Below are 43,238 nucleotides of genomic sequence, written 5' to 3' on the forward strand. Positions count from 1 at the left end.
CCACCGTCGCGTACGGCGCGCTGAGCCCCGCGGGAGCCCGCATCGTCCCGCCGCTCGCCGCCGCGATGTGCGTCTCGCGGATGGTCGTCGGCGTCCACTACCCGAGTGACGTGGCGGCCGGCGCGGCCCTCGGCGCCCTCACCGCGCGCGTGGGCTCCGCCTGGATGAACGGGGGCCGCAAGCATGGCTGACCGCACCGCCCTGCTCGAACGCCCCCACCCGCCCGGGCCGCCCGGCCCCGGCGCCCTCGCCCTGCCGCTCGGCCTCCTGAAGACCGCGCGCCCCCGCCAGTGGGTGAAGAACGTCCTGGTCGTCGCGGCCCCCGCCGCCGCGGGCGAGCTCTTCTCGCGCCACTCGCTGATCCAACTCGCCGTGGTGTTCGCACTGTTCACGGCCGCCGCGTCCGCCGTCTACCTCATCAACGACGCGCGCGACGCCGAGGCCGACCGCGCCCACCCCACCAAGTGCCGTCGGCCGGTGGCCGCCGGCCAGGTGCCGGTGGCGGTCGCCTACGTGGTCGGCGGGCTGCTCGCCGTGCTCGCGCCGCTGGCCGCCGCCGCGTTCTGCACGCCCCTGACGGCGGGGCTGCTGACCGCCTACGTAGTGATGCAACTGGCCTACTGCGTCAGCCTCAAGCACGTCCTCGTCGTCGACCTCGCCGTCGTCACCACGGGCTTCCTGATGCGGGCGATGATCGGGGGAGTGGCGCTCGGCATCCCGCTCTCGCGCTGGTTCCTGATCACCACGGGCTTCGGCGCGCTCTTCATGGTGTCCGCCAAGCGCTACTCCGAAGCCGTCCAGATGTCCGGGAAAGCGGGCGCCACGCGCGCGTTGCTCACCGAATACACCACCGGCTACCTCCGCTTCGTCTGGCAGCTGGCCGCCGGTGTCGCCGTACTCGCGTACTGCCTGTGGGCCATGGAGAGCGGCGGCACCGGCAACGGGCTGCTGCCCTGGCGGCAGCTGTCGATGGCCGCCTTCGTCCTCGCGGTCCTGCGGTACGCCGTCTTCGCTGACCGCGGCACGGCGGGCGAGCCCGAGGACGTCGTCCTGCGCGACCGGGCGCTCGCCGTCATCGGCCTGGTGTGGATCGCGATGTACGGCCTCGCGGTCGCCGACTGGTGAGCGCCTTCAGGCAGCGGCTGCGGGCCATGGGCCCCGAGCTGCTCGGCTTCGCCGCCGCCGGTATCTGTGCGTACGCCGTCGACCTCGGCCTCTTCATCTGGCTGCGCGGACCCGTCGGTCTCGACCCGCTGACCGCCAAGGCGCTCTCCTTCGTCGCCGGTTGCACGGTCGCGTACGCGGGCAACGCGCTCGGCACCTACCGGCGGCGAGAGGGAGCCGGAGTGGCGCGAGCCTCGCGCCTTCGCCAGTACGGGATCTTCTTCGCCGTCAACATCGCGGGCGCCCTGGTGCAGTTGCTCTGCATCGCGGTGTCCCACTACGGCCTCGGCCTCACCTCACAGCGCGCGGACACCATCTCCGGTGCGGGAGTCGGCATGGCGCTCGCCACTGTTCTGCGTTTCTGGGGTACCCGGACCTTGGTCTTCCGTACAGCGGGCAGGGAGGCATCATGGACTGGCTGAAAAAACTCCCGGGCATCGGGCCCCTGGTGGAGCGGCTGATGCGCACGCACGCGTGGAGCGCGTACGAGCGGCTCGACAGTGTGCACTGGACCCGCCTCGCCGCCGCGATGACGTTCATCAGCTTCCTGGCGCTCTTCCCGCTGATCACCGTCGCCGCCGCCGTCGCCGCCGCGACGCTCTCCAAGAGCCAGCAGGACAAGCTCGAGGACACCATCTCGAAGCAGGTCCCCGGGATCTCCGACCAGCTGAACCTGGACGCCCTGGTCGCCAACGCGGGCACCATCGGGCTCATCGCGGGCGTTCTGCTGCTCTTCACCGGCATCGGCTGGGTCGGCTCGATAAGGGAGTGCCTGCGGGTCGTCTGGGAGCTGGAGGACACCGACGAGAACCCCGTCATGCGCAAGATCAAGGACGCCGGGGTACTCGTCGGTCTCGGTGGCGCCGGCCTCGCGTCCGTCGTCGCGTCGACCCTCGCGTCGACCGCCGTCGGCTGGAGCGCCGACCTCCTGGGGGTCTCCAAGGATGGCTTGGGCGGGGTGGCGCTGCAGGCGATCGCGTTCGCCATCGCCGTACTCGCGGACTTCTTGCTGCTCCTCTACGTCTTGACGCTGCTGCCGGGCGTCCAGCCGCCGCGCCGCCACCTGATCACCGCCGGTCTGATCGGCGCGGCCGGGTTCGAACTGCTCAAGCTGCTGCTCGGCGGCTACATGAAGGGCGTCGCGTCCAAGAGCATGTACGGCGCCTTCGGAGTGCCCGTCGCGCTGCTCCTGTGGATCAACTTCACCGCGAAACTCCTGCTGTTCTGCGCCGCCTGGACGGCGACGCGGAAGCAGCAGGAGCAGGAGGAGCAGGAGGAGGAAGAGCCCGACGAGGTCAGCGGCGGCTCTTCCGGCGCACCAGGTCCGGCAGCGGCATCCGGCGGCTGATCACGAACCACCCGGCGGCGATGAGCGCCAGGACACCGCCCGCGACCGCGAGCGCGACGCCGACACCACCCGACTCCTTGCCGGAGGCGTGCGCCACGTTCTTGGCCGAGTCCGATCCGCTCTTGCCCGCACCGGGAGCGCCCTTGCCGCTGCCCGTACCGGCACCCTTCGGGGCGACCAGTTCGCCCACAGGATCGACCTTGCCCGAGGCCTTGAAGCCCCAGTCGAGGAGGCGTTCGGTCTCCTTGTAGACCGCGTGCTGCTCCCCGGAGTCGGGGTTCATGACGGTGACGAGCAGCACCTTGCCGTTGCGCTCGGCGACACCGGTGAAGGTGTTGCCCGCGTTCGTGGTGCTGCCGTTCTTGACGCCCGCGATGCCCTTGTAGGCATCGAGACCGACGTCTCCCGTAAGGAGTCGGTTGGTGTTCTGGATCTCGAAGGACTCGCGCTTCTTCTTGCCCTTGTCCTTGCCCTTCTTGACCTTCTTGGTCTCGCCGGGGAACTTGGCGGTGGCCGTCGAGCAGTACTCGCGGAAGTCCTTCTTCTGCAGCCCGGAGCGGGCGAAGAGCGTCAGGTCGTACGCGGAGGAGACCTGCCCCTTCTCGTCGTAGCCGTCCGGACTGATCACGTGCGTGTCCAGGGCCTGCAGTTCTTCGGCGTGCGACTGCATGTTCTTGACGGTCTCCGGGACACCGCCGTTCATCGCCGAAAGGACATGCACCGCGTCGTTGCCCGACCGCAGGAAGACGCCGAGCCACAGGTCGTGGACCGTGTACGTCTCGTTCTCCTTGACGCCGACCATGCTGCTGCCCGCGCCGATGCCCGCCAGGTCGGAGAGCTCGACCTTGTGCTTCTGCGTCTTGGGGAACTTCGGCAGGACCGTGTCCGCGAAGAGCATCTTCAGGGTGCTCGCCGGGGGCAGCCGCCAGTGCGAGTTGTGCGAGGCCAGCACCTCGCCCGTCTCGGCGTCGGAGACCATCCAGGAGCGCGCCGAGAGGTCCTTGGGGAGCACGGGCGCGCCCGCCTTCAGGCTCACCTGGGTGCCCGGCTCGCCGAGCTTCGCGCCACCGACGGTCGACATCTTCGCGGGTGGCTTGGGCTTGTTCTCGCCCCCCGGCTTACCGTCCGCCCATGCGGGGGCCGTGGTCGACATGGTCAGCAATGCGGCGGAAGTGACCAACAAGGCGGTCTTTTTTACGGCAGGCACGGACGAGAACGTACAGGGCGTCGCTGTGGAAGTCGCCGCCGAGGTCTGCTGTGTCCTGAGCGGCTCGGGCGGCTCGGGCTCCCCACCCCGGCGACGGTGCGGAACGGAGGCTCGCGATACTGAACGTATGAAGCTCAGCCGCCCGGTCTCCTGGTTCCTGCTCGCCTTCGGGGTGTGGAGCTGGTTCATCTGGATCACTTTCGTCAAGAACCTGTGGAAGGACGGCAGCGGGCTCGCCTTCGATGACGCAGGCGACCCGACCGCGTACTTCTGGGTTCACCTGACGCTCGCCGTAGTCTCCTTTGTCTTGGGGACGGTGGTAGGGACCATCGGGTTGCGCGGAGTGCGTGCTCTGCGCCGTACGTCATAGCTGGCTCATAGCCGACCGGTCACCGGTCACCGGTCACTTCGAGGGGCGCTCCGTGGTCATCCTGTTCGTGCTGGCCGGTCTCGCCGCGCTCGCGGCCCTCATCGGCATGCAGTGGTACGCGTGGCGGCGCCTGGTGCGGGACACCACGGCCCGGCCCGGGTTCGCCCGGCGTGCGGGCGCCGTGGTCTTCGTGGCGGGGCCGCTGATGATGTTCGCGGCGGTCACCAGCGAGCGGACCGGGGCGCCGTTCTGGCTCCAGCAGGTGCTGGCCTGGCCGGGGTTCATGTGGATGGCGCTGTCGATCTATCTCGTGCTCGCGCTTCTTGTGGGGGAGCTCGTACGGCCCTTCTTCTTGAGGCGCGGTTCGAAACCCGCCTCTACGGAGGGCGCCGGTTCGACGGAGGACCCCGCCCCCGCAGAAGTGCGGGCGGAACCAGCCGCTCCCGCCACCCCCTCGCGCCGCCTCTTCGTCTCCCGGATCGTCGGCGGGACCGCCGCGGCCGTCGCCGTCGGAACAGTCGCCCATGGAACGTACGGCGTCCTGCGCGGCCCCCAGGTGAAGCGCGTCACCGTGCCGCTTGCCAAGCTGCCGCGCGGGGCGCACGGGTTCCGGATCGCCGTGGTCAGCGACATCCACCTGGGGCCGATTCTCGGACGCGGCTTCACCCAGCGCGTGGTCGACACGATCAACGGCACGCAGCCCGACCTCATCGCGGTCGTCGGCGACCTGGTCGACGGCAGCGTCGAGGATCTCGGGCCCGCCGCCGCCCCGCTCGCACAGCTCCGGGCGCGGCACGGGACGTACTTCGTGACCGGCAACCACGAGTACTTCTCGGGAGCCGAGCAGTGGGTCGAGCACGTACGCGGACTCGGCCTGCGCCCCCTGGAGAACGCGCGCACCGAACTGCCCGGCTTCGACCTCGCGGGTGTGGACGACGTGGCGGGCGAGCGCGAGGGGCACGGGCCCGACTTCGCCAAGGCGCTGGGCGACAGGGACCGCTCGCGGGCCTCCGTGCTCCTGGCCCACCAGCCGGTCGTCATCCACGACGCCGTCAAGCACGGCGTCGATCTCCAGCTCTCCGGGCACACCCACGGCGGACAGCTGTGGCCGGGCAATTTCATCGCCGACCTGGCCAATCCGACGCTCGCGGGACTCGAGCGGTACGGCGACACGCAGCTGTACGTGACGCGTGGTGCCGGTGCGTGGGGGCCGCCGGTGCGGGTCGGGGCGCCGTCCGACATCACGGTCGTCGAACTGGCCTCCCGCCAGGCGTAATCGCGTGTTGGTTCGATGCGGTACGCGCAGCATGAAGTCTGTTCCCCCGCATCCGACTCTGGACGAACAGGCCTCTCCCGCCCGCCCGCCCGTTTACCCCGCATCCGACCCTGGACGATCAATCCCCCGCCCCCGCAGGCAAAGTAACCGTCACCGTAAGCCCCGCCCCCGGCGCCGTCTCCACCCCCACCTCGCCCCCGTGCGCCGCCACGACCCCCTGCACGATCGCCATCCCCAGCCCGCTGCCCGCGCCCCCACCCGCCCGGAAGAACCGGTCGAACACCCGCGCCGCGTCCTCCTCCGCGAGGCCGGGCCCCTGGTCGGCGACCCGTAGCCGCACCACCCCGTCCTGCCGCTCCACGCCCAGCGTGACCGGAGCGTCGGCGGGCGTGTGGACGCGTACGTTGCCCAGCAGATTGCCGAGCACCTGGCGCAGCCCCGACTCGTCCGCGCGGATCAGTACCGCCCCGTCGGCGCGGACCGTCAGCGGGCGCTCCGGCTCCTGCACCCGCAGGTCGTCGGCGGCGTCCCGTACCAGGCGGCTCAAGTCGACGTTCCTGAAGCGCAGTTCCGGCTGCTGGTCCAGGCGGGCCAGGGTGAGCAGCTCGTCGACGAGGCGCCCCATCCGGTCGGTCTCGGCGATGACGCGGCTCCACGCGCGCGTGCGCTCCGCCGGGTCACGGAGCATCCCCTTGTCGTACAGCTGGAGGTAGCCGCGGATCGCCGACAAGGGCGTACGCAGCTCGTGCGAGGCATCGGCGACAAAGCGGCGCAGCTGTGCCGAGCTGCGCTCGCGGGTCTCGAAGGCCGACTCGACCTGGTGGAGCATGGAGTTGAGGGCGAGGCGCAGCTGCTCGGTCTCCGTCGCCGGGGCACGGCTCGACGGCACGCGACGGGTCAGATCGCCCTCGGCGATGGCGGACGCGGTCTCGACCATGTCCTCAAGAGGGCGGAGCCGCTGGTGCGCGGAGATCATCGTCAGGACGGCGAGCAGCCCCAACAGGATCACTCCGAAGGCGGCGTCGAGCTTGAGCGCCTTCTTGATGCCCGATTCCACGTCCTGCGTGGCCGCGGCCATCAGGACCGTCGTGCCGTCGTCGAGTTCGGCGCCCACCATGCGGTGAGCGCCGTCGTCCAGGGTGACGTCCTGCGGCTCGGGCCTGCGGGCGGCCGCCTCGGGGTCGTCCACGGCGGCGGCGAGGGCACGCTGGCGCGGGGTCGGCGCGAGCGCGCCGATGGCGACGGGCTCGCCCTTCTTGTCCACCGCCACGAACACCGTGTCCCCGCGCGGGAGCGCGCTCGCGCGCTCCTTGCCGCCGGGCGAGAGCTTGTCGAGCGCGATGCCCAGTTCACTGAGCCTGTCGATGTCCTTCATGGTGAGCCCGGCGCTCAGCAGCGAGTCGCGCGACTGCGTCAGCTCGGAGTCCACGCTGTCGAGCAGGTAGTGGCGCATGCCCATGACGCTCACGCCGGTCGCCACGATGATGCCGAGGGCGAGCAGCGCCACGTTCACCCACGTGAGCTTGGCGCGCAGCGAGCTCATGCCGCGGTGCGCACGCCTCATGCGAGGCCGTATCCGACACCCCGCCGGGTCGTGATCACCGGCGGGCCAAGGGCGTCCAGTTTGCGCCGCAGATAGCTGATGTAGGTCTCCACGACGGTCGACTCGGACTGGTGCTCGTACTGCCACACATGGCGCAGGAGCTGCTCCTTGGGCACCACGCGGCCGCCGTTGCGGACCAGGAAGCGCAGCAGGGCGTACTCGGTGGGCGTGAGCTGCGCGGTGCGGCCCGCGCGGCGCACCACGTACGTCGTCTCGTCCAGCTCCAGGTCGCCGTAGCGCAGCGGCGGGCGCTGGGGCAGCACGTCGCCCGCCCTGGTGCGGCGCAGGACCGCGCCGATGCGGGCGACGACCTCGTCGATGTTGAACGGCTTGGTGATGTAGTCGTCGCCGAAGCCGAGCGCGCCCACGACCTCCGCGGGCGCGTCCCGCGCGGTCAGGAAGACCAGACCCATCTCGGGGCGGCGGGCGCGCAGTTCCCTGGCAAGGGCGCGGCCGTCGCCGTCCGGCAGCATCACGTCGAGGAGCGCCACGTCGGGCCGGGTGCGCCCGGCGAGCGCGAGGGCGTCGCGCACGGTGCCCGCCACCATCACGTCGAAGCGGTGGTAGCGCAGGGCGATGGCGAGCACGTCGGCGATGCTCGGCTCGTCCTCCACGACGAGCACGGTGGCCCCGGCGCCAGGTCCGGTCGGCACTCCGACATCTGTTCCCTGCTGGCCTTCGGCGTGGCTCATGCCCTCAGTATCGGCGCGGGCGTTGTACGAAGACCCGGTCCGTGCCTTGGAGTTACTTGAGAATCATGGCCGCGTCGCGCCGCCCGAGCGCGGTGCCGCCGATGCTGAGGCACCTGAAGGCACGGCCCGGGGGACCTGACGACGCGGAAGAGGAGTGGATCGTGACGGCATTGGCGCGGTGGTGCTATCGGCACCGTCTGGTGGTCCTTGTGCTGTGGGTGGGAGCCCTGTTCGGACTCGGGGCCGCGGGGACGTCGGCGGGCACCGACTACTCGAATGTGTTCTCCCTGCCCGACACGGACTCCAAGCGCGCGTACGACCTGATGACGAAGGCCTTCCCGGAGAGCGCCGGCGACACCGACACGGTCGTCTGGCGCGTCGACGAAGGAGCTTCGGCCCGTGACGAGGGCGTACGTTCCCGGATCGAGCCCGCGCTGAAGGAGATCGCCGGCATGAAGGGCGTCGGCGAGGTCCAGGGCCCGTACGCGTCCAAGCAGGCGGGCGCGGCCCAGATCAGCGGGAACGGACGCATCGCCTACGCCCAGGTGACCTTCGCCGAGGAGGCGAACTCGGTCCCCAAGGACCTCGTCCAGGACGTGGTGGACACGGCTCAGCGCGCCGAACGCTCCGGCCTGCAGGTCGAATTGGGCGGCCAGGCGATCACCCGCATCCAGGAGCCGCCCACCGGCGTCGCCGAAATGGTCGGCATCGCGGCCGCGGCCGTCGTGCTCTTCCTGGCCTTCGGTTCGCTCTTCGCGATGGTCCTGCCGATCGTCATCGCCGTCTTCGGAGTGGGCCTCGGGATGCTCTCGACGATGCTGCTCAGCCACGTCACGGACATCCCCGAAGTGGCCCCGCTGCTCGGCTCGCTGATCGGCCTCGGTGTCGGCATCGACTACGCGCTCTTCATCGTCACCCGGCACCGGCGCGGCATCCTGCGCGGCATGGAGCCCGAGGAGTCCGCGGTGCATGCCCTTAACACCTCGGGCCGCGCGGTGCTCTTCGCGGGCGGGACGGTGTGCATTGCGCTCGCCGGGATGCTGGTGATGAACATGCGCTTCCTGGACGGTGTGGTCATCGCGGCCTCCCTGACGGTGGTCCTGAGCGTCCTCGCGGCCGTCACCCTGCTGCCCTCGCTGCTCGGCCTTCTCGGCTCCCGGGTGCTCAGCCGCAGGCAGCGGCGCCGCCTCGCCGCCGAGGGACCGGAGCCTGCCGAGGCGAGCGGCCTTGCGGCGCGCTGGTCCTCGTACGTCCAAAAGCGCCCGCGCTCGATCGCGGCGCTCGCCTTCGTGGTGATGGCCTTCCTGGCCCTGCCGCTCCTGTCCCTGCGGCTCGGCGCGACCGACCAGGGCAACCACCAGGAGTCCACGACGACCCGGCAGGCGTACGACATGCTGGCCGATGGATTCGGTCCGGGATTCAACGGGCCCCTCCAAGTAGTGGCCGAGAAGGCGGACACCGGGGGCCTGGTGACGGCCATCCGCGAGACGGAGGGCGTCGCGAGGGTGGCGGCCGCACCGCCGGCGGACGGCATCTCGGTCATCAACGTGGTCCCGACGACATCCCCCCAGTCCGAGGAGACGGACCAACTCATCGACCGTCTACGGGGAGACGTGATTCCGGAGGCCGGAGTCGACGCCCACGTAGGCGGCGTCACCGCCGTCTTCAAGGACTTCGCCGCGGTGACGGGCGACCGGCTGCCCTACTTCGTAGGAGCGATCATCGGGCTCGGCTTCCTCTTGCTGCTGATCGCGTTCCGCTCGCTGGTGGTGCCGCTGATGGCGGCCCTGATGAACCTGATCGCGGCGGCGGCGTCCTTCGGCGTACTGGTGGCCGTCTTCCAGTGGGGCTGGGGCACGGAGATCCTCGGCGTCGGCAAGGAGGGCCCGATCACCGCCTTCCTGCCCGTCATCATGCTGTCGCTGCTCTTCGGGCTCTCGATGGACTACCAGGTGTTCCTGGTGAGCCGCATGCACGAGGAGTGGGTGCACACGAAGGACAACGCCCGCGCGGTGCGGGTGGGCCTCGCCGAGACGAGCAGGGTCATCAACTGCGCGGCCCTGATCATGATCTGCGTCTTCTCCGCGTTCGTCCTGAGCGGCGACATGGAGGGCGCGATGGCGGGCATCGGCCTTGCGGCCGCGGTCGCCCTGGACGCGTTCATCCTGCGCACGGCCCTGGTCCCGGCCGCCATGCATCTGCTCGGCCGCTCCAACTGGTGGCTGCCCGCAGGCCTGGAGAAGCGTCTTCCGCACCTGGCGGTGGAGCCGCGTGAGGCACCGGAGGAGACGGCACCTGTGCCCCACGCGCGCGTGAGGGAGCCCGATGGCGAAGGCGGCGCCTCCGTAGTGCACGGTTTCATCCGCACCGCGGAGGGCGAACCGGTGGAGGGCGCGGTCCTGACCCTCCTCTCCAAGGGGGGCCGCCAGCTGGACCGCGTCACCTCCCTGGCCGACGGTTCGTACATCGTCGCGGCCCCGTCGGCAGGCGCGTACCTGCTGGCGGTCACGGCCCCCGGCTACGCGGCCCGCGCGCGGCACATCGCGGTCGCGGGCGAACCGCTGGTGTACGACGTGGAGCTGGCGGTGGGCGAGATGGACGCGGTGAACTAGCCGGTGGACGCGGTGAACTAGCCGGTGGACCCGGGGCGGAGGGCCCGGACCCTCGGCAACCCCGTCACGGACATCACCAGCGAGTAGAGCGAGGTCGTCGCCGCGATGAAGAGCCGATTGTTCCTCGGCCCGCCGAAGGTGATGTTGGCGACGGCCTCGGGGACCGTGATCCGCCCGATGAGGGTGCCGTCGGGGTCGTAGCAGTGCACCCCGTCGTGGAGGGCGGCAGCCCACAGACGCCCTCCGTCGTCGAAGCGGATGTTGTCGAAGCCGGAGTCCTTCGCCTCGGCGAAGACGACCCCGTCCGACAGAGTGCCGTCGTCACGTACATCGAAGGCGCGGATCTGGGCGGCGCGGGAGTCGGACACGTACAACTGCCGCTCGTCGGGCGAGAAGACGAGCCCGTTCGGCCCGTCGAAGCCATCGGCCACGATCCGCACGTCACCGGTCACGGGATCGATCCGATAGACGTGGCAGCCACCGATCTCGGCAGCCGCGCGATGCCCTTCGTAGTCGCTGGTGATCCCGAAGTCGGGGTCGGAAAACCAAACCGACCCGTCGGAGCGGACCACGGCGTCGTTCGGGCTGTTGAACCGCTTGCCCTCGAAGCGGTCGGCGAGGACGGTGACGCGGCCGTCGTGCTCGGTGCGGGTGACGCGCCGGTTGCCCTGCTCGCAGCAGATCAACCGGCCCTCCCGGTCGAGGGTGTTGCCGTTGACGTACCCGGCGGGCGTACGGAAGACGCCGACGGTCCCGGTCGCCTCGTCCCAGCGCAGCAGCCGGTCGTTGGGTATGTCGCTCCAGACGAGCTGCCGCCAGGCGGGCAGATAGAGCGGCCCTTCGGCCCACCGGCAGTCGTCGTAGAGCACTTCCAGCTTGGCGTCCCCGTTGGCGCACCGTCCTGTGCGGAAGTGGTCGTCCAGAACCTCGTACGACGTAGGCACCTTCTGGGAAGACATGACGACCCCTGTCTGACGCGTGTGTGAATCACATTCGGTGACAGGAGAATATTGCAGTACGAGATATGGTGTACGTCAAGAATGGGTGAACGGAAGGCTGGGGCAACGACGATGGACGGCACCGACCGAGAGCTGCTTGCGCTGCTGCAAGAGGACGCCGCTCAGCCGTACGCGACCCTGGGCAAGGCGGTGGGCCTCTCGGCGGGCGCGGCGCATGAGCGGGTACGCAAACTGCGCGAGCGCGGGGTGATCCGCCGCACGACGGTCGACGTGGACCCGGCGGCCGTGGGCCAGGGCGTGCTGGCCTTCGTCATGGTCGACTCGACGGCATGGATGGGGGACCGGGCGGAGGACTTCGCCGCGGTCCCCGAGATCCAGGAGGCGCACGTCATCGCGGGCGCGGCGAGCGTCCTGGTCAAGGTCCGCACGTCCACGACGGAGCAACTGCAGGACGTGCTGCGGCGGTTGTACGCGATCGACGGGGTGAGCGGGACTCAGGCGACGGTGTCGCTGGAGACGTTCTTCGAGAGGCCGGTGTCGCCGGTGTCGCCGGGGGTGGCCTGAGGGCTGCCTGAGCTGCCGGTGCTCGCCCCGAAGCGGCGCACTCCCGGCACGACCGCCGTCCCCGCGCACGCGACTCCCACCACGGCCGCCGCGATCCACAGCGGGGTCGCCGTGCCCCACGCGTCCGCCGCGAGCGGCCCGAGAACGTACGCCAGGGGCATCGCGGCCAACGACAGCAGCCAGTCGTACGAGGTGACGCGGGCCAGCGCGCCGGGGGGTATCGCCGCCTGCACCGAGGTCTCCCAGATGGGGCTGAGGAAGCCGAGTCCCGCCTGCGCGATGCCGTACGCGGCGATCACGGCAGGCGTCGGAGCCTCGGCCGCGAGCAGGGCCAGGGGCAGGGCGTACGTCGCGAGGCCGAGGTTGGCCGCCAGGACCGGGCGCTTCGGTCTCGCGCGTCCGGCGAGCAGGGAGCCGCCCAGCAGGCCGAACGCGCCCGCCTGGAGGATCGCGATCCAGGTGCCTTCGCCGCCCAACTCCTCGACGGCGATGACGGGTCCGAGTGTCATGAGGACGGCGGCGGCGCCGTTCCAGGCGGAGTGCGCGATGAGGCTGGTCCAGTACCAGTCGCGGCTGCGCACCTCGTGCCAGCCCTCGACGAGATCCTTGCGCAGCGAACGGCGCGCGGTGGGCTCTTCGACGGTGCGGTGGATGCGGACGGCCGTGAGGAGACACGCGCTGACGGCGAAGGAAACGCCATCGAGGACGAAGGCCCAGCCGGGCCCCGCGGCCCAGATCAGCAGCCCCGCGAGCGCGGGGCCGCCGACACGGGAGCCGCTGCGGACCACGCCCAGAACGGCGTTGGCCGCGTGCCGGTCCTTCGCTGCGACCGTCCCTGTGATGAGCGGCGACAGGGTCGGCATGGCGAAGGCGGACGCGGCGCCGCCGACCGCTTCGGCGAGGGCGAGCTGCCACAACTCAGGAGCACCCCCGAGCAGTTGGACGCCGACGAACAGCTGGGTCACGCACCGCACCAGGTCGGCGGCGAGGGCCACGGTACGGGGGTTGAACCGGTCGCCCACGACCCCGCCGAGCGGCAGCAACAGCAGCCTCGCCCCCATCGCGCAGCCGAGTACGAGCGCGAGCGCGGAGGTGGAGCCGGTGGCGCGGAGTACGGCGAGGGCGAGGGCGGCGGGGATGACGGCGTCGCCGATGAGGGACAGGGAGCGGCCGAGGAAGAACAGCCGGAAGGAGCGGTTGCGCAGTAGAGGATGCGACGGCATGGAGGGGACTATATTTCGGCACCGAATTATTCGCCACCGAAATATCAGGAGCCGAACCACACCGACGTAGGCTGCTGTGCATGGCGAAGAGGCACGAGAACAAGGACGTGGGCGAGGCCTTGAGGGCGAAGGAAGGCGAGCCGTCGCGCGACTGGACCGACGATCACGTGGAGCGCTGGCTGCCGGTGCTCCCCGCCCTCGACCCGGACATCGAGGGCGCGGTCACGCGCATGAAGAAGCTCACCGTCCATCTGCGCCGGGTGCGCGAGCAGTCCCTGGTCGACTTCGACCTGGAACGCCCCGAGTTCGACACCCTTCACAAACTGGCGGGCCGCGGCGGCCGGGCAACCCCGTCGCAGCTGGCCGCCGACCTGGACCTGGCCCCCGCATCCGTGACCGGCCGCCTGGACGGCCTGGAACGGCGCGGCCTGATCCGCCGCACGCCGTCAAAGGCGGACCGTCGCCGGGTGGACGTGGAGCTGACGAAGTCGGGCCGGTCGATCTGGCTGGGCGCGATGGACGTACTGGGCCACGAGGAGTACCGCCTCCTCGGGGCGCTCCCCAAGGAGGAGCGGGCGCAGCTCTCGGACATGCTGCGCCGCATCATGGTGGTGGCGGAGGAGGGTGGCGGGGCGCGCTGGCAGTAACCCGCGCCCCGGGGGTACCTGTGCGCTAGCTCCGAGCCAGCTCGGGCCGCTTGCGGTAGTCGGTGAACCCCACGACGTTCCCCCACGGATCGGAGACCTCGACGGTCCACCCGGTGGCCACGGAGGAGGGCGGCGCGAGCGCCTTGACCCCGGCGGCCTCAAGGGCCCGCCCGGCAGCCCGAGCGTCCCCCACCTCGATCCACACCCGGGGCGTGGCCCACGCCGACGGCCGATGCTCGACGCCTTCCTCCACCCGCAACAGAATCCCGGGCGTCTCTTTCCCCACCTTCAGGATCGCGAGCCCGATCTCGTCGATCCGGTGCGTCACGGGGAACCCGGCACGCTCGTAGAAGCTGACGGCTTCTTCGAGGTTGCCGACGGGGAAGAGGACGTTGTCGAAGCCGAGCAGGTCGAAAGACCGCTCATGCGATTCATGCGACATGTCTGACATGTCGTCAGAATAGGATCATTGTCCGAGACCTGAACGGCGCCGCGCCGGGGGTGCGCACGGTCAACGCAGGGGCGAGCCGAACGACTCGAGGAAATCGACCAGGACACGCCCTGAGAACGGGTCGGTGGCCGGATCCTCCGGCGTGACGAGACTGACGGCGAAGTACTCGGCCAGCAGAAGTCCCGTGCCCTCGACGGCTGCCGCGGCCTCGGGATCCGTGCACTGGACTCCTGTCACCTGCCCGGCCCGCAGTGGCTGCGGATGGAGCCGGTAGAAGACCGAGAAGGGCCCTTCCCCCGCGTCGTCGAGTGCGTAGCCGTTCTCCTCCCAGAAATCCTCCATCTCCTGGCCTGCCGAGAAGGTGACGATGCCCGAGTAGTCATCGTCATCATCGTCATCCGGGAGCTTCCAGTCGGCCAAGGATTCCGCACCGGCCGGTTCTCCGTAGAGGAACAAGCCAGGCCATCGCTGTTGCTGCCGCATGACGAACTGCTTCACCGCCGCAGGGAACGCGGTATCTGCGATGAAGTCGCTTGAGTGCCCGGTGATTTCCATGGATTCCTTGCCTGTGCAGTTCGGTTTGGTCAGTTCAGGCTTTCCAGCCTGATGTAGGGCCGTGGTACCTGATCGCATCCCGGGGAATGGTGACATCGCTGTTGGAGAACCAGACGTGGCTCCGGCTGCCCGGGAGGCGGCCCGAGAACAGCTTCTTGTCGACCTCGAACTCGATCATGTGCGAGCTCTTCTCCCTGGTGAGACCAAGATAGGACTTGAACCCACCCGGTTTCTTGGCGACATCGGCCGGGCTCATGGGGGTCACATAGACCGCGGACGCGTTCTTGCCCTTCGAGCTCTTGGGCACCTTGAGGGTGATCCCGTCCTTGCTTCCGCCGCTCATGATCTTCTGGTAGCCGTTCTTGTCCGTGTAGTGCCGGATAACGGCCTTGCAGGACGGCGCGAGACCCAGCGGGTCAATCCAAGTGAGCGGATTGATCACGTAGTTGTGGTGATGCGGCGCCGGATCGAGACCGAGCGGGTCCGGGCTGTGATAGCGCGCGGTGCTGGGGTCGTAATAGCGATAGTGGTTGTAGTGGAGGCCGGTCTCGGCATCGTGATACTGCCCGGGGAAACGCAGTGGGCAGTCGACTTCCTCTGGCGCGTCCTGAAGGGGCAGGCCCCATAGGGAGGTGCGGAATCGCCAGGCCGTCCGCCCGGCCTCGTCGACGAGTTCGGTGGGGGTGCCGACGAGGTCGGTGACGATGGAGTAGAACTGCTCGTCGACCCAGTCCCGCTGGTCCAGTTGGTCCAGTTGGTCCTGCTCGTCCAACCGGTCCCTCAGGTCCGCTCCGCTCCGCTCGTCAGGAGAGTCTCCGGAGCGGTTCCTCTGTGTGATCGGACGATCGCCGCCCGGCTCCCAGTCCCAGGTGGTGATCCGATTCTCGTCACCCTTGCCGGGGATCGCGTGACTCTCTTCGGCCAGACGAGTGCCGTCCCAGACGAAGTCGGTGCGATCGATCACTGATTCGCCGCTCGCGGAGAGCAGCTCTTTCGCGATGCGCCTGCCGAGCGGGTCATAGCGGTAGCGCCAGCGCCGCCCGTCCGGGGTGGTGACCTCACGGAGGCGGTCCTCCGCGTCCCAGGCGAAGAGCCAGGTGCGGGCCCCACCGGAGAGGAGGGAGCGGGTATGGCGGACCACGCGGCCCTGCCCGTCGTGCTCATAGCGAGACCGGCCGGCTGTCTGCACCAGAGTGCCGGTGTACGTCATACGCCCCTGGACGCCGGCCTCGTGGCGGCCTGTTGACGCCGAGTGGATGAGGTTGCCCAGCTTGTCGTAGGAGTACGTCTCGCTTCGTTCCCCGGCCGCTACGGCGGTGACCCTTCCATTCACGTCGAGCTCGTAGGTGGAGGTTCCCGATGCGGCATCGGTGACGGACCGGATCAGCCCGTCGGCGCGGTAGGAGTAGCTGCGGTCGACGGTGGCGGTCTTCGCCCCCGGAGCGCGCACCGCCTGGGACGTCAGGCGGTGGCCTGCGCTCCACTCATGGACGAGCGAGGTGCCCGCCGGGAGTTCGCGGCGCGTCTCGTTCCCGGCCGGATCGTAGCCGAAGCGGACCGTGCGGCCGGAGCCGCGCAACTCGACCGCCTTGTGCTCGGAGTCGTACTGCCATTCGCTGAGGACGCCGCTGGGGGTACGCCGCCGCACGCGACGGCCCACGGTGTCGTAGTCATTGGTCAGTACACGGCCGTTGCAGCTCTCGGACAGCACTCGACCGTGTACGTCATACGTGAACGTGAGCTCGGCGTCCTGGTTGGCCGCCCGGACGATGGCTCCGCCCTGGTCGTACTCGAAGCGGGTGACGTTGTTGTCGGAGTCACGCTGCTCGATGACGCGGTCGAGGAGATCGCGGACGTAGCGGATGGTCTGCCCCGCACCGTTGGTGCGTTCTGTGATGTGGCCGACGGCGTCATGCCGGTAGGTCACCGTTCGGCCGTTGAAGTCGGTCTCCCGAGCGATATTGCCGACGGAGTCGTACTCGTACGTCCAGGTCTGTCCTTGGGCGTTCTTCACGATGACCGGCCGGAGCTCGGTGTCGTAGGTGAACTCGATCCGTGTGCCATCCGGAGCGGTCCGGGCGGCACTCCGGTCGAAGGGGGCTATGTCGAAGCGGGCGACGGCGCCCTTTGCGTCGGCATGCGCCAGAGTGTTGCCCTCGGCGTCGTACATCCACCTCTCGGAGGTGCCGTCGGGGAACTGGCGGTGAGCCGGAAGCCCTTCGACGGTCCAGGCGACCTTGGTGGTTGCCGCGTCCGGTTCGCGGACCCTGCTGACGCGTCCGAAGGCGTCGTGCTCGAACCGGGTGGTCGCGCCGAGAGGAGTGGTCACCGCCGTGGCAAGGCCGGCCCTGCAGCTCTCGACCCGGCTCTCATGGCCGAGTGGGTCGGTGACGGTCGCGACGGCACCCCGCGCGTCGTAGGTATACCTGGTGACGGCACCGGCAGGGTCGGTGGACGCGATGATGTTTTTGCGGCCGTCGTGCTCGTACTGCCAATGGGCGCCGTCTTGTTCCGTGGCCGCGGTCAGCGCTCCGGAGTCGTCGTACTCGTACTGGGCGCTGCTGCCGTCCGGATGGACGACGCGCTTGGTGTTGCCGCTTTCGTCATATGCGTACGTGGTGGTGCGGCCGAGAGGGTCCGTCAGGGATTCGAGATTGTCGTAGCGGTCCCAGGTGCGGGTAGTGGTGTGTCCCAGGGGATCGGTCTCGGCGACGAGCTGGAAGGCGTCGTTGAACTGGTAAGTCGTGGTGTGACCGAGAGAGTTGGTCGCCAGGGACCTATGGCCTTCGGTGTCGTATGTGTAGGAGTAGTCGAGGATGCCGTCGGTGCCGTTGGTGCGAACACAGCGGTCATCGATGTCGTACACATAGCGGTACCACGTGCCGTTGCGGTCCTCCCAGCCGGTGATCCGGCGCTTCTCGTCGTAGCTGAGTTTCAAGGGCAGGCCGGACGAGTTGTAGATCTCGGTCAGGTTGCCGAGGGGGTCGTAGCCGTAGCGCAGGAGGACGGGCTGTTCGGGGTCGTTGAGCAGGGTGAGGGCGGTGATCCGGCCGTGCTCCGAGGTCAGTCCGATGCGGTAACCGCCGGTGTGGACCACCTCTTGCGGCACCCCGTCCGCTCCGTACTCCAGGCGAATCGCGTTGCCGTTACGGTCCGTGATGGCTGCGAGGGGAAGTTCAGCGGCGGAGCGGCCAGGGAGGGGCCGGAACTCGAGGGTGAGGCCGGACTCGGGCTGTCGCACGGACATGGCGCCGCCCATGGCGCCATCCCACTCCAGTGGCCAGCGCGGCCCCTCGACAGGGTGGACGGGGTCGTTCGGGTTCGGTGCAGGGTAGTGGAGGACCATTCCGTCGGCCGACGTGAACCGAGCGCCGCCCTGGTCGAGGATGAGGCGCTGGTCGAGTGTCGAGGCCCAACCGGGCCCGAACCAGCGGCCGGACCGCAGGCCGGTGCGGTGGTGACGCTCCAGCTCCAGTGGGAGAACTCCGGGCAGGTCCACGTCGGTCTCGGACATGACCATGTCGCCGGTGGCCATGTCGATCGGGTCTCCGCAGGTGAAGAGCTTCTTCATCGGCCGGCCCATCGCGCGGGCGCCCTTGCCGAGTCCCTTGGCGCCGAGGGCCAGGCCCTTCATCCCGGCCTTGAGGCCCTTCATGCCCTTGGCGAGGCCGCGGAGGCTGGTGAGGCCCTTCATGCCGGGGATGCAGTCCAGGGCGGCGAAAGCGACGTCGAGCAGCCCTGCTTCCCCGTTCGCATACTTATGGAGGGTGTCGGCCAGGACGACCAGGGCGGCAATCAGCACGATGGCGCCGAGGATCGGCCCGCCGATGATCATCGCGATGACGCCCAGGACGGCGACGACGACCTTGCAGACGGCGACGATGGTGTCCCAGTTGTCGGTGACCCAGTCCCCGACCTCCTCCCACCACTTGCGGTTCTGAATACCCGCGTCGGAAGCGTCTTCCAGCTTCTTCTTCGCCGTCCCCGCCGCGTCCTCGCGCATCTTGCGCGCGTCCTCGGCCATCTTCTTCGCGGCGTCGAGGTTGCTCTTCGCGGCGGACACATCCGACTTCGCGGCGCTCTGGGCCTTCTCGGCGGAGTTGGCGTTGCGGGTGGCGGCCTTGACCTTGTCCGGATCCGGCTTGGGGACGTCTTTCCCGGAGTCCTTGTCGTCCTTGTACTTGTCGGCTTCCTTGCCCGCCTTGTCCATCCACGAGTCGGCCGACGTCAGCCGGGTCTGGGCGCTGCTCAAGTCCCCTTGCGCCTCACGGCCCTTGACCAGAGCCTTGTCCGCCAGGGCCTGGGCGCGCTCCAGCTCCGGCCAGTAGGTGGACAGCGCGTCGCCAGCCATCTCGTAGCTCTTCTTGAGCTTCTTCAGCTTGCCCGGCGCGTCCTCGAACTCCGCCGTGAAGGACTCCGCGGTCTTGCCCGCCCAGGTGAGGATCGCGTCCTCGCCCGCCATCCCCTTGATATCGCGGAGCACCTTCGAGACGTCGTCGGCGAAGTCGTGCAGGTTCTTCGCCAGGTTCCGGACCCGGTCCGGATCACCGGGCGTCGGGTCCTTGTCCAAGTCCAGGACATGCCAATCCGCTGGACGGTTGCCCCCCATGCCGCTTCCCCCGTCTTGCTCGTACCGTCGTCTATCGGTTGATGGACTGGATCTCTTGGACGTTGATGTCCTGAGTCCCGTCGAAGGTTCCATTCGGGAGGTCGCCGCCGGTGCCGCCGGAGCCTTCCCAGGTGATCTCCCAGGTGATGGACGCCTTCAGCTGGAACGGCTTGCCTCCGGTGGCTCGCAGGTACGCGATGCCGCACGGCGGGTCCTCCTTGGAGGAGCCCTTCGTGTACGGGGTGCCGATGCTGCCGTCGTCGTTGACCTTGCACTCGGCGGACGCGGGGAAGGTCTGCGCGTCCGGCGTGCCGGGCTCCAGGTGCAGGCTGACCGGCTTCGCCGTGGTCTCCGCCCACACTCCCGTACCGGGCAGCTCGGCGCGGACCTTGACGTCCTCGAAGGTGCCCTTGTCGAGCCAGACCCAGGTCGGCAGGTTCACCGTCGACTTGCCTTCCGGCTTCAGCTCGACCTTGGTGTCCGGGACCTTGACCTTGTCGTACGCGTACGAGGCGAGGACCTTGGGTGAGGGGGCGTTGGCGATCTTTGGAAGGGTCCCGGCATCCTGCCAGAAGAGGGTCTCCTGGCAGTTGTACGCCTCCGGATCGTCCTCCATGTCAGGGTTGACGACACCGCGCCAGAACTTGCCGTCCTTGCCGAGGTTGAAGTTCTTGTAGCTCTTGGTGCCGTCGCTCTGCGGCGTGCCCTTCTCGTAGTTGTCCACCATCAGCTGCTCGCCCCAGCTGAGCGTGGGTGTGACCGGGACCAAGTTCTCGTTGGGGTTCTTCTTGAGCCGCTCCGTCGCGGCCTTCACCTGCTCGGACGTCGCCACGGGTTCGTACCAGCAGGCAGGGGGCTTCCAGTTCGGGTCCACGGGGGCGAGGCCCTTGCCGGACTTGCCCGGCTTCCCGCCGGAGACCTGCTCGACCGTCACGCTCGTGGCAGTGGCCCCTGCGTTGAGTGAGTTGCCGGAGGCACCGCCGGACGGGCCGGGGGGCTGGTGGTCCTTGTCCTCACCGAAGGCGTGCGCCGCCGTCGGCCAGGCGCCGAGGGCCAGCACCAGCGTGGTGAGCACGGGGAGAGACTTCCCAATTGACTTCATCACTTGTCGCAACCCCCGCGCACCGTCTGGAGCGAAACGGTGCTCCAGACGCCCTCGGACGTCTTCTTCAGGGTGGTGCGGTACTGGAGGACGGGGTTCACATCGTCAGGGGTGCCCGTCTTCTCCTTGGTTTTGCGGTCCTCGGTATAGCCCTTGCTCTCGTCCACGCAGTAGAAGAGCACGCCACCACCGGTGTCGGAGATGCTCACCTGCGGATTGAAGACCCTGGCCTTGCCGATCAGGTTGTGGTTGTTGTCCACGTACCCCTTGATGTACGTCCTGGACGACGTCAACGCCTGCTGCGAGTTGTAGAAGCTCACGGCCTTGGACTGCGGGTCCGAGTCGATGATGGCCAAGTACTCCGCCTTCAGGCGCTCCTTGCCGTCATCCAGGATCGCCTGCTTCTTCGGATCACTGTTCTGCCAGCCGGCGAAGTCGGCCTTGAAAGAACCCGGCAGCTCCACCTCAGGACGCTTCGCACCGCCCGGCTTCGCCGAAGGGCTCGCGGAAGCCTTCGAACCGCCGCCCCCCGCCCCCTCGATCTTGTCCGAGGAGTCCTTGTCGCCGCCTCCCGATCCGCACGCGGTCAACAGCAGGGCCGCGGACGCGGTCAGCGCGGCCGTCATGAGACGGATGGAGCGGTTCACTCTGGACTCTCCCGTGGGGTGGAGTGGGTGGTGGGTGGTGGGTGGTGCGCGTACGTGTGGTGGGGGGTGGCACAAGCGAATACACGCTATCTGTGAGGCCGTTGAGTACGCACATGGGCCCCGCTCCTCGAAGGAGCGGGGCCCATGTCAACGTACGGACGAAGAAGAACTCAGAAGCGACGCGTGATCAGTGCCCGCTTCACTTCCTGGATCGCCTTCGTGACCTCGATGCCACGCGGGCACGCGTCCGTGCAGTTGAACGTCGTGCGGCAACGCCACACGCCGTCCTTGTCGTTCAGGATCTCCAGGCGCTGCTCGCCCGCCTCGTCACGCGAATCGAAGATGAAACGGTGCGCGTTGACGATCGCGGCCGGGCCGAAGTACTGGCCGTCGTTCCAGAAGACAGGGCACGAGGACGTGCAGGCCGCGCAGAGGATGCACTTCGTCGTGTCGTCGAACCGCTCGCGGTCCTCCGGCGACTGCAGGCGCTCGCGCGTCGGCTCGTTGCCGGTGGTGACCAGGAACGGCATGACGTCCCGGTACGCCTGGAAGAACGGGTCCATGTCGACGACCAGGTCCTTCAGGACCGTCAGACCCTTGATGGCCTCGACCGTGATCGGCTTGGACGGGTTGATGTCCTTGATCAGGGTCTTGCAGGCCAGCCGGTTGCGGCCGTTGATGCGCATGGCATCCGAGCCGCAGATGCCGTGGGCGCAGGAACGGCGGAACGTCAGCGTTCCGTCCATGTCCCACTTGATCTTGTGGAGGGCGTCGAGGACACGCTCCTTGGGGTCGATCTCCAGCTGGAAGTCTTCCCACGTCGCGTCCGCCGAGATCTCCGGGTTGAAGCGGCGGATGCGGAAGGTGACCGTGATGTACGGGGAGTCGGCGAAGCCGGCCTCGGGCTTGGCGTCTTCCTTGTCGAGGGTCGGGGTTGCCATCAGTACTTACGCTCCATCGGCTGGTAGCGGGTCTGCACGACCGGCTTGTAGTCGAGTCGGATCGACTCGGCGCCGTCGTCGCCTACCTCGCGGTACGCCATGGTGTGGCGCATGAAGTTGACGTCGTCGCGGTTCGGGAAGTCCTCGCGGTAGTGACCGCCGCGCGACTCCTTGCGGGCCAGGGCCGACTGCGCCATGACCTCGGCCAGGTCGAGCAGGTTGCCCAGCTCGACGGCCTCCAGGAGGTCGGTGTTGAAGCGCCTGCCCTTGTCCTGGATCGAGACGTTGAGGTAGCGCTCGCGGAGCTCCGCGATCTTCTCCACCGCCGTCTTGATCGTCTGCTCCGTGCGGAACACCATGACGTTGGCGTCCATGGTCTCCTGCAGCTCCTTGCGGAGCTCGGCGACCCGCTCGTTGCCCGTGGCGTCGCGCAGGCGCTCGACCTGGGCGGCGACCAGCTCCTCGGGGTTCTCCGGGAGCTCCACGAAGTCGTTCTTCGCCGAGTACTCCGCGGCGGCGATGCCCGCGCGCTTGCCGAAGACGTTGATGTCCAGGAGCGAGTTGGTGCCGAGGCGGTTGGCGCCGTGCACGGAGACGCAGGCGACCTCGCCCGCCGCGTACAGGCCCGGGACCACCGTGGTGTTGTCCGCGAGGACCTCACCCTGGACGTTCGTCGGGATGCCGCCCATGGCGTAGTGCGCGGTCGGCTGGATCGGGATCGGGTCCGTGTAGGGCTCGATGCCGAGGTAGGTGCGAGCGAACTCCGTGATGTCGGGCAGCTTGGCGTCCAGCTGCTCCGGCGGGAGGTGCGTCAGGTCCAGGTACACGTGGTCGCCCTCGGGACCGCAGCCGCGGCCCTCTCGGATCTCCGTGTAGATGGACCTCGAAACCACGTCGCGCGACGCGAGGTCCTTCATCACCGGCGCGTACTTCTCCATGAAGCGCTCGCCGTCCTTGTTACGGAGGATGCCGCCCTCACCACGGGCGCCTTCCGTCAGGAGGATGCCCATGCGCCAGATGCCGGTCGGGTGGAACTGGAAGAACTCCATGTCCTCCAGCGGCAGGCCGCGGCGGTAGCAGGCCGCCTGGCCGTCGCCCGTCAGCGTGTGCGCGTTCGACGTCACCTTGAAGAACTTGCCGGTGCCGCCCGACGCGTAGACCACGGCCTTCGCCTGGAAGATGTGGATCTCGCCGGTCGCCAGTTCGTAGGCGACGACGCCCGCGCTCTTCTTGACGCCGTCGACCTCCACGAGGAGCTGGTCGAGGACGTAGAACTCGTTGAAGAACTCCACGCCCTCCTTGATGCAGTTCTGGTACAGCGTCTGGAGGATCATGTGGCCGGTGCGGTCGCCCGAGTAGCAGGCACGGCGGACAGGAGCCTCGCCGTGGTTGCGGGAGTGACCGCCGAAACGGCGCTGGTCGATCTCACCCTTGGGAGTGCGGCCGAAGGGCAGGCCCATCTTCTCCAGGTCGAGGACCGCGTCGATGGCCTCCTTCGCCAGGATCTCGGCGGCGTCCTGGTCGACCAGGTAGTCGCCGCCCTTGATCGTGTCGAAGGTGTGCCACTCCCAGTTGTCCTCCTCCACGTTGGCGAGCGCGGCGGCCATGCCGCCCTGCGCCGCGCCCGTGTGGGAGCGGGTCGGGTAGAGCTTCGTCAGGACCGCGGTCCGGCTGCGCTTCGTCGCCTCGATGGCCGCGCGCATGCCCGCGCCGCCGGCGCCGACGATGACAGTGTCGTACTTGTGAATCTTCACTGGGTTCGCCTCGGCTTTAGCGGATGTTCGGGTCGAAGGTGAAGATCACCAGCGTGCCCAGAAGGATGGTGAACACCGTGGCGGTGTACAGCAGGCCCTTGAGCCACAGGCGCGTGTTGGCGCGCTCCGCGTAGTCGTTGATGACCGTGCGCAGGCCGTTGGCCCCGTGCAGCATCGCGAGCCACAGCATCAGCAGGTCCCAGACCTGCCAGAACGGCGAGGCCCAGCGACCGGCGACGAAAGCGAAGCCGATCTTGCTCACTCCGCCGTCGAGCACCAGCTGGATCAGCAGGTGGCCGAGGACCAGGACGACCAGGACGACGCCGGACAGGCGCATGAAGAGCCATGCGGCCATCTCGAAGTTGCCGCGGGTCGAGCGCGGGGTCTTGGAGGTGCGCTTGCGCGGCGCCTCGATGAGGGGGGCCGGGTTGTCGACGCCGTAGAGCGAGGCGCCTTCGACGGGGCCCACTCCGGACTTCTCGAGCGTGGTGTCGGACATCTGGCGTCAGCTCCCGAAGACTTCGCGGACGGCGTGGCCGAGGACCGGGTAGAGCGCCCCCACCATCAGGACGATCCAGATACCCATCACGGTCCAGAGCATCTGCTTCTGGAAGCGCGGGCCCTTCGACCAGAAGTCGACGGCGATGACACGCAGGCCGTTCAGCGCGTGGAAGAGGATGGCGGCGACCAGGCCGTACTCAAGGAGTGCGACGAGGGGCGTCTTGTAGGTGCTGACGACATCGTCGTACGCCTCCGGGGAGACGCGGACGAGAGCGGTGTCCAGCACATGCACGAACAGGAAGAAGAAGATGAGGACGCCGGTGACTCGGTGAGCCACCCAGGACCACATTCCTTCCCGGCCGCGGTACAGCGTTCCAGCCGGCACGGCAGAACCCTCCGGGAGCGGGGATTGGGGCCAGCCGGCTTGGGTGGTCGGACGGGCCCGGCCGGGTACGGTCCACCGGCCGCTCGTCATCGTATCGACGAGTTGTCGGTTCGCTCGCGCGGGGTAGCCAGGTGTGATCAAACAGGCAATCAAACAGGCACGTACGGGCTATTCAGGTCGTGAACGAGTCGGGTGAGTCGCCCGCGGGCGAGCTTCCTCATCTCCTCGGCCGCCAGGACCCGCTCTTCCTCCGGGTCGTTGGCGAGACGGGCGCGGATCCCGGCGAGCAGATGGTCAAGGGCCTGGCTCGGCGGGACGTCGTCCAGGCAGATCACGAAGACGTGACCGAAGCGGCTCTCGTACGCGGCGTGCGCGGCCCGCAGGGCGGTGTGGGCGGCGGTGTAGGTCCCCTGACGGGGGATGACCGGACGCAGAGGTTCGCAGGCCAGGGCCTCGGCGAGGTCCGCGAGCGGCAGGTCGTACGCCGCTTCGTCGGACGCGGCGAGCAGGGCGCCCAGGTCGGGGTACGGCCGGTGGGCGACAAGCCGATGGGCCCAGAGGTGGCTGCCGCAGCAGGTGAGGAAGGCGGCTTCGGCTGCGCCGGGCTCTGCGGTGTTCAGTTGCTCCGGGGTGTGGTTCGGCTCCGCCGGAGGGCTGGGTGAACTGTGCGGGGGCAGCGGGGGCTCCTGGGCAGGGGGCATCGATGAGGTACGGGTGGGGGATTTGTCGTAACGGTAGCGAGGCGTGGTGAGGACTGTCTGACGGATGCGTGAATTTCACCCGGATGGGAGAGTTTCGCTTCGCGTGGTGGACGATACGGCCGCGGGCCCCGCTTTACCGTGTGCGGATGACTGCCGCCCGTGCCGCCCGGTGGGGGGCTCTCTGTGCCGCCGCTTCGCGGCGGATCTTTCCCGCCCACCCGCCCGTTTGCCCCGCAGCGCATGGGCCGACGAAGGGCCGTGACCAGTGATCTCCCGCCCCATCGCCATCGCCGTCGGCGCAGTAGCCGCCGGAGCCGTTGCCCTCACCGTGGCCGTCTGGCCCGACGGCGGGGATGGCAGCGCGCCCGCGAATTCCCCCTCCGACAGCAAGTCCGCCGTCTCCCCGACCCCCTCGCCCACGAAGTCGTACCCCCTCTCCAAGGCCCCCTCCACCATCCCCGCCGTACGCGAGCACACCGCGGCACGCGGGCCGGGGTGGAAGCCGGCGGGCAGCGGGCGCGTGGTCATCGGTGACGACGACCTCGCGGACGAGGGCAAGCTGCTCGCCGGTGAGCTGAAGCTCAAGTACGCCGGTGACGCCGACCCCCGCAAGGGTGACGTGGAGCTCGCGCTCACCCCGGAGGAATCCAAGGCGTCCGGCACGTCCGACGGCAGGGACGAGTCGTACACCCTCTCCGTGAAGGGGCAGCGGGTGAAGATCACCGCCCCCGAGGAAGCGGGCGTCTTCTACGGGACCCGCACCCTGAAGCAGGAGGTGCGCGGCGACCGGACCGCGCCCGAAGGCGTCGTACGCGACCGCCCCGCCAAGCCCCAGCGCGGCTTCATGATCGACATCGCGCGCAAGCACTTCGACGCGGCGTGGATCGAGGACCGCATCCGGGAGCTCGGCGACCTCAAGTACAACCAGCTCGGCCTGCACTTCTCCGACGACCAGGCCTTCCGCATCGAGTCGAAGTCGCACCCCGAGATCGTCTCGCGCGACCACCTCAGCAAGGCGCAGGTCCGCCGCATCCTCAAGCTCGCGGCGAGCCGCCACATCACGGTCGTGCCCGAGATCGACTCACCGGGCCACCTCGGCGCGGTCATCGCCGCGCACCCCTCCCTCCAGCTCCGCGACACCCGTGGCGTCGCCGCGCGCGGCGCGGTCGACATCTCCAAGCCGCAGGCCGCGGAGATCGTCGACGATCTGCTCGAGGAGTACGCGGATCTCTTCCCGGGGCGCTACTGGCATCTCGGCGCCGACGAGTACCGCGCCCTCACGGTCGACGATCCCGAGGCCAGCTACCCGCAGCTGGCCGCCGCCGCCCGCGAGAAGTACGGGTCCGACGCCCGCGTCCAGGACCTCGCGACCGGCTGGCTCAACGACCGGGCCGAGACCATGCGCCCCTACGAGCGCGGGCTCAGGGCCTGGAACGACGGGTTCTTCCGCGGCGGGGTCGAGAAGGCCGACGACGATATCGATGTCGCGTACTGGACGGGCAAGGAGATCGGGGCGAGGGAGCCGGTCGAGTATCTGAAGGAGGGCCGGAAGGTCATCAATTACAACGACGAGTACCTCTACTACGTCCTCGGCCAGCCCAACACCTTCCGCTATCCGACCGGGCAGCGGATCTACGAGCAGTGGACCCCGCTTGTGATCCGCGGGACGAAGCCGGTGAGCGCGGAGTACGACGACCAGATCCTCGGCGGCTCCTTCGCGGTCTGGTGCGACCTGGCCGACTCGCAGACGCAGGAGCAGGTGGCGCAGGGGATCCGGATGCCGCTGCGGGCGACGGTCCAGAAGCTGTGGGACGCGCGCGAACCGAGCCTGCCCTGGGGAGAATTCGTGAAGCTGGCCGACCAGGTGGGATAGGTTCCGGAGGCCGCCGGCGCCCTGGGGAGGGACGCGGGCGGCCTCTGTTGTGTCGTGGATGAACCCGTGGGGGGTCGCTCAGCCATGCTGTGCACGGAATGTCAGTTCAATTCGGCGACGACGTCGGACGGTCTCTGTGACATGTGCGTCACTGCGGCCGCGTACGCGCAGTCGGCGCCTCGTCCCGGGTACGTGTCCGACGGACGCCCCGCCCATCTCCGCTCGCCGGTCGGACTCGCGTGGGCGACCGTCGCGTTGCTGGGCGTCGTGATCGCCGCCGACCTGTACTCGCTGTGGGCGGGCACGGTCGTCCAGGACGTGATGGACGACCTGCTCAGCTCCCGCTACACCGTGGGTTACGGATCGGATCTGGTGCGGGAGGCCGAGCGGGCCGACACGCTGTACGCCGTCTCCGGCTGGCTGCAGACCGCCGCGCTCGTGGCCACCTGTGTCGTCTTCCTCTGCTGGTTCCATCGAGTCCGCGTGAACGCCGAGGTGTTCGAGCCGCACATCCACAGCAAGACGCGCGGCTGGACGGTGGGCAGCTGGTTCGTGCCGGTGGTGAACCTGTGGTTCCCGCGGCGGATCGCGCTGGACATCTGGGACGCGAGCGGCGAACGCTCGGTGGCCCTGGACCGGACGATGACCCTGGGCGACTCCGCGGCCCGCGCCACGCACCCGCTGATCAACGGCTGGTGGACGCTGTGGGTGGCGAGCCTCGTCGTCGGGCGGTGGGCGACGACGGCGTACTGGGGCGCGGAGGAGGCCGGCGAGGTCGACGCGGCGGTCTCCAGGCTGATGCTCGCGGACGTCCTGGACATCGCGGCCGCGGTGATGGCGATCTTGTTCGTACGCCGTCTGACGCGGATGCAGGACGCGAAGGCGAGGTCGGGCCCGCTGCCGAGTGGGCACGTCTCTGTTTGAGAGGTCCGCTCTGTTTGAGAGGTCCCCGAGATCCGTTTTCGGCTTTTTGGTGGCGAACTTGCTTACGTCTGTGGTGTATTCGGCCAAAGCCGATCGCAGCCGTCGAGCGCAGTTGAGCAGAGTCGAGTACACGGGGGGACGCGGGCATGGGCTACTGGGGTTACTACGTCGTGGGCAGGAGCGAGCAGCCACTCGTGGAGCTGTCGGCGGTCGAGGGAGTGCGGGACGAGCTCAGTCTCCTCGTGCAGCGGGACGACGGATGGCAGGTGTGGGAAGTGCCGGGCGGCGACGGCACGCGCGACGTCGGCAACATGAACACCCTGGCCCTGGAGACGGGTTCGCCCGCGCTCTTCGGCTACGTCATGGACAGCGACTGCGTGGTCGTCGAGGCGGCGGCCCCGGAGAGCGGCGTGTGGACGACATGTCTGGCCCGCGAGGCGATGGCCGGCTACCTCGGCGACGACGGCCTGAGCCTGGACGACTACTTCCTGGAGCCGCGCGACGCGGCGGACCGGGCGGTGACATGGGCGGCGGAGTCGGGCAGGACGGTGACGGCTGCGCCGCTCCTCGATGTGCTGAACGCCGCCGCCGAGCCGTCGGCGGAGGAGCTCTTCTTCCGCTTCCTCGACAGGCTCGGCGTGGTGCCGCAGTGACGTTCCCGGGGGCTCGCACGCAGTAGGTGACGTGCATTGTCCGCAACGGGAGGCGTACGACATGGGCGGCCCGAGTCTGGTCGAGCTGATTGCCGAGGCCGACGAGAGGGGTCTGGCGGCGAGCGGGCTCGCCTGCCTCGACCGGTGTGTTCCGCTTCTCGGCGGCGGCGACGAGGTGCTTCGCCCGCTGTGGGGGAGTCTCGCGGAGGGCGGGGCCTGGGACGTGGCGCTCGCCGATGTGCGGGTGAAGCTGGGTGGTTCGGACGTCCTGGAGGACTCCTCCGCGGACGAGGCCATCACCCTCGTGTACCGCATGCTCGGCGCCGTGCCCTCCACTCGTTCCGCCGCCGAGCTGCGGGAGTGGGCCGACGCCTGCTCCGTCGCCGCGCTGCAGATCCACCGGCTGCTCGACACCGCGCCGGACGGAGGCGCCAGGCCCTCGTCCCTGAGCGCGCGGCGCGAGGGGCGTACGGAAGGGATGTCGCCGCTGGTCGCCGCCGAGTTGCGGCGACAGGTGCGGATCCTGGAGCTGCTCGCCAATCAGGGCGCGGGCGCCGGGGCGCTGCGGCAGGCGTTGGAAGTGTCCATCGAGGGGCGGCGGGTCCTGCGGGCCGTGGTCTCGCGGCGGGAGCGCGGCAGCAGGGTGTAGCGGCTTCCCGAGAACGCATTGCGGGAAAGTCCCGAAAGTCCCCAAAGCCCCGCGGAAATCGGCGTTTCCGCGGGACTTTCCAGGCGATCTCCTACTTCACCCCGAACACCGCCGCCAGTGGCTGCTTCTTCTTGAAGACCGTGGACGGTGCCGTGACGTGCTCGCCGCCGATGTACAGCCGGTCTCCGGCGAAGAGCATGCGGCGCTCCGTCGTGAACCTCGCCTCCATCTCGTACGTCGAGGACGGGTTCTGCTGGAGCTTCGTCTTCTTGTACGTCTTCGGGTCCAGCGCCCAGACGGCGCCGCCCGCCTCGTCGACCACGTCGGCCTCCTGGTACGCGATGACCTTGCCGTCGTCCGCGACGCCGATCGGGGTCAGCGGTCCGCCGTCGGACCCCTCGGACCTGCCGGATTCCTTGCCGGTCCTCAGATCGAGGGCGACCAGGTCGTTCTCGGCCCCGGACGACGGGCTGCCGGGTTCCGAAGTGCCCAGGAAGAGCGTGTCCTTGGTGACGGCGACCTGCTGGCAGCCGGCCACCTCGGTGGCGGGGCAGTCGAGCTTGTACTTCCCGTACTTGCCGCCCACCGTGCTGATCGTGCTCAGGAGCTTGCCCCGCGCCGCGCTGTCGTCGACCGTCAGGAACTCCGACGCCCCGGAGGAACCCTTCTTGGAGTCACCGCCGTCCGCCGCCACGACCAGCGGGTCGGTCGAGACGACGTGGGCGTACTCGGTGCCCGCCGGGAGCTTGTACGCCGACTTCACCGCCCGCGTGGCGGGGTCGATCGTCTGGAGCGTCAGCTGAGGCGTTTCGGCCTCGCCGCAGTCGCGGAGCGCGATCAGCTTGTCGTCGCTGCCCGCGTAGCCCTCGACCGGGCACGTGTCGTCCGATGGCTTCCACAGGGGCTCGCCGCTCACCTTCCAGCCCGCGTCGGCGCTGGTGCCCGCGGCGGCGACCGTGCCGCCGCCGATGGTCACCTCGTCGAACATCTGCGGGGAGCCGTACTCGTCGACGGCCTGCTTCTGCCAGAGCAGCTTGCCCTTGTTCAGGTCGACGAGGCCGACCTCCGTACAGACGGAGGGGTCCTTCGCTGCGTCCTGGAAGAGGACGGCCACGAGGCCCTCCTTCGTGGGCTCCGGTGACGACCAGCAGATCTCACCGGAGAGCGGTATCTGCCACTCGGCCTTTCCGCCGTCGAGGTCGAGGGGATACCCCGCTATCTTTTTCAGGTCGGCCTTCACGAAGTTCTTGTCGGTCGTCCACATTCCCATGGCGCCCGACATCTCGCTGACCTTCGCCATCGGCACCTGGCCGAGCAACTTCGCCTCCGCGGCGGCGGATTCGGACCCGCCGTCGCCGCTCCCGCCACCGCCCGAACCGTCGTCGTCGCTCTCGCCGCAGCCGCTGAGCAGGAGCGCGGCCGCGATTAACGAGCCGAGGGCTGCCGCTTTGCGTGACATGTGGATCTCCTTGTGCGCGTGCGCTTGGGTAAATCTTCCGGTTGGTGATCCTTCCTTTTGGGTAAGGGAATTACAACTCGGAATTCCTTATCTCTGCTTCAGTTGGAATGTTCTCGGGATCAGGAATGCGAAATGCGCGGGCCGTTTCGGTGCAACGGCCCGCGCATTTCAGTGGTCAGGGAAGAGCTACGGCGTCAGCAACTGCCCCAGGTGGGCCGCCGCCGGAGTGCCAAGCTGTGTGCGGCCGTAGTAGACCCCGCTCGACGTCGAGACGCCGGACGCCCCGCTGTCCAGCTGGAGGATCGTGCCGTTGCCCTCGTCCTCGCCGTCCACGCCGATCGCCAGATCCGCGCGGCCGTAGCCCGACAGGTCCGTGAGCACGACCGATGAGCCCAGGCGGTCGGCCGACTCCGTGGAGCCCGTGATGCCTTCCGTGTCCTGGCTGAACGCCTGCGCGCCCGTGCCCGTCAGGCCTGACGACGTGCCCTTCAGGAGGAGCGACGTGCCCGCGTCCGTCTTCGCCGAACCGGCGCGCGTGATGTCCTCGTTCGGCGCGCCCGTCAGGACGTCCGCGTAACCGTCCAGGTTGAAGTCGCCCGCCGAGACCGACCAGCCCATCGCGTCGCCCGACTCGGCGGCGCCCGGGACTCCTGACGTGTCCTGGTGGATCGTCTTCATGCCTGTGGTCGTGAAGCCCGTCGACGTGCCCGGGACCACCGTCACCTGGCCGCCCGCGAACGCGCCCGACTCCGCCGTGTACGGCTGGCCGACGACCAGGTCGTCGTAGCCGTTGCCGTTCACATCGCCCACGGCGAGCGAGCGGCCGCCCTTGACCGTCAGCGAACCGACCCTGCTCAGGCCCGACCTCGTGCCCTTGAACCACTGCACGCGGCCGATCCCGGACTGGTCGCGGTAGTTCAGCGCCACGTCCGCGTAGCCGTCACGGTTGAAGTCGCCGGACACGGCATCCGCGTACGAGATGGCCGTGTCGCCCGACGTCAGGGTGCCGCCCACCTCGTTGCCCGCCTTGAAGCGTGCCGCCCAGGTGCCGCCGGTGCCGGTGGACGCCGAGAAGACGTCCGCCTTGCCGTCCGCGTTGAAGTCGCCGACCGCCACCGCGGAGCCGAACTTGGCGCCCGGGTAGTGGAAGTCGTCCGCAAGCTGCATGTCCGTGCCGGTGGTGAAGTCCGGGCCGTAGAGCATGGTGACCGCGCCACGGTCCTTGTTCGTGGCGTCGTCCTCGCCGGGGGCGCCGATCGCCAGGTCCGCGTACCCGTCGCCGTTGATGTCGCCCCAGGCCGTGGCCGCCGCCCAGTTGTCGCCCGCCTCGGAGGCGCCGGGGACGCCGGGGCTCGACTGGGTGAGGGTCTTCTTGGCGCCGGCCACCGGGCCGTCGAGGCCGCCGGGGACGATCGTCAGTGTGCCCACGCCGCCCGATGCCTTGGGCGTGCCCGCCACCAGGTCCGTGATGCCGTCACGGTCGAAGTCCGCTGTGGGGATGGCCGAGTTGCGGGCCGGGCTTGCCGCGTAGCGGCGTATCTCGCCGAGCTTGGAGTAGAGATTCTTGCCGGGGCAGGCCGTCGCGAAGCCGTCCCGGTGGCCCGAGATGGTGTTGAGCGACGGTGTGTCGCCCTTCTTCCACACGCCTGTGTCGTCGGCCGCCGTCAGCGTGACCTTGCCCAGCGGGTCACCGCCGTACTGACCGAGCTTCCACGCCGCGACGCGGGAGACCGACTCCAGGGCGGCGCGGGTCGGCTTGCCCGCCTTCTTGTACGTCTCGCCGGATGCCGGGGACTCGTTGCCCTCGAAGTCGCCGAGGACCGCGATGCCCGCGGACTCGCCGTTGAAGCCGTACGTGTGCGCCCCGCGCACCGGCAGATCGGTGCCGCCGCCGCGGCCCTCGAAGACCTGGCCGCACTTGTCCACGAGGAAGTTGTAGCCGAGGTCGTTCCAGCCCTCGGTCTCCACGTGGTACGTCATGATGCCGCGGACCAGGGCCGGCGACTGGGCGCAGCTGTAGTCGTTCGTGCCGACCGTGTGGTGGACGAAGACCGCCTTGACCTTGTCCACGTACTCCGGCGGATCCTCGACCTGGGACTCGTCCGCGCCCCACGCAGCCCTGCTGATCATGGGCGGCTTGGTGACGGTGGACGGCGGAGCCGGCGGAACCGTGGGCTCCGGGTCGGGCGACGGCGAGCCCGTGGGGGCGGGGGACGTGGGGTCAGGGGACGTGGGCGGTTCGGTGCCGGGGTCCGAGGCGGTGGGCTCCGGCGACGTGGGGGTCTCCGAAGGAGCCTCCGTCGGCACGGGCGTCTCGTCGGCCGCGAACGCGACCGGCGCCATCGCCGAACCGTCGAGCGCCGGGTTGGCCGCCTCCTTGGACGTCACACCCGGGTCCACGAGGTTGACCTCAAGCCCCGTGGGCAGCGCGGCACTTGAGGTGCCGTCGGCCGCGACCACGCGAACCTCCACGCCGTCCGACGGGCCGACCCACAGCGGCTCGGAGGCGGCACGCATGCCCGCCTCGGCCTTCTCGGGCAGGTGCAGCTCCAGGTCCAGGTCCTGCCAGCCGGTCCACTTGTCGCTCTCGATGGAGCGCGTGCGGACCTGGGCCTTGCCCTCGAGTTCCTTCGTCACGCCGGTCCACGAGACACCGAGCAGCGAGAACTGCTTCGTCGACGTGCGCGGCAGCTCCCGCTGCTTGGCGCCGTCGGCCTTGAGCGCGATGTCGTGCACGCTCACCGGGCGCTTGCCGCGTGAGACATCGCCCGACCGATCCCCGGTCGAGGGATCCGCCATCGCGTACGTGACTGCCCCCGCGCCCCCCAGCACGACGGCCCCGATCGTCAGCCACGCCCTGCGCTTGAGACTCAGCGGTCTGTACGCGTGCGTGGTTCGCGCTGTATCGCGCGGTTTGCGCGGGCTCAAATGCCCCACCCCTTAGCGGAATTGCCGGTTGACCAAAACGAGTGCTTACGACCGCCCCAAGGGTCAAACGGTTGTACGAGGGTGGGCGAAATGTGACGTGACGTATCCCGCACTTCTGAGGTGTGACATGTGGGCGGAGCGGTGCGCTGGGTCACCTGACAGCTGTGAATGGGGAGTGAAAGAAAAGTGCGGGTGGGGAGCGTGGTTTCTGTGGTGGGGAAGAGACGCCGGTGGGTGCGGGGAGTCGCCTGCTGTCTCGTGATGGGGGCGCTCGCGTCCTGCGGTGGTGGCGAGGGGAAGGTGTACGAGGGGCTGGTCGAGCGGACGCCGTCGGAGCCGCCGAAGCCTGCCGACGAGGTGCGGGGCGAGCGGCTCTCCGGGGAGGCCATGGAGTTGCTCAGGGACGCCGACACCTTGCGCATCAGCGCCGAGATCACCGGCCCCGGCAAGCATCAGAAGATCTCCGTGCACATGGACCGCCACAACCGATGCACTGGGACGTTCGACGACGGGCCCACCAAGAGCGGCGACATCGTCATGATCAGCGCCAAAGAGGCCTACTTCCGGTTCTCGGGCGAGGCGCTCGACGCGATCCGAGCCGCCGGTGAGGCGAGCGGCCGCCCGGAGGCCGCGGCCAAGGCCAGGGAGCGGACTGCGCTCGCGCGCGGCAAGTACATGAGGATCCCGACGGAGCGCAGGGCGCCGGGCGGGGCCTCGCCGGCGCAGATGTGCGACCTGGGCACGGCGCTCGGCGACCTTGACGGCGGCTCGCTCACCGATCTGAGCGGGACGCGGGCGCTGCCGGAGAGGCAGTGGCACGGGCGGCGGGTGACGCCGCTCGAAGCGAAGGACGGCGGCAACGACATGACCGTCTACCTGGCGACGGGCGACAAGCCGTACCTCGTCGGCATGACACAGACCAAGGACGGCGTGCGCATGGAGATGGAGATGTCCGACTACGACAAGCCGGTCGTCGCGCGGGCCCCCGACCCGTCCCTGGTCCTCGACCTCACGGACATCGGCCTCGGCGGTGGCGGCGACTCGCTCTTCGCCGTCTGAACCGCCCGGACCTGTGACATTTCTGTGGGCCCTGGCGCAGCTCACCGTGGGGGCACGGACACGGTGAGCAGTGTCGCGGCGGTACGGATGGGAAAGCGTGGGCCGAGCAGGGGAACCCCGTCGCGCACGGGCGCGGGACGAGGAGCTGGGCGCCGCGGTCGCGCGGGCACAGGAAGGCGACGAGGCGGCTTTCGCGGTCGCCTACCGCCTGGTGCAGCCGGGGCTCCTCGGCTATCTGCGGGGCCTGGTCGGCCGCGAGGGCGAGACCGCGGAGGACGTGGCGGCCGAGGCCTGGCTCGAGATAGCCAGGGACCTCGGGCGGTTCCGCGGCGACGGCGCGGGCTTCCGCGGCTGGACGGCGACCATCGCGCGCCACCGGGCCCTCGACCATCTGCGGCGCCAGAAGGTCAGGCCGCGCCCGTCCGCCCTCGAACAGGACATGCTCGAGCTCCCCGGGCCCCACAGCACGTCGGAGCAGGCGCTCGAGTCGATCTCCACGGAGCAGGCACTCGCGCTGATCGCCGGGCTGCCGCGGGACCAGGCGGAGGCGGTGCTGCTGCGGGTCGTCGTCGGCCTGGACGCCACGGCGGCGGCGCGGGTGCTCGACAAACGCCCCGGGGCGGTGCGGACCGCTTCGTATCGTGGTCTCAAACGCCTCGCGGAGCGGTTGGGGAAACCGGGATGACAGGGGCAGGGGAGCCGAGGACGGGCTCCGGCGAGCCGCTCGCCGCGCTTCTCGCCACGGTCCTGGCGGAGGCGATGCGGGACGAGCGGGTTGACGCGGAGGGGCAGCGCAGGGCGATCGCCGCGTTCCGCTCGGCGCGACGGGCCAGGCTTTCCTCCCAGCCCACCCGCCCCCATGACGACTGGCGCTGACCCCTGGCCGGGGGGCTTGAGCGGGGTTCCGCCTGCACGTGCGTGGGGGCTTGGCGCGCAGTTCCCCGCGCCCCTTACGGGGCTGCCTCGCCGTCTTCGGGTGCACGTGCGTGGGGGTTGCTCGCGCAGTTCCCCGCGCCCCTGACGACTTTCCGCCGTGTCTCGGCCGCATGTGCGTGGGGGCTTGGCGCGCAGTTCCTCGCGCCCCCTACGGGGGCGCCCCGTCAGGGGCGCGGGGAACTGCGCGGCCAGCCACCGACGACCCGCAGAAGAAAGGGGGAGGCGCAAGGCCAAGGGGTAAAGGCCCACGCCTCGGTGGGGGCGGAGCCGCGGGGGGAAAAGCCCGTCAGGCCCCGCCAAGGTGAGCGGCCGGGGTCGCCACCCCCCACAGGAGAGACCCCGGCCGTCACGCGGACGGACCGCACGCGGCCCGTACTCCCTTCAGCGCCGTGCGTGCGTTTTCTGTCACACCGCGTTCTGTCACGCGCTAGTTGCACGTTGTACCAAACATGGACGTGAGCCCACTTCAGCCCGTAGCGTGCTGCTTCGCGCCAGGCTGCGGGGGCAGGACCGCAACCGGTGTAGGCGCATAGGGAGAAGTTGTGCTGGGGGACGACGCGGAACTGACCGCCGCGGTGCTTGCGGCGCAGGACGGGGACGAGACCGCGTTCCGGACTGTGTACCGCGCTGTGCACCCGCGGCTGCTCGGCTACGTACGGACGCTGGTCGGAGACCCGGACGCGGAGGATGTCGCGTCCGAGGCCTGGCTGCAGATAGCCCGTGACCTCGACCGGTTCGCCGGTGACGCGGACCGGTTCCGCGGCTGGGCCGCGCGCATAGCGCGCAACCGCGCGCTCGACCACATACGCATGCGCGGGCGCCGCCCCGCGATAGGCGGCGACGAGACCGAGCTCACCGGAAAGCCGGGCGAGGCGGACACCGCGGACGAGGCGATGGAGTCCCTGGCCACCGGCGACGCCCTCGCCCTGATAGCCCAGCTCCCGCAGGACCAGGCGGAAGCCGTCGTGCTCCGGGTGGTCGTCGGCCTCGACGCCAAGAGCGCGGCCCAGACCCTCGGCAAGCGCCCCGGCGCGGTACGCACCGCCGCGCACCGCGGCCTGAAGCGGCTCGCGGAACTGCTCGGCGCGGACGGCCCGCCGAACGAGGGCGCGCTGGACGCCGTACCGCCCCAGAGGGAACCACATGGGCGTGCGGTGACATCTGCCGGTGTGACGCATTCGCGTTCGCGGGCGCAGAAGGACATGTGATGGCCGACGATGATTACAGGTGGCTGGACCGCGAAGCGGCGGAGCGATTGCTGAGCGGTGCCTCCATCGACGGCACTGACGGCCCTGACGGCACTGACGGCACCGGCACCGAGGGCCTCGACGGCACCGACCATCACGCGCGGGAGCAGGCCGCACGACTGGCCAAGGCCTTGGCCGCGCTGGCGGCGGACGACCGCGCCGGATCCGTCGTACCCGCCGACATTTCCTCCGAACTCCCTGGTGAGGCCGCCGCCCTCGCGGCGTTCCGGGAGGCCCGTGGCCCCAAGGCAGGGGCAGCTTCTACGCGCGTTGGAGCGGGCAGAACCGTACGTATCGGGCGCTCCGTCGAGCCTTCGCGACCCGCACGCTGGGCCCGCCCCCTGCGCTACGGACTCGCCGCCGTACTCGCCGGCTGCATGGTCGGCGGAGTCGCCGTCGCGGCCGGCACGGGCGTGCTGCCCTCGCCGTTCGGTGACCGGGACAAGCCGGGCCCCGCGGCATCCGCGTCGTCCGTCGCCTCTCCCGAGCCGCTCGCTTCCCCGTCCGGCGGTGCGAGCAGCGCCCCGGACGTGGAGCCCGACGACGTGACCACCACCCCGGACGAACCCTCGCGCGAGCCCGGCACCAGCGCGCCGCCGCAGGACGTCGAGGACTCCGAGGGCGCGTCCAAGGGCAGCGCGGGCGCCACGCAGCCCGGCTCCGGTGATCCGCAGCGCGAGGACGAGGCCAAGTGGTACCGCAAGGTGGTCTCCGCCTGCCGCGACTACCGCAGCGGAGAACTCCAGGGCGACAAGAGGCGCCGCCTGGAAGAGGCCGCCAAGGGACCCCGGCGGGTGACCGAGTTCTGCGGTCGCGTCCTGGACGGATCGGGCGGCGACCGCGAGCACAACGGCGGTGGCGGCGACGGCGGCAGCGGCGGCGGCAGTGACGGCAGTGACGATGACGGCAACAACGGCGACGACGGCAAGGGCGACGGATCGTCCGGCGGCGGCAACGACCACTGGGGCAACGGCGGCAGCAGCCCCGTCCCGCCGGTCGTGACCCCTTCGGTGTCGCAGCCGGCGCCCACCGCGCCCACCGCGACCGCCTCGTACAGCGCGCAGCCCGTGCTGCCCGGCGACGAGTCCTAGCCGGGCCCGGGCTCCTGACCTGCTGGAACGCGCCGCTCGCCGCGGGTGTGACGTTTTTTGGAGCAGTGACGCAGTAAGAAGTGAGCCGACTGGTCATCGGCCCGCGCACGAGCCGGGGGTTCCCCCCGTACCTTTGGCTCAGTGCCACCAGCGTGGGCGGGAGACGTTCCCCCGATCCCGCCCACGCTGATTAATCTCTCCCCGCCTTGGCGGATCACTTGTAGACGACGACCTTGTCGCCGTTCCTGACCTGCGCGAACAGGCTCGCGAGCTTCTTCTCGTCCCGGACGTTCACGCAGCCGTGCGAAGCGCCGTTGTAGCCGGTCGCCGCGAAGTCCGATGAGTAGTGCACGGCCTGGCCGCCGCTGAAGAACATCGCGTACGGCATGGCGGTGTCGTACAGCGTCGAGACGTGGTGCCTGGACTTCCAGTACACGGTGAACGCGCCGTCACGGGTGGGTGTGTACTGCGAGCCGAAGCGCACGTCCATCGTCGAGACCGTCTTGCCGTCGATCATCCAGGTCAGCGTGCGGCTCTCCTTGCTGATGCACAGGACACGGCCGGTCAGGCAGCGCTTGTCGGGCTTCGACGCCGGGATGCCGCCCCCGGAGTAGAGCTCGTACTTCGTGGGCTTGCGCGTCATGCCGACCAGCTTCTGCCAGGTGACGGTGTCCGTCGTGCCCGTCCGGGGCAGCCCGCGCTTGCCCTGGAATCCCTTGACCGCGGTGGTCGTGGACGAGCCGTACGCGCCCGAGGGGTTGTCGAAGAACCAGGCGATCTGCCGGAGCCTGGCCTGCAGCTCCCGCACTTGGTCGCCGCGCTGCCCCGGGGCGAGCAGGGTCTTCGGGGGCGGCTCCGGGGCCGCCGTCCGCTCCGGCGTCCCGGACGGCGCGTCCGGGCCGTCCGGCTTCGGCTTCGTCTCCGGGCTCGTCTCCGGCTTCGTCTTCGTGGGAGAGATCTTGACCGGCTGTGCCTTCCCGTCCGAGTCGACGGCCTGCGCCTTGCACCCGCCGACCAGAGCGACCGCGACCACGGCCCCCACGGCTATCGCACCCTTGCCCACAACGACCCCCGCCATCGCTCTACCGCTCGACAGACTCGCTGAGAGTGTTCCCCGCGAGTGACCACCCCTGAACGTTGCCGCATGCTGGAGGCGGACCGCTATACCGGAGAAGTAACGGAGAAGGATCTCTGGCAGGGATCTCTGGCAGGAGGCACAGAGCGATGGCGCGTGAGTCGGAGTCAGGACTGCCCGTCGAACCCGTGTACGGCCCTGAGGCCCTCGAAGGGTGGGATCCGGCGACGAAGCTGGGCGCCCCCGGCGCGTACCCCTACACACGCGGTGTCTACCCCTCGATGTACACCGGCCGCCCCTGGACGATGCGCCAGTACGCGGGCTTCGGCACGGCCGTCGAGTCCAACGCCCGCTACAAGCAGCTGATCGCGAACGGCACGGCGGGCCTGTCGGTCGCCTTCGACCTGCCCACCCAGATGGGCCACGACTCGGACGCCCCGATCGCCTCCGGTGAGGTGGGCAAGGTGGGTGTCGCGATCGACTCGATCGACGACATGCGGATCCTGTTCGGCGGCATCCCGCTGGACAAGGTGTCGACGTCGATGACGATCAACGCTCCCGCCGCCCTGCTGCTCCTGATGTACCAACTGGTCGGCGAGGAGCAGGGCGTCGACGCCGGCGAGCTGACGGGCACGATCCAGAACGACGTCCTGAAGGAGTACATCGCGCGCGGGACGTACATCTTCCCGCCCAAGCCGTCACTGCGCCTGATCGCGGACATCTTCAAGTACTGCCGGGCCGAGATCCCCAAGTGGAACACCATCTCCATCTCCGGCTATCACATGGCCGAGGCGGGCGCGACGCCCGCGCAGGAGATCGCCTTCACCCTCGCCGACGGCATCGAGTACGTCCGCACGGCGGTCGCGGCGGGCATGGACGTGGACGATTTCGCGCCCCGCCTGTCCTTCTTCTTCGTGGCGCGTACGACGTTCCTGGAGGAGGTCGCCAAGTTCCGTGCCGCGCGCCGCATTTGGGCCCGCGTGATGCGGGACGAGTTCGGCGCGAAGAACCCCAAGTCCCTGATGCTGCGTTTCCACACCCAGACGGCCGGGGTCCAGCTCACCGCCCAGCAGCCCGAGGTGAACCTGGTCCGGGTCGCGGTCCAGGGCCTGGGCGCGGTGCTGGGCGGCACGCAGTCGCTGCACACGAACTCCTTCGACGAGGCGATCGCGCTGCCGACCGACAAGAGCGCGCGCCTGGCGCTGCGCACGCAGCAGGTCCTGGCGTACGAGACGGACGTGACGGCCACGGTCGACCCGTTCGCCGGGTCGTACGTCGTCGAGAAGATGACGGACGACATCGAGGCCGCGACCCTCGAACTCATAGAGCGCGTCGAGGACATGGGCGGCGCGGTGGCCGCCATCGAGAACGGCTTCCAGAAGAACGAGATCGAGCGCAGCGCCTACCGCATCGCCCAGGAGACCGACTCCGGTGAGCGCGTCGTGGTCGGCGTCAACCGCTTCCAGCTGGACGAGGAGGAGCCCTACGAACCCCTCCGCGTCGACCCCGCCATCGAGGCCCAGCAGGCGGCCCGCCTCACAAAGCTGCGGGCGGAACGGGACCGGGCCGCCGTGGAAGCGGCGCTCGCCTCGCTCCAGGAGGCCGCGAAGGGAGAGGCCAACGTCCTCTACCCGATGAAGGACGCGCTGCGGGCGCGGGCGACGGTGGGCGAGGTGTGCGACGCGCTGCGGGAGGTGTGGGGGGCATACGTGCCGACGGACGCGTTCTGACGACGGCGCGTCCTGACGCCACGACGGTCCGGTGTCCGCTTGGCGGACGCCGCATCCCGTATGTCGTACGCGCGTGCGACACTCCGCCCCATGCTGGGTGTCACCGATCTTCCGACCTATCTCGCGGGCCTCGCCCTGATCATTCTGCTGCCGGGGCCGAACTCGCTGTACGTGCTCTCCGTGGCCGCGCGCCGCGGCGTACACACCGGCTATACGGCCGCGGCCGGTGTCTGGTGCGGTGACGCCGTCCTGATGACGTTGTCGGCCGCCGGTGTCGCCTCGCTCCTTCAGGCCAATGCCCTGCTCTTCGGGATCGTGAAGTACGCCGGTGCCGGATATCTGACCTGGCTCGCGGTGGGGATGCTGCGGGCGGCCTGGGGGTTGTGGCAGGCGCGGCGGCAGCCGGTGGCCGAGGGCGACACGCAGGCGCAGGAAGGCGCCGGGGAGCGGCCGTTCCGCAGGGCCCTGGTGATCAGCCTGCTCAATCCGAAGGCGATTCTCTTCTTCATCGCCTTCTTCGTGCAGTTCGTCGATCCCGGGTACGCCTACCCCGCGCTCTCCTTCCTCGTGCTCGGCGTCCTCGCCCAGCTGGCGAGCGTCCTCTATCTCACCGCCCTGATATTCAGCGGCACCAAGCTGTCGGCCGCCTTCCGCCGCCGCAAGCGGCTCTCGGCGGGAGCCACTTCGGCGGCGGGCGCGCTGTTCCTCGGGTTCGCGGCGAAGCTGTCGCTCGCCAGTGGGTGAGTGCTGAGTGCTGAGTGCCGAGCACTGAGGCGGATGCCCGGGCTCAGTGGTGCCAGGCCTCGCCGCCCACGTTGTGGATCATGCGCTGGAGGACCTTGAGGGTGCGGATGTACTCCTCCTCCGGGATGCCCGCATGGATCTGCGAGCGGACCTTCTCCTGGCGCGTGGCGGTGTTGTCCCGGAGGGTGCGGCCCTCGTCCGTGATGCGGATGCGGCCGTCGGGGTCCTCGGTCAGGAGGCCGCGGTCGCGCAGGGCGTCGATGTCGTGGTGCAGCTTGCCGTCGCCCACGTCGAGGTAGCCGCGCAGGATCCCCAACACGTCCGCACGCTCGCGGCCGTCAGTGGTGCGCACCTGGTTCAGGATCCACCACTGGGGCTGGGTGAGTCCGGCCTCGGCCAGCATGGTGCGGATGTGGTGGACGACGGCGTCGCCCGCGGCTGATGCCCAGTATCCGATGGGCTGGTTGATGAGGTCTTCGTCGCTGTGGGAGTACGTGAAAGTGTCCATGCCCAGAAGGTAGAACCTCAAGTTTAGTTGAGGTCAACTCCCTTTGTGGATCAGCCTGAAGTAGTCCGTCAGGCCGTTCGCGTCCTCGCCCGCCCAGCCGACGTATCCGTCGGGGCGCACCAGGAAGAGACCGTTGCCGTAGGGCGCGTAATCGCCGACGCGGTGTACGTGCACCAACTCCTCGTCCAGTGCGGGGAGTTCGGCGTCTGTGCCGACCGCGAGCAGCGTGAAGTGCGGCCCCCTGAACGCGTCGAACAGCCTTCCCGTGCCACACGGCCCGTCCGGTGCGCGGTCGCCCGCCCGCAGCGCCTCGTCCGCCAGGCCCGTGCGCGTCTCCACCGACAGGGAGCTGTCCCGGTAGCCGAGGCCCAGCTGACGGGTGGCCGCCCCGCGCCGCTCCTCGCCCCGGTGGATGCGGGTGGAAAGGCCCAGCATCCGCGCGGCGTTGGGCAGGCGCTCGGCCTCGTAGGTGTCGAGCAGGGCGGCAGGCGCGCCGCCCCGCAGGACCGCGCCGAGCTTCCAGCCCAGGTTGTACGCGTCCTGCACGCTGGTGTTCAGGCCCTGGCCGCCCGCCGGTGAGTGAACATGCGCCGCGTCACCGGCCAGGAACACGCGGCCCTCGCGGAACCGGTCCGCGAGCGCCGCGCGCGGCCGGAAGTCGGAGGCCCAGCGCACCTCGGTCACCTCGTCGGCGGTGAGGTGCGTGCGGGCGGCGACGACCTTGCGTACGCCTTCGAGCGAGGTGTCGGGGTCGGTGCCGTCCGTGAACTGGGCCGTCAGCTGGAAGTCCGGCGTGCCCGACAGCGGGCAGATCGCCAGGAACCCTCCGCCGTCGGCGGCGGGCGGGAACATGTGCCAGTTGTCGCGGTCCAGGGCGGGGATGCGGACATCGGCGACCAGGACCGGATGCGGGTCGACGGTCTCGCCCGTCATGCCGATGCCGAGCGCCGCACGCACGGTCGAGCGACCGCCGTCGGCCGCCACGGCGTAGGCCGCGCGGACCGTCCGGCCGTCCGCGAGCCGGGCGGTGACGCCCTCCTCGTCCTGCGCG

The 43,238-nt window shown here is 69.6% G+C and carries 40 protein-coding genes; 20 read left to right on the top strand and 20 right to left on the bottom strand.

Going from position 1 to position 43,238, the window contains the following annotated elements:
* The 4 genes from ABD378_RS04075 to ABD378_RS04090 form a co-directional block, all read left to right on the top strand.
* Positions 1-191: phosphatase PAP2 family protein (locus ABD378_RS04075; protein ID WP_344518957.1), on the top strand; the 191-nt coding region annotated here is incomplete at its 5' end.
* Positions 184-1,125 carry a decaprenyl-phosphate phosphoribosyltransferase gene (locus tag ABD378_RS04080; protein ID WP_344518958.1) on the top strand — a complete coding sequence of 314 codons (942 nt, stop codon included), beginning with the start codon at positions 184-186 and terminating at the stop codon, positions 1,123-1,125. The genes ABD378_RS04075 and ABD378_RS04080, both read left to right, overlap by 8 nt.
* Positions 1,126-1,151: 26 nt before the next feature.
* Positions 1,152-1,586, top strand: a complete 435-nt coding sequence (locus ABD378_RS04085) for a GtrA family protein (RefSeq protein WP_344519005.1) — start codon at positions 1,152-1,154, stop codon at positions 1,584-1,586.
* Positions 1,574-2,512 (top strand): YihY/virulence factor BrkB family protein, encoded by a 939-nt coding sequence (locus ABD378_RS04090; protein WP_344518959.1) that lies wholly within the window; start codon positions 1,574-1,576, stop codon positions 2,510-2,512. Before ABD378_RS04085 ends, ABD378_RS04090 begins: the two co-directional genes overlap by 13 nt.
* Here ABD378_RS04090 and ABD378_RS04095 read toward each other — a convergent pair.
* Positions 2,460-3,719 carry a D-alanyl-D-alanine carboxypeptidase family protein gene (locus ABD378_RS04095; RefSeq protein ID WP_344518960.1) on the bottom strand — a complete coding sequence of 420 codons (1,260 nt, stop codon included), beginning with the start codon at positions 3,717-3,719 and terminating at the stop codon, positions 2,460-2,462. The two genes, ABD378_RS04090 and ABD378_RS04095, sit on opposite strands and share 53 nt — an antisense overlap.
* Positions 3,720-3,846: 127 nt before the next feature.
* Between ABD378_RS04095 and ABD378_RS04100 the strand changes: the two genes are divergently transcribed.
* Together ABD378_RS04100 and ABD378_RS04105 are read left to right on the top strand one after the other, a co-directional pair.
* Entirely contained in the window at positions 3,847-4,089 is a 243-nt protein-coding gene (locus ABD378_RS04100; protein WP_344518962.1) for an SCO4848 family membrane protein, read from the top strand.
* Positions 4,090-4,141: 52 nt separating this feature from the next.
* Entirely contained in the window at positions 4,142-5,365 is a 1,224-nt protein-coding gene (locus ABD378_RS04105) for a metallophosphoesterase (protein ID WP_344518963.1), read from the top strand.
* 118 nt (positions 5,366-5,483) lie between these two features.
* Here ABD378_RS04105 and ABD378_RS04110 read toward each other — a convergent pair whose 3' ends face one another.
* Together ABD378_RS04110 and ABD378_RS04115 are read right to left on the bottom strand one after the other, a co-directional pair.
* Positions 5,484-6,929 (bottom strand): sensor histidine kinase, encoded by a 1,446-nt coding sequence (locus tag ABD378_RS04110; protein WP_344518964.1) that lies wholly within the window; start codon positions 6,927-6,929, stop codon positions 5,484-5,486.
* Complete coding sequence (locus tag ABD378_RS04115; protein ID WP_344519006.1) at positions 6,926-7,591, bottom strand: response regulator transcription factor; 666 nt, start codon at positions 7,589-7,591, stop codon at positions 6,926-6,928. Before ABD378_RS04115 ends, ABD378_RS04110 begins: the two co-directional genes overlap by 4 nt.
* A gap of 239 nt (positions 7,592-7,830) precedes the next feature.
* Here ABD378_RS04115 and ABD378_RS04120 point away from each other — a divergent pair, with 239 nt between their 5' ends.
* Entirely contained in the window at positions 7,831-10,272 is a 2,442-nt protein-coding gene (locus tag ABD378_RS04120; protein WP_344519007.1) for an MMPL family transporter, read from the top strand.
* Between the two features lie 17 nt (positions 10,273-10,289).
* Here ABD378_RS04120 and ABD378_RS04125 read toward each other — a convergent pair whose 3' ends face one another.
* On the bottom strand, positions 10,290-11,231 hold the full coding sequence (locus ABD378_RS04125) for an SMP-30/gluconolactonase/LRE family protein (protein WP_344518965.1): 942 nt from the start codon (positions 11,229-11,231) through the stop codon (positions 10,290-10,292).
* A 111-nt stretch (positions 11,232-11,342) separates the two neighbouring features.
* Here ABD378_RS04125 and ABD378_RS04130 point away from each other — a divergent pair, with 111 nt between their 5' ends.
* A complete protein-coding gene (locus ABD378_RS04130; protein WP_344519008.1) occupies positions 11,343-11,795 on the top strand; it encodes an Lrp/AsnC family transcriptional regulator in 453 nt (150 codons plus the stop codon).
* Here ABD378_RS04130 and ABD378_RS04135 read toward each other — a convergent pair.
* Positions 11,726-13,018, bottom strand: coding sequence for an MFS transporter (locus ABD378_RS04135; RefSeq protein ID WP_344518966.1), 1,293 nt, complete (start codon positions 13,016-13,018; stop codon positions 11,726-11,728). The genes ABD378_RS04130 and ABD378_RS04135 overlap by 70 nt on opposite strands.
* An 80-nt stretch (positions 13,019-13,098) precedes the next feature.
* Between ABD378_RS04135 and ABD378_RS04140 the strand changes: the two genes are divergently transcribed.
* Positions 13,099-13,665, top strand: a complete 567-nt coding sequence (locus ABD378_RS04140; RefSeq protein WP_344518967.1) for a MarR family winged helix-turn-helix transcriptional regulator — start codon at positions 13,099-13,101, stop codon at positions 13,663-13,665.
* Positions 13,666-13,690: 25 nt separating this feature from the next.
* Here the strand turns inward: ABD378_RS04140 and ABD378_RS04145 are convergent, their stop codons facing one another.
* From ABD378_RS04145 to ABD378_RS04190, 10 genes are all read right to left on the bottom strand, one after another.
* Positions 13,691-14,107 carry a VOC family protein gene (locus ABD378_RS04145; RefSeq protein ID WP_386546728.1) on the bottom strand — a complete coding sequence of 139 codons (417 nt, stop codon included), beginning with the start codon at positions 14,105-14,107 and terminating at the stop codon, positions 13,691-13,693.
* A gap of 69 nt (positions 14,108-14,176) precedes the next feature.
* Positions 14,177-14,671: a hypothetical protein gene (locus tag ABD378_RS04150; protein WP_344518970.1), complete on the bottom strand. Its 495-nt coding sequence runs from the start codon at positions 14,669-14,671 to the stop codon at positions 14,177-14,179.
* A gap of 34 nt (positions 14,672-14,705) precedes the next feature.
* On the bottom strand, positions 14,706-19,280 hold the full coding sequence (locus ABD378_RS04155) for a DUF6531 domain-containing protein (protein WP_344518971.1): 4,575 nt from the start codon (positions 19,278-19,280) through the stop codon (positions 14,706-14,708).
* Positions 19,281-19,311: 31 nt separating this feature from the next.
* Positions 19,312-20,382, bottom strand: coding sequence for a hypothetical protein (locus ABD378_RS04160; RefSeq protein ID WP_344518972.1), 1,071 nt, complete (start codon positions 20,380-20,382; stop codon positions 19,312-19,314).
* On the bottom strand, positions 20,382-21,029 hold the full coding sequence (locus ABD378_RS04165) for a hypothetical protein (RefSeq protein ID WP_344518973.1): 648 nt from the start codon (positions 21,027-21,029) through the stop codon (positions 20,382-20,384). The genes ABD378_RS04160 and ABD378_RS04165 overlap by 1 nt, the downstream gene beginning before the upstream one ends.
* Before the next feature lie 170 nt (positions 21,030-21,199).
* Positions 21,200-21,970 carry a succinate dehydrogenase iron-sulfur subunit gene (locus ABD378_RS04170; protein WP_344518974.1) on the bottom strand — a complete coding sequence of 257 codons (771 nt, stop codon included), beginning with the start codon at positions 21,968-21,970 and terminating at the stop codon, positions 21,200-21,202.
* Entirely contained in the window at positions 21,970-23,724 is a 1,755-nt protein-coding gene (sdhA, locus tag ABD378_RS04175) for a succinate dehydrogenase flavoprotein subunit (protein ID WP_344518976.1), read from the bottom strand. Before sdhA ends, ABD378_RS04170 begins: the two co-directional genes overlap by 1 nt.
* A gap of 16 nt (positions 23,725-23,740) precedes the next feature.
* A complete protein-coding gene (locus tag ABD378_RS04180; RefSeq protein WP_344518977.1) occupies positions 23,741-24,223 on the bottom strand; it encodes a succinate dehydrogenase hydrophobic membrane anchor subunit in 483 nt (160 codons plus the stop codon).
* A gap of 6 nt (positions 24,224-24,229) precedes the next feature.
* Positions 24,230-24,610 carry a succinate dehydrogenase, cytochrome b556 subunit gene (gene sdhC, locus ABD378_RS04185; protein WP_160506796.1) on the bottom strand — a complete coding sequence of 127 codons (381 nt, stop codon included), beginning with the start codon at positions 24,608-24,610 and terminating at the stop codon, positions 24,230-24,232.
* A gap of 149 nt (positions 24,611-24,759) precedes the next feature.
* A complete protein-coding gene (locus ABD378_RS04190) occupies positions 24,760-25,311 on the bottom strand; it encodes a 2-oxo-4-hydroxy-4-carboxy-5-ureidoimidazoline decarboxylase (RefSeq protein WP_344518978.1) in 552 nt (183 codons plus the stop codon).
* A gap of 265 nt (positions 25,312-25,576) precedes the next feature.
* On the opposite strand from ABD378_RS04190, the gene ABD378_RS04195 reads away from it, so the two are divergent.
* The 4 genes from ABD378_RS04195 to ABD378_RS04210 all read left to right on the top strand — a co-directional run bounded on the left by ABD378_RS04195 (position 25,577) and on the right by ABD378_RS04210 (position 29,410).
* Complete coding sequence (locus tag ABD378_RS04195; protein WP_386544145.1) at positions 25,577-27,184, top strand: beta-N-acetylhexosaminidase; 1,608 nt, start codon at positions 25,577-25,579, stop codon at positions 27,182-27,184.
* Between the two features lie 141 nt (positions 27,185-27,325).
* Positions 27,326-28,108, top strand: a complete 783-nt coding sequence (locus ABD378_RS04200) for a DUF4328 domain-containing protein (protein ID WP_344518979.1) — start codon at positions 27,326-27,328, stop codon at positions 28,106-28,108.
* A gap of 146 nt (positions 28,109-28,254) precedes the next feature.
* Entirely contained in the window at positions 28,255-28,761 is a 507-nt protein-coding gene (locus ABD378_RS04205) for a hypothetical protein (RefSeq protein WP_344518980.1), read from the top strand.
* Positions 28,762-28,822: 61 nt separating this feature from the next.
* Positions 28,823-29,410: a hypothetical protein gene (locus ABD378_RS04210; protein WP_344518982.1), complete on the top strand. Its 588-nt coding sequence runs from the start codon at positions 28,823-28,825 to the stop codon at positions 29,408-29,410.
* Between the two features lie 91 nt (positions 29,411-29,501).
* Here ABD378_RS04210 and ABD378_RS04215 read toward each other — a convergent pair whose 3' ends face one another.
* Together ABD378_RS04215 and ABD378_RS04220 are read right to left on the bottom strand one after the other, a co-directional pair.
* Positions 29,502-30,869, bottom strand: a complete 1,368-nt coding sequence (locus tag ABD378_RS04215; protein WP_344518983.1) for a hypothetical protein — start codon at positions 30,867-30,869, stop codon at positions 29,502-29,504.
* A gap of 186 nt (positions 30,870-31,055) precedes the next feature.
* Positions 31,056-33,668, bottom strand: coding sequence for an FG-GAP-like repeat-containing protein (locus ABD378_RS04220; RefSeq protein WP_344518984.1), 2,613 nt, complete (start codon positions 33,666-33,668; stop codon positions 31,056-31,058).
* Between the two features lie 363 nt (positions 33,669-34,031).
* On the opposite strand from ABD378_RS04220, the gene ABD378_RS04225 reads away from it, so the two are divergent.
* From ABD378_RS04225 to ABD378_RS04245, 5 genes are all read left to right on the top strand, one after another.
* Entirely contained in the window at positions 34,032-34,856 is an 825-nt protein-coding gene (locus tag ABD378_RS04225) for a hypothetical protein (protein ID WP_344518985.1), read from the top strand.
* A gap of 97 nt (positions 34,857-34,953) precedes the next feature.
* The gene (locus ABD378_RS04230; RefSeq protein WP_344518986.1) at positions 34,954-35,541 is read left to right on the top strand and encodes an RNA polymerase sigma factor; all 588 of its coding nucleotides are present in this window, start codon (positions 34,954-34,956) and stop codon (positions 35,539-35,541) included.
* On the top strand, positions 35,538-35,732 hold the full coding sequence (locus ABD378_RS04235; RefSeq protein ID WP_344518988.1) for a hypothetical protein: 195 nt from the start codon (positions 35,538-35,540) through the stop codon (positions 35,730-35,732). Before ABD378_RS04230 ends, ABD378_RS04235 begins: the two co-directional genes overlap by 4 nt.
* Positions 35,733-36,334: 602 nt before the next feature.
* Positions 36,335-37,000, top strand: a complete 666-nt coding sequence (locus tag ABD378_RS04240) for an RNA polymerase sigma factor (protein ID WP_344518990.1) — start codon at positions 36,335-36,337, stop codon at positions 36,998-37,000.
* A complete protein-coding gene (locus ABD378_RS04245) occupies positions 37,000-38,130 on the top strand; it encodes a hypothetical protein (RefSeq protein WP_344518991.1) in 1,131 nt (376 codons plus the stop codon). Before ABD378_RS04240 ends, ABD378_RS04245 begins: the two co-directional genes overlap by 1 nt.
* A 214-nt stretch (positions 38,131-38,344) precedes the next feature.
* On the opposite strand, the gene ABD378_RS04250 is transcribed toward ABD378_RS04245, so the two are convergent.
* On the bottom strand, positions 38,345-39,208 hold the full coding sequence (locus tag ABD378_RS04250; protein WP_344518992.1) for a L,D-transpeptidase family protein: 864 nt from the start codon (positions 39,206-39,208) through the stop codon (positions 38,345-38,347).
* 146 nt (positions 39,209-39,354) lie between these two features.
* On the opposite strand from ABD378_RS04250, the gene ABD378_RS04255 reads away from it, so the two are divergent.
* Together ABD378_RS04255 and leuE are read left to right on the top strand one after the other, a co-directional pair.
* The gene (locus ABD378_RS04255; RefSeq protein ID WP_344518993.1) at positions 39,355-40,935 is read left to right on the top strand and encodes an acyl-CoA mutase large subunit family protein; all 1,581 of its coding nucleotides are present in this window, start codon (positions 39,355-39,357) and stop codon (positions 40,933-40,935) included.
* A gap of 90 nt (positions 40,936-41,025) precedes the next feature.
* Complete coding sequence (gene leuE, locus ABD378_RS04260) at positions 41,026-41,679, top strand: leucine efflux protein LeuE (protein ID WP_344518994.1); 654 nt, start codon at positions 41,026-41,028, stop codon at positions 41,677-41,679.
* Positions 41,680-41,722: 43 nt separating this feature from the next.
* On the opposite strand, the gene ABD378_RS04265 is transcribed toward leuE, so the two are convergent.
* Both ABD378_RS04265 and ABD378_RS04270 read right to left on the bottom strand, forming a co-directional pair.
* Complete coding sequence (locus ABD378_RS04265) at positions 41,723-42,187, bottom strand: MarR family winged helix-turn-helix transcriptional regulator (RefSeq protein WP_344518995.1); 465 nt, start codon at positions 42,185-42,187, stop codon at positions 41,723-41,725.
* A 33-nt stretch (positions 42,188-42,220) separates the two neighbouring features.
* The coding region (locus ABD378_RS04270) for an FAD-dependent monooxygenase (protein ID WP_344518997.1) at positions 42,221-43,238 on the bottom strand (1,018 nt) is incomplete at its 5' end.

Origin of the sequence: Streptomyces rectiviolaceus (assembly GCF_039533825.1) — a bacterium.
GTDB classification, from domain to species: Bacteria; Actinomycetota; Actinomycetes; order Streptomycetales; family Streptomycetaceae; genus Streptomyces; species Streptomyces rectiviolaceus.

Bases quoted from the DNA above. Each gene is read 5' to 3' on its own strand.
- ABD378_RS04190 (WP_344518978.1), bottom strand. From the start codon at position 25,311: ATGCCCCCTGCCCAGGAGCCCCCGCTGCCCCCGCACAGTTCACCCAGC.
- ABD378_RS04135 (WP_344518966.1), bottom strand. From the start codon at position 13,018: ATGCCGTCGCATCCTCTACTGCGCAACCGCTCCTTCCGGCTGTTCTTC.
- ABD378_RS04140 (WP_344518967.1), top strand. From the start codon at position 13,099: ATGGCGAAGAGGCACGAGAACAAGGACGTGGGCGAGGCCTTGAGGGCG.
- ABD378_RS04235 (WP_344518988.1), top strand. From the start codon at position 35,538: ATGACAGGGGCAGGGGAGCCGAGGACGGGCTCCGGCGAGCCGCTCGCC.
- ABD378_RS04155 (WP_344518971.1), bottom strand. From the start codon at position 19,280: ATGGGGGGCAACCGTCCAGCGGATTGGCATGTCCTGGACTTGGACAAG.
- ABD378_RS04100 (WP_344518962.1), top strand. From the start codon at position 3,847: ATGAAGCTCAGCCGCCCGGTCTCCTGGTTCCTGCTCGCCTTCGGGGTG.
- ABD378_RS04170 (WP_344518974.1), bottom strand. From the start codon at position 21,970: ATGGCAACCCCGACCCTCGACAAGGAAGACGCCAAGCCCGAGGCCGGC.
- ABD378_RS04150 (WP_344518970.1), bottom strand. From the start codon at position 14,671: ATGGAAATCACCGGGCACTCAAGCGACTTCATCGCAGATACCGCGTTC.
- ABD378_RS04085 (WP_344519005.1), top strand. From the start codon at position 1,152: ATGGGCCCCGAGCTGCTCGGCTTCGCCGCCGCCGGTATCTGTGCGTAC.
- ABD378_RS04145 (WP_386546728.1), bottom strand. From the start codon at position 14,107: ATGTCGCATGAATCGCATGAGCGGTCTTTCGACCTGCTCGGCTTCGAC.
- ABD378_RS04245 (WP_344518991.1), top strand. From the start codon at position 37,000: ATGGCCGACGATGATTACAGGTGGCTGGACCGCGAAGCGGCGGAGCGA.
- ABD378_RS04180 (WP_344518977.1), bottom strand. From the start codon at position 24,223: ATGTCCGACACCACGCTCGAGAAGTCCGGAGTGGGCCCCGTCGAAGGC.
- ABD378_RS04160 (WP_344518972.1), bottom strand. From the start codon at position 20,382: ATGAAGTCAATTGGGAAGTCTCTCCCCGTGCTCACCACGCTGGTGCTG.
- ABD378_RS04265 (WP_344518995.1), bottom strand. From the start codon at position 42,187: ATGGACACTTTCACGTACTCCCACAGCGACGAAGACCTCATCAACCAG.
- ABD378_RS04255 (WP_344518993.1), top strand. From the start codon at position 39,355: ATGGCGCGTGAGTCGGAGTCAGGACTGCCCGTCGAACCCGTGTACGGC.
- ABD378_RS04090 (WP_344518959.1), top strand. From the start codon at position 1,574: ATGGACTGGCTGAAAAAACTCCCGGGCATCGGGCCCCTGGTGGAGCGG.
- leuE (WP_344518994.1), top strand. From the start codon at position 41,026: ATGCTGGGTGTCACCGATCTTCCGACCTATCTCGCGGGCCTCGCCCTG.
- ABD378_RS04080 (WP_344518958.1), top strand. From the start codon at position 184: ATGGCTGACCGCACCGCCCTGCTCGAACGCCCCCACCCGCCCGGGCCG.
- ABD378_RS04250 (WP_344518992.1), bottom strand. From the start codon at position 39,208: ATGGCGGGGGTCGTTGTGGGCAAGGGTGCGATAGCCGTGGGGGCCGTG.
- ABD378_RS04110 (WP_344518964.1), bottom strand. From the start codon at position 6,929: ATGAGGCGTGCGCACCGCGGCATGAGCTCGCTGCGCGCCAAGCTCACG.
- ABD378_RS04200 (WP_344518979.1), top strand. From the start codon at position 27,326: ATGTGCGTCACTGCGGCCGCGTACGCGCAGTCGGCGCCTCGTCCCGGG.
- ABD378_RS04205 (WP_344518980.1), top strand. From the start codon at position 28,255: ATGGGCTACTGGGGTTACTACGTCGTGGGCAGGAGCGAGCAGCCACTC.
- ABD378_RS04210 (WP_344518982.1), top strand. From the start codon at position 28,823: ATGGGCGGCCCGAGTCTGGTCGAGCTGATTGCCGAGGCCGACGAGAGG.
- ABD378_RS04220 (WP_344518984.1), bottom strand. From the start codon at position 33,668: ATGGCGGATCCCTCGACCGGGGATCGGTCGGGCGATGTCTCACGCGGC.
- ABD378_RS04215 (WP_344518983.1), bottom strand. From the start codon at position 30,869: ATGTCACGCAAAGCGGCAGCCCTCGGCTCGTTAATCGCGGCCGCGCTC.
- ABD378_RS04125 (WP_344518965.1), bottom strand. From the start codon at position 11,231: ATGTCTTCCCAGAAGGTGCCTACGTCGTACGAGGTTCTGGACGACCAC.
- ABD378_RS04130 (WP_344519008.1), top strand. From the start codon at position 11,343: ATGGACGGCACCGACCGAGAGCTGCTTGCGCTGCTGCAAGAGGACGCC.